The sequence below is a fragment of the Shewanella sp. DAU305 genome, from assembly GCF_026802235.1.
GTDB lineage: Bacteria > Pseudomonadota > Gammaproteobacteria > Enterobacterales > Shewanellaceae > Shewanella > Shewanella baltica.
The window spans coordinates 692,058-749,728 of record NZ_CP113808.1 but is presented as its reverse complement, the minus strand read 5'-3'; the positions used below and the strand labels follow the sequence as shown (position 1 = coordinate 749,728).

General features: G+C 47.5%; 40 protein-coding genes, 6 tRNA genes and 3 rRNA genes (1 of these 49 only partly in view). 7 read left to right on the top strand and 42 right to left on the bottom strand.

Annotated features, from left to right (window positions below):
* Positions 1-26: 26 nt before the first annotated feature.
* The 15 genes from rpsG to OX890_RS03125 all read right to left on the bottom strand — a co-directional run bounded on the left by rpsG (position 27) and on the right by OX890_RS03125 (position 15,023).
* On the bottom strand, positions 27-497 hold the full coding sequence (gene rpsG / locus OX890_RS03195) for a 30S ribosomal protein S7 (protein WP_006083604.1): 471 nt from the start codon (positions 495-497) through the stop codon (positions 27-29).
* An 81-nt stretch (positions 498-578) separates the two neighbouring features.
* Positions 579-953 (bottom strand): 30S ribosomal protein S12, encoded by a 375-nt coding sequence (gene rpsL, locus OX890_RS03190; RefSeq protein WP_006083605.1) that lies wholly within the window; start codon positions 951-953, stop codon positions 579-581.
* A gap of 179 nt (positions 954-1,132) precedes the next feature.
* On the bottom strand, positions 1,133-5,350 hold the full coding sequence (gene rpoC, locus OX890_RS03185; protein WP_006083606.1) for a DNA-directed RNA polymerase subunit beta': 4,218 nt from the start codon (positions 5,348-5,350) through the stop codon (positions 1,133-1,135).
* Between the two features lie 84 nt (positions 5,351-5,434).
* The gene (rpoB, locus tag OX890_RS03180) at positions 5,435-9,466 is read right to left on the bottom strand and encodes a DNA-directed RNA polymerase subunit beta (protein ID WP_006083607.1); all 4,032 of its coding nucleotides are present in this window, start codon (positions 9,464-9,466) and stop codon (positions 5,435-5,437) included.
* 243 nt (positions 9,467-9,709) lie between these two features.
* Positions 9,710-10,075, bottom strand: a complete 366-nt coding sequence (gene rplL, locus OX890_RS03175) for a 50S ribosomal protein L7/L12 (protein WP_006083608.1) — start codon at positions 10,073-10,075, stop codon at positions 9,710-9,712.
* Positions 10,076-10,129: 54 nt separating this feature from the next.
* A complete protein-coding gene (rplJ, locus tag OX890_RS03170; protein WP_006083609.1) occupies positions 10,130-10,630 on the bottom strand; it encodes a 50S ribosomal protein L10 in 501 nt (166 codons plus the stop codon).
* A gap of 267 nt (positions 10,631-10,897) precedes the next feature.
* A complete protein-coding gene (gene rplA / locus OX890_RS03165) occupies positions 10,898-11,599 on the bottom strand; it encodes a 50S ribosomal protein L1 (RefSeq protein ID WP_006083610.1) in 702 nt (233 codons plus the stop codon).
* A gap of 4 nt (positions 11,600-11,603) precedes the next feature.
* Entirely contained in the window at positions 11,604-12,032 is a 429-nt protein-coding gene (gene rplK / locus OX890_RS03160; protein ID WP_006083611.1) for a 50S ribosomal protein L11, read from the bottom strand.
* Positions 12,033-12,159: 127 nt separating this feature from the next.
* The gene (gene nusG, locus OX890_RS03155; protein WP_006083612.1) at positions 12,160-12,711 is read right to left on the bottom strand and encodes a transcription termination/antitermination protein NusG; all 552 of its coding nucleotides are present in this window, start codon (positions 12,709-12,711) and stop codon (positions 12,160-12,162) included.
* 9 nt (positions 12,712-12,720) lie between these two features.
* A complete protein-coding gene (gene secE / locus OX890_RS03150; RefSeq protein ID WP_006083613.1) occupies positions 12,721-13,092 on the bottom strand; it encodes a preprotein translocase subunit SecE in 372 nt (123 codons plus the stop codon).
* Between the two features lie 264 nt (positions 13,093-13,356).
* Positions 13,357-14,541, bottom strand: coding sequence for an elongation factor Tu (gene tuf / locus OX890_RS03145; RefSeq protein ID WP_006087508.1), 1,185 nt, complete (start codon positions 14,539-14,541; stop codon positions 13,357-13,359).
* A gap of 117 nt (positions 14,542-14,658) precedes the next feature.
* Positions 14,659-14,734 (bottom strand) — tRNA-Thr (locus OX890_RS03140).
* A gap of 8 nt (positions 14,735-14,742) precedes the next feature.
* Positions 14,743-14,816, bottom strand: a tRNA-Gly gene (locus tag OX890_RS03135).
* Positions 14,817-14,854: 38 nt separating this feature from the next.
* A tRNA-Tyr gene (locus tag OX890_RS03130) sits at positions 14,855-14,939 on the bottom strand.
* A gap of 8 nt (positions 14,940-14,947) precedes the next feature.
* A tRNA-Thr gene (locus tag OX890_RS03125) sits at positions 14,948-15,023 on the bottom strand.
* 234 nt (positions 15,024-15,257) lie between these two features.
* On the opposite strand from OX890_RS03125, the gene coaA reads away from it, so the two are divergent.
* Positions 15,258-16,208, top strand: coding sequence for a type I pantothenate kinase (gene coaA / locus OX890_RS03120; protein WP_126490944.1), 951 nt, complete (start codon positions 15,258-15,260; stop codon positions 16,206-16,208).
* 27 nt (positions 16,209-16,235) lie between these two features.
* On the opposite strand, the gene birA is transcribed toward coaA, so the two are convergent.
* The 7 genes from birA to OX890_RS03085 all read right to left on the bottom strand — a co-directional run bounded on the left by birA (position 16,236) and on the right by OX890_RS03085 (position 23,866).
* The gene (birA, locus tag OX890_RS03115) at positions 16,236-17,195 is read right to left on the bottom strand and encodes a bifunctional biotin--[acetyl-CoA-carboxylase] ligase/biotin operon repressor BirA (protein WP_126490943.1); all 960 of its coding nucleotides are present in this window, start codon (positions 17,193-17,195) and stop codon (positions 16,236-16,238) included.
* A complete protein-coding gene (gene murB / locus OX890_RS03110) occupies positions 17,188-18,213 on the bottom strand; it encodes a UDP-N-acetylmuramate dehydrogenase (RefSeq protein WP_126490942.1) in 1,026 nt (341 codons plus the stop codon). The genes birA and murB overlap by 8 nt, the downstream gene beginning before the upstream one ends.
* 200 nt (positions 18,214-18,413) lie before the next feature.
* Positions 18,414-18,529, bottom strand: a 5S ribosomal RNA gene (gene rrf / locus OX890_RS03105).
* A 136-nt stretch (positions 18,530-18,665) separates the two neighbouring features.
* Positions 18,666-21,570 (bottom strand): 23S ribosomal RNA (locus OX890_RS03100).
* A gap of 362 nt (positions 21,571-21,932) precedes the next feature.
* A tRNA-Ala gene (locus tag OX890_RS03095) sits at positions 21,933-22,008 on the bottom strand.
* 137 nt (positions 22,009-22,145) lie between these two features.
* Positions 22,146-22,222, bottom strand: a tRNA-Ile gene (locus tag OX890_RS03090).
* Positions 22,223-22,321: 99 nt separating this feature from the next.
* Positions 22,322-23,866: ribosomal RNA gene (locus OX890_RS03085) — 16S ribosomal RNA — on the bottom strand.
* The 16S, 23S and 5S rRNA genes sit together here with 2 tRNA genes alongside, the layout of an rRNA operon.
* Positions 23,867-24,526: 660 nt before the next feature.
* Between OX890_RS03085 and OX890_RS03080 the strand changes: the two genes are divergently transcribed.
* Positions 24,527-24,991, top strand: a complete 465-nt coding sequence (locus OX890_RS03080) for an RNA-binding protein (RefSeq protein WP_006083618.1) — start codon at positions 24,527-24,529, stop codon at positions 24,989-24,991.
* Between the two features lie 37 nt (positions 24,992-25,028).
* Here OX890_RS03080 and murI read toward each other — a convergent pair whose 3' ends face one another.
* Positions 25,029-25,853: a glutamate racemase gene (gene murI, locus OX890_RS03075; protein ID WP_126490941.1), complete on the bottom strand. Its 825-nt coding sequence runs from the start codon at positions 25,851-25,853 to the stop codon at positions 25,029-25,031.
* A 242-nt stretch (positions 25,854-26,095) separates the two neighbouring features.
* On the opposite strand from murI, the gene trmA reads away from it, so the two are divergent.
* The gene (gene trmA / locus OX890_RS03070) at positions 26,096-27,193 is read left to right on the top strand and encodes a tRNA (uridine(54)-C5)-methyltransferase TrmA (RefSeq protein ID WP_126490940.1); all 1,098 of its coding nucleotides are present in this window, start codon (positions 26,096-26,098) and stop codon (positions 27,191-27,193) included.
* A 128-nt stretch (positions 27,194-27,321) separates the two neighbouring features.
* Here trmA and fabR read toward each other — a convergent pair whose 3' ends face one another.
* Complete coding sequence (fabR, locus tag OX890_RS03065; protein ID WP_006083621.1) at positions 27,322-27,936, bottom strand: HTH-type transcriptional repressor FabR; 615 nt, start codon at positions 27,934-27,936, stop codon at positions 27,322-27,324.
* Between the two features lie 144 nt (positions 27,937-28,080).
* Here fabR and OX890_RS03060 point away from each other — a divergent pair, with 144 nt between their 5' ends.
* The 3 genes from OX890_RS03060 to mnmH all read left to right on the top strand — a co-directional run bounded on the left by OX890_RS03060 (position 28,081) and on the right by mnmH (position 31,447).
* Entirely contained in the window at positions 28,081-29,187 is a 1,107-nt protein-coding gene (locus OX890_RS03060) for an acyl-CoA desaturase (RefSeq protein WP_063884298.1), read from the top strand.
* A gap of 95 nt (positions 29,188-29,282) precedes the next feature.
* Complete coding sequence (gene selD, locus OX890_RS03055) at positions 29,283-30,341, top strand: selenide, water dikinase SelD (RefSeq protein ID WP_126490939.1); 1,059 nt, start codon at positions 29,283-29,285, stop codon at positions 30,339-30,341.
* Positions 30,341-31,447: a tRNA 2-selenouridine(34) synthase MnmH gene (gene mnmH / locus OX890_RS03050; protein ID WP_126490938.1), complete on the top strand. Its 1,107-nt coding sequence runs from the start codon at positions 30,341-30,343 to the stop codon at positions 31,445-31,447. Before selD ends, mnmH begins: the two co-directional genes overlap by 1 nt.
* Before the next feature lie 81 nt (positions 31,448-31,528).
* Here mnmH and OX890_RS03045 read toward each other — a convergent pair whose 3' ends face one another.
* The 11 genes from OX890_RS03045 to OX890_RS02995 all read right to left on the bottom strand — a co-directional run bounded on the left by OX890_RS03045 (position 31,529) and on the right by OX890_RS02995 (position 51,969).
* On the bottom strand, positions 31,529-33,391 hold the full coding sequence (locus OX890_RS03045) for an MFS transporter (protein WP_126490937.1): 1,863 nt from the start codon (positions 33,389-33,391) through the stop codon (positions 31,529-31,531).
* Positions 33,382-33,993 carry a TetR/AcrR family transcriptional regulator gene (locus OX890_RS03040; protein ID WP_126490936.1) on the bottom strand — a complete coding sequence of 204 codons (612 nt, stop codon included), beginning with the start codon at positions 33,991-33,993 and terminating at the stop codon, positions 33,382-33,384. Before OX890_RS03040 ends, OX890_RS03045 begins: the two co-directional genes overlap by 10 nt.
* Positions 33,994-34,291: 298 nt before the next feature.
* On the bottom strand, positions 34,292-34,735 hold the full coding sequence (locus tag OX890_RS03035; RefSeq protein WP_126490935.1) for a GNAT family N-acetyltransferase: 444 nt from the start codon (positions 34,733-34,735) through the stop codon (positions 34,292-34,294).
* Between the two features lie 7 nt (positions 34,736-34,742).
* Positions 34,743-35,555 (bottom strand): 3'(2'),5'-bisphosphate nucleotidase CysQ, encoded by an 813-nt coding sequence (gene cysQ, locus OX890_RS03030; protein WP_006083628.1) that lies wholly within the window; start codon positions 35,553-35,555, stop codon positions 34,743-34,745.
* Positions 35,556-35,675: 120 nt separating this feature from the next.
* Entirely contained in the window at positions 35,676-36,257 is a 582-nt protein-coding gene (nudE, locus tag OX890_RS03025; RefSeq protein ID WP_126490934.1) for an ADP compounds hydrolase NudE, read from the bottom strand.
* Between the two features lie 237 nt (positions 36,258-36,494).
* Complete coding sequence (locus tag OX890_RS03020) at positions 36,495-46,766, bottom strand: putative Ig domain-containing protein (protein WP_268650087.1); 10,272 nt, start codon at positions 46,764-46,766, stop codon at positions 36,495-36,497.
* Positions 46,767-46,858: 92 nt separating this feature from the next.
* Positions 46,859-47,458: a phage tail protein gene (locus OX890_RS03015; protein ID WP_126490932.1), complete on the bottom strand. Its 600-nt coding sequence runs from the start codon at positions 47,456-47,458 to the stop codon at positions 46,859-46,861.
* Positions 47,459-47,701: 243 nt separating this feature from the next.
* Entirely contained in the window at positions 47,702-48,190 is a 489-nt protein-coding gene (locus OX890_RS03010) for a GNAT family N-acetyltransferase (protein ID WP_126490931.1), read from the bottom strand.
* On the bottom strand, positions 48,187-49,347 hold the full coding sequence (locus OX890_RS03005; protein ID WP_126490930.1) for a sulfotransferase domain-containing protein: 1,161 nt from the start codon (positions 49,345-49,347) through the stop codon (positions 48,187-48,189). The genes OX890_RS03010 and OX890_RS03005 overlap by 4 nt, the downstream gene beginning before the upstream one ends.
* On the bottom strand, positions 49,347-51,392 hold the full coding sequence (locus OX890_RS03000) for a phytanoyl-CoA dioxygenase family protein (RefSeq protein WP_126490929.1): 2,046 nt from the start codon (positions 51,390-51,392) through the stop codon (positions 49,347-49,349). The genes OX890_RS03005 and OX890_RS03000 overlap by 1 nt, the downstream gene beginning before the upstream one ends.
* Complete coding sequence (locus tag OX890_RS02995; protein ID WP_126490928.1) at positions 51,370-51,969, bottom strand: aspartyl/asparaginyl beta-hydroxylase domain-containing protein; 600 nt, start codon at positions 51,967-51,969, stop codon at positions 51,370-51,372. The genes OX890_RS03000 and OX890_RS02995 overlap by 23 nt, the downstream gene beginning before the upstream one ends.
* A gap of 167 nt (positions 51,970-52,136) precedes the next feature.
* Here OX890_RS02995 and yrfG point away from each other — a divergent pair, with 167 nt between their 5' ends.
* Positions 52,137-52,799 carry a GMP/IMP nucleotidase gene (yrfG, locus tag OX890_RS02990; RefSeq protein WP_126490927.1) on the top strand — a complete coding sequence of 221 codons (663 nt, stop codon included), beginning with the start codon at positions 52,137-52,139 and terminating at the stop codon, positions 52,797-52,799.
* Between the two features lie 77 nt (positions 52,800-52,876).
* On the opposite strand, the gene OX890_RS02985 is transcribed toward yrfG, so the two are convergent.
* The 7 genes from OX890_RS02985 to gspH form a co-directional block, all read right to left on the bottom strand.
* Positions 52,877-53,638 (bottom strand): type II secretion system protein N, encoded by a 762-nt coding sequence (locus OX890_RS02985; protein WP_011848170.1) that lies wholly within the window; start codon positions 53,636-53,638, stop codon positions 52,877-52,879.
* Between the two features lie 14 nt (positions 53,639-53,652).
* Complete coding sequence (locus OX890_RS02980) at positions 53,653-54,129, bottom strand: type II secretion system protein M (protein ID WP_268650086.1); 477 nt, start codon at positions 54,127-54,129, stop codon at positions 53,653-53,655.
* Between the two features lies 1 nt (position 54,130).
* Entirely contained in the window at positions 54,131-55,318 is a 1,188-nt protein-coding gene (gene gspL, locus OX890_RS02975; protein WP_011848171.1) for a type II secretion system protein GspL, read from the bottom strand.
* 137 nt (positions 55,319-55,455) lie between these two features.
* Positions 55,456-56,454: a type II secretion system minor pseudopilin GspK gene (gspK, locus tag OX890_RS02970; RefSeq protein ID WP_006084934.1), complete on the bottom strand. Its 999-nt coding sequence runs from the start codon at positions 56,452-56,454 to the stop codon at positions 55,456-55,458.
* Complete coding sequence (gspJ, locus tag OX890_RS02965; RefSeq protein WP_268650085.1) at positions 56,451-57,218, bottom strand: type II secretion system minor pseudopilin GspJ; 768 nt, start codon at positions 57,216-57,218, stop codon at positions 56,451-56,453. The genes gspK and gspJ overlap by 4 nt, the downstream gene beginning before the upstream one ends.
* Complete coding sequence (gene gspI / locus OX890_RS02960; RefSeq protein ID WP_259561355.1) at positions 57,199-57,567, bottom strand: type II secretion system minor pseudopilin GspI; 369 nt, start codon at positions 57,565-57,567, stop codon at positions 57,199-57,201. Before gspI ends, gspJ begins: the two co-directional genes overlap by 20 nt.
* On the bottom strand, positions 57,554-57,671 hold the 3' portion of the coding sequence (gene gspH / locus OX890_RS02955) for a type II secretion system minor pseudopilin GspH (RefSeq protein WP_011848173.1). It continues 458 nt past the right edge of the window; only the last 118 of its 576 coding nucleotides appear in the window; its start codon lies off the right edge, out of view; the stop codon is at positions 57,554-57,556. Before gspH ends, gspI begins: the two co-directional genes overlap by 14 nt.

Below are 57,671 nucleotides of genomic sequence, written 5' to 3'. Positions count from 1 at the left end.
TGTGGGCCTAAGCCCACACCATCATATTACCAACGGTAATGAGCAAAGGCTTTGTTAGCTTCAGCCATGCGATGCACGTCTTCACGCTTCTTAACAGCAGTACCTTTGTTTTCAGACGCATCCAGCATTTCACCTGCCAGACGTAAAGCCATAGATTTTTCACCACGCTTACGAGCAGCTTCAACTAACCAGCGCATCGCCAGTGCGTTACGACGCACAGGACGAACTTCACATGGTACCTGGTACGTAGAACCACCAACGCGACGAGATTTAACTTCGACTGATGGGCGAACGTTGTCCAGGGCTGCTTCAAGGATAGTCAGATGTGATTCGCTTTTCTTTTCAGCGACAACATCTAGTGCCTTGTAGATAATTTTTTCTGCAGTCGACTTTTTGCCGTCTTGCATAATGACGTTGATGAACTTAGCCAGCAACTCACTGTGAAACTTTGGATCTGGTAGGATTTTACGTTGTCCTACAACGCGACGTCTTGGCATAACAATTCTCCGTATGCTTCAGGGATTTCCAAAACTGGAATTCTCAAAATAAAACTAGCTTGGCCTTACTTAACGGATAAGTTAAGACTTAGGACGCTTAGCACCGTATTTAGAACGGCTTTGGCGACGTGAAGTCACGCCTGCACAGTCTAATGCGCCACGAATAGTGTGATAACGCACACCTGGTAAGTCTTTAACACGACCACCACGGATTAAGATCACGCTATGTTCCTGCAGGTTGTGGCCTTCACCGCCGATGTACGAAGTCACTTCGAAACCGTTAGTTAGACGCACACGAGCTACTTTACGTAGTGCAGAGTTAGGTTTTTTAGGGGTAGTTGTGTACACACGTGTACAAACACCACGTTTTTGCGGGCACGCATTCAACGCAGGCACGTTAGTCTTGTCGACTTTTGGCGCGCGTGGCTTACGTACCAACTGGTTTACAGTTGCCATGTATAGCTCCGAGTCAGTTGAATCAAACTCAACGATAAGGTGTGAAAAATCTATATCCCACAATGGTGGGACGCGGAATTTTAGAAAGGTAATGCCTGACTGTCAAGAAATAGCCAACTTTTGCGGCATATTACAAGAAAAAAGGCGCCATAGGCGCCTTTTTATAACAAACTGATTACTTAATCTTGGCTACCAGCCAGGTTTAAGAGATCGGCCAAGTTCTGTTCGGCTTCACTTGCAGTGATCTTATTCACTACTACAGGTTCGTTTTTCTTCGCACGCGCTTCATTACGAGTCTTGTGATAAGCGTAACCAGTACCGGCTGGGATCAGTCGGCCAACGATAACGTTTTCTTTCAGACCACGTAATTGATCGCTCTTACCACCTACGGCGGCTTCGGTCAGTACGCGCGTAGTTTCTTGGAACGATGCTGCTGAGATAAAGGATTCTGTTGCCAGAGATGCTTTAGTAATACCCAGTAGTTCACGTTCGAAAGTCGCAGGCACTTTACCTTGGGCGATCAGTTCGCGGTTAGCGATCTTCACGCGTGACACTTCAGCTTGTTCCCCTTCGAGGAAGTCAGTGTCACCAGCAGAAGTGATAAGACACTTACGCAGCATTTGACGGATGATCACTTCGATATGCTTATCGTTGATCTTCACGCCTTGCAGACGGTAAACGTCCTGTACTTCGTTCACAATGTAGTTTGCTACGTTGTGGATACCACGAAGACGCAGAATGTCGTGTGCCGCTTCTGGACCGTCAGCGATAACTTCACCACGTTCGACTTTTTCACCTTCGAACACGTTTAAGTTACGCCACTTAGGGATCATCTCTTCATAATGATCGCCGCCATCAGCAGGTGTAATCACCAAACGACGCTTACCTTTGGTCTCTTTACCAAACGAGATGGTACCAGAGATTTCCGCCAGAATAGCAGGCTCTTTTGGCTTACGCGCTTCGAACAAGTCAGCAACGCGTGGCAGACCACCGGTGATGTCGCGTGTTTTAGACGATTCCTGAGGAATACGAGCTAAAGCATCACCCACGTTGATTTGCGCGTTATCTTCCAAGTTAACGATCGCACTACCAGGTAAGAAGTACTGTGCTGGTACTTCAGTACCAGGGATCATCAAGTCAGCACCATTAGCGCCAAGCAGACGGATCATTGGGCGCATTTCTTTACCCGCTGTACCACGCTGACCAACGTCAAGGATCACGATTGATGACAGACCCGTTAGTTCGTCTGTTTGACGTGTCATAGTGACACCGTCAATCATGTCTACGAACTTGATACTACCCGCCACTTCAGAAATGATTGGGTGAGTATGTGGATCCCAGTTAGCGATAACATCGCCCGCTTCAACAGCTGCTTCTTCTAGCTTCTCGAGCACAGTACCGTATGGCACTTTATAACGCTCTTTCTCACGACCCAACTCGTCAATAACGGCCAGTTCAGAAGAACGAGAAACGATAACCAGTTTGCCGTCACTGTTAGTAACATGCTTAGCATTATGCAGTTTCAATGAACCCGAGTTTTTCACTTGGACATTGTTTTCTGCAGACGCTCTTGATGCCGCACCACCGATGTGGAACGTACGCATCGTTAACTGTGTACCTGGTTCACCGATAGATTGTGCTGCCACAACACCGATTGCTTCACCGTGGTTAATGATATGACCACGAGCCAAGTCACGACCGTAACAGGCTGCACACACACCGAAATCGGTATCACAAGAAATAACAGAACGTACAATCACTTCATCGATTGAATATTCTTCTAACTTGTCACACCAGGCTTCGTCGAGTAGCGTGTTACGTGGTGCGAGTACGTCTTCAGTGCCTGGATAGAACACATCAAGCGCAACCACACGACCCAGTACGCGTTCACGTAACGGCTCAACCACATCACCACCTTCAATCAGCGGCTTCATGGTTAGACCTTCGTGAGTACCACAATCGTCTTCGATAACCACTAAATCTTGTGCAACGTCTACAAGACGACGAGTCAGGTAACCCGAGTTCGCAGTCTTCAATGCCGTATCGGCTAGACCTTTACGCGCACCGTGAGTAGAAATAAAGTACTGGAGTACGTTTAGACCTTCACGGAAGTTAGCGGTAATTGGCGTTTCAATGATTGAGCCATCTGGCTTAGCCATCAGACCACGCATACCCGCCAACTGACGGATCTGTGCGGCACTACCACGAGCGCCTGAGTCAGCCATCATATAGATGCTGTTAAACGAGGCTTGTTTCTCTTCAACACCATCACGGTTAATCACTGTCTCAGTTGACAGGTTTTCCATCATAGCTTTAGAAACTTTTTCGTTGGCACTTGCCCAGATATCGATAACTTTGTTGTAACGCTCACCGGCTGTAACTAGACCAGATTGGAACTGCTCTTGAATTTCAAGAACTTCCGCTTCTGCATCAGCAACTAAGGTGTATTTCTCGTCTGGAATAACCATGTCATCGATACCTACAGAGGCACCAGAGATGGTTGCAAAACGGAAACCGGTATACATCAATTGGTCAGCGAAGATAACAGTATCTTTCAGACCCAGTTGACGATAACAAGTGTTCAACAGTTTAGAGATCTGCTTTTTGCCCATGTTCTGGTTAACCAGATCAAATGACAAACCTGCTGGCAGAATAAGTGACAGCAGTGCACGACCCACAGTCGTATCAACGATACGGCGTTGTTCAGTACGTTCACCAGTGTCACCAATAATGGTTTCAGTGATACGTACTTTAACGCGGGCATGCAATTCAGCAGCGCCAGTTGCGTAAGCTTTTTCAACTTCAGCAACAGACATAAATGCCATACCTTCACCACGGCCGTTAATACGCTCACGGCTGGTGTAGTACAGACCCAATACCACGTCTTGAGACGGTGTGATAACAGGCTCGCCGTTAGCTGGTGACAGGATGTTGTTGGTAGACATCATCAGGGCACGGGCTTCAAGCTGCGCTTCCAGTGTTAACGGTACGTGTACCGCCATTTGGTCACCGTCGAAGTCGGCGTTGTATGCCGCACAAACGAGTGGGTGTAACTGGATTGCTTTACCTTCAATCAGTACTGGTTCGAACGCTTGGATACCCAGTCTGTGCAGTGTTGGTGCACGGTTGAGCATCACTGGATGTTCGCGGATCACTTCATCCAGAACGTCCCATACTTCCGCCACTTCACGCTCAACCATCTTCTTAGCCGCTTTGATGGTAGTAGCTAAGCCACGACCTTCAAGCTTGCCATAGATGAATGGCTTGAACAGTTCCAATGCCATCTTCTTAGGAAGACCACATTGGTGCAGACGTAGAGTAGGACCTACGGTAATTACCGAACGACCAGAATAGTCGACGCGCTTACCCAATAAGTTCTGACGGAAACGACCTTGCTTACCTTTGATCATATCGGCCAAAGATTTCAGAGGACGCTTGTTAGAACCGGTAATAGCACGACCACGACGACCGTTATCTAATAGCGCATCAACAGACTCTTGTAACATACGCTTTTCGTTGCGTACGATAATGTCTGGCGCAGCTAAATCTAACAGACGCTTCAAACGGTTGTTACGGTTGATCACGCGGCGATACAGGTCGTTAAGATCTGAAGTCGCAAAGCGGCCGCCATCGAGCGGTACCAGCGGACGTAAGTCAGGTGGTAACACAGGCAGTACTTTTAAGATCATCCACTCAGGCTTGTTGCCTGAAGTGTAGAATGCTTCCATCAGCTTAAGACGTTTAGTCACTTTCTTGCGACGAGTCTCAGAGTTGATTGACGGCAATTCTTCACGCATTTGTTCAATTTCTTTCGCTAAATCGATAGCACGTAACAGTTCAAGTACTGCTTCGGCACCCATTTTAGCTTCGAACTCATCACCGTATTCTTCTAATGCATCCAGATAAGTTTCTTCTGTCAGCATTTGGCCACGTTCAAGGCTGGTCATGCCAGGCTCGATCACGACAAATGATTCAAAATACAGTACGCGTTCGATATCACGCAGCGTCATATCCAGCATTAAGCCGATACGTGACGGTAGTGATTTTAAGAACCAAATGTGCGCAACTGGGCTAGCCAGTTCGATGTGACCCATACGCTCACGACGTACTTTAGTTTGGGTTACTTCAACGCCACACTTCTCACAAATAACACCACGGTGCTTCAAACGTTTGTACTTACCGCACAAACATTCGTAATCTTTGACTGGGCCAAAGATACGCGCACAGAACAGACCTTCACGCTCAGGCTTGAAGGTACGGTAGTTGATGGTTTCTGGCTTCTTAACTTCACCAAAAGACCAAGAACGGATCAGATCAGGCGATGCCAGACCAATTTTGATGCCGTTAAATTCTTCAGTCTTGCTTTGCTGTTTCAGAAACTTTAATAAGTCTTTCACGTTTCTCTCCTGAAGGAGTTAAACCGGGTGCTCCGCTCGCACGGAGCACCATTCTGTTTGCCAAACGCGGCTAAAGGCCTGCGCTTATGCCTGATCCAACTCGATATTAATACCGAGTGAACGGATCTCCTTCAGTAACACGTTGAAGGACTCTGGCATGCCAGGTTGCATCTGATGGTTACCGTCGACGATGTTCTTATACATCTGAGTACGACCGTTAACGTCATCCGATTTAACAGTGAGCATTTCTTGAAGCGTATAAGCGGCACCGTATGCTTCTAGTGCCCACACTTCCATCTCACCGAAACGCTGACCACCGAACTGAGCTTTACCGCCCAGTGGTTGTTGAGTCACTAAGCTGTACGAACCGGTAGAACGGGCGTGCATCTTGTCATCAACTAAGTGGTTCAGTTTGAGCATGTACATGTAACCAACAGTTACTTGACGCTCAAATTCGTTACCGGTACGACCATCAAACAACTTCAACTGACCAGAGGTTGGCAAACCTGCAAGTTCAAGCATCTGCTTGATCTCTTTCTCTTTAGCACCATCGAATGCAGGAGTTGCAATCGGGATACCGCCTTTCAGGTTAGTCGCAAGACGTAATACTTCATCATCGGTGAATGAATCGATATCGACGCGCTGTTGCACTTCGTCACCTAATTCATAAACTTGTTTGATGTAGCCACGAACTTCAGCCAGCTCACGCTGTTCTTCAAGCATCGCGGTGATCTTGTTACCAATGCCTTTGGCAGCAGCGCCCATATGGACTTCAAGTACCTGACCAATGTTCATACGTGATGGAACACCTAGTGGGTTCAATACGATGTCTACTGGGTTACCTTGTTCGTCATACGGCATGTCTTCGATTGGGCAAATCTTAGAGATAACACCCTTGTTACCGTGACGACCCGCCATCTTGTCACCAGGTTGGATAGTACGCTTAACCGCTAAGTAAACCTTAACGATCTTGAGTACGCCTGGAGCCAAGTCATCACCTTGGGTGATCTTGCGACGTTTGATTTCAAACTTCTTATCGAAGTCAGCTTTCAGCTCTTCATGCTGTTCAGCTAATTGCTCAAGTTCAGTTTGTTTAGTTTCATCGTCAATGACTTGAATCAAAACATCTTTACGTGGCAAGGCAGCAATTTGCGCGTCAGTGAAACCAGCACCGATTAACAAGTTACGCGCACGGCTCAATACACCTTCTTCAAGGATCTTGAACTCTTCGCCTAAGTCTTTACGAGCTTGGGCAATGTGCATCTCTTCGATTTCAACTGCACGCTTGTCTTTCTCAACGCCGTCACGGGTAAATACCTGAACGTCGATGATAGTACCCTTAACAGAGTTAGGTACACGCAGTGAACTGTCTTTAACGTCAGACGCTTTCTCACCGAAGATAGCTCGCAATAACTTCTCTTCTGGCGTTAGCTGTGTTTCGCCTTTTGGCGTCACTTTACCAACCAGAATATCGCCGCCCTTCACTTCTGCACCAATGTAAACGATACCTGACTCGTCGAGTTTCGACAGAGCAGACTCACCTACGTTTGGAATATCAGCCGTGATTTCTTCGCTACCCAACTTAGTATCACGAGCAATACAAGACAGCTCCTGAATGTGGATAGTAGTGAAGCGGTCTTCTTGCGCTACGCGCTCAGAAATTAAGATCGAATCTTCGAAGTTGTAACCGTTCCAAGGCATGAACGCGATACGCATGTTCTGGCCAAGGGCTAAGTCACCTAAGTCAGTAGACGGACCGTCTGCTAACACGTCACCGCGAACCACTGGCTCACCAACTGAACAACAAGGACGTTGGTTGATACAAGTGTTTTGGTTAGAACGGGTGTACTTAGTCAGGTTATAAATGTCGATACCGGCTTCGCCTGGGCGTAGCTCATCTTCATTTACCTTAACAACGATACGGCTCGCATCAACGTAGTCTACAAAACCACCACGCTTAGCAACAACCACAACACCTGAGTCAACAGCAAGAGTACGTTCAATACCAGTACCTACTAGCGGCTTTTCAGAGCGCAGTGTTGGTACGGCTTGACGTTGCATGTTCGCACCCATCAATGCACGGTTAGCATCATCGTGTTCTAAGAACGGGATCAGCGACGCAGCAACAGAAATGATCTGTTGTGGCGAAACGTCCATATACTGGATGTCAGCAGCGCGCATAAAGGTAGATTCACCTTTATGACGACAAGCAATTTGCTCTTCTGCCATACGACCGTTCGCATCAATTTCAATGTTCGCCTGTGCAATCACATAACGACCTTCTTCGATTGCTGACAAGTATTCCACTTCGTCAGTAATCACGCCGTCGATAACCTTGCGGTATGGCGTTTCAAGGAAGCCGTATGAGTTAGTACGGGCAAAGCTTGCTAATGAGTTGATTAGACCAATGTTTGGACCTTCAGGGGTCTCAATTGGACATAAACGACCATAATGCGTTGGATGTACGTCGCGGACTTCGAAGCCTGCACGTTCACGAGTCAAACCACCTGGGCCAAGAGCAGAAATACGACGCTTATGCGTTACTTCTGATAGCGGGTTGTTTTGGTCCATGAATTGTGACAGCTGAGAAGAACCGAAGAACTCTTTCACTGCAGCAGAAATTGGCTTAGCGTTGATCAAGTCTTGTGGCATCAGCTCGTTCAGATCGCCTAAAGATAGACGTTCACGCACGGCGCGCTCAACACGGACTAAACCTACGCGGAATTGGTTTTCAGCCATTTCACCGACGCTACGAATACGACGGTTGCCTAAGTGATCGATATCATCGACTTCGTCGAAACCGTTACGGATATGAATGATGTTCTTCATTACCGCGACGATGTCTTCTTTAGACAATACACCGCTACCTTCGTCATCAGGAATGCTGAGACGACGGTTGAACTTCATACGACCTACTTTAGACAGGTCATAACGCTCTTCACTGAAGAACAAGTTCTGGAATAGTGCTTCGGCAGCATCTTTGGTTGGTGGCTCGCCAGGACGCATCATACGATAGATCTCAACCAGCGCTTCTAAGCGGTTAGTGGTTGAATCGATACGCAGCGTATCTGAAATATAAGCACCATGATCTAGCTCGTTGATATACAACGTGCTGAGTTCTTTAATACCGGCCAATGATAATTTAGCCAGATCTTCTAGGCTAATTTCACTGTTGGCAGAGACTAAAACTTCACCCGTGTCCGGATCGATATAATCTTGAGCAGCATACTTGCCCACGATATATTCAACTGGCACTTCGAGCTCAGTGGTATTGGTTTTTTCTAATTGGCGAATGTGGCGCGCAGTGATACGACGACCGGCTTCAACCAATACAGAACCTTCAGCATCCTTGATGTCATAACTGGCAGTTTCGCCACGCAGACGCTCAGGAACCAAAGCCATAACCAGAGTATCTTTCTTGATCTTGAACTCAACGCGTTCGAAGAACAGATCGAGGATCTCTTGAGTAGAATATTCTAATGCACGTAACATGATGGTCGCAGGCAATTTGCGGCGACGGTCAATACGCACAAATAGTGCATCTTTAGGATCGAATTCAAAGTCAAGCCATGAACCACGGTAAGGAATAATACGTGCGTTATACAGCACCTTACCTGATGAGTGGGTTTTACCACGGTCATGATCAAAGAACACGCCTGGAGAACGATGTAATTGAGATACGATTACACGCTCAGTACCGTTGATAACAAAAGTACCGTTATCCGTCATCAATGGGATATCACCCATGTAGACTTCTTGTTCTTTAATATCTTTTACTGTGCCCGCCGCTGCTTCACGGTCATACAACACCATGCGTAATTTAACGCGTAGTGGAGCTGAGTACGTAACACCACGGATCTGACACTCTTTCACATCAAAAACAGGCTCGCCAAGCTTATAGCTGACGTATTGCAGTTCTGAATTACCAGAAAAGCTCTTGATGGGAAAAACGCTACGGAAGGCGGCTTCTAAACCGCGCTCACCGGTAGGATCTTGATCGGTGAACTTCTTAAAAGAGTCTAGCTGGATAGACAATAAATAAGGGATATCCAAAACTTTTGGACGCTTACCAAAGTCTTTGCGAATACGCTTCTTTTCAGAATAGGAGTAAACCATGGGTTTCCTCTGCTTACGAGATGTGACCAAGACTGAATAAATAACTTAAGTTATTAAAATTCAGCACGTTTGCCCATCACCGTTGATGGCAAGAACCTAACCAGTAATCTCTGCTAGGGACTGCAAAATTTGGCGACAAACGGTGAAAAAAAATCGCCAGCGCATATAGCGCAAAAAAGGCCGACGGTTAAAAAACCGCCAGCCTCCACCCAAGTGGCTTGGGTGAGCAAGCTAAATAATAGCTTACTTGATTTCTACAGAAGCACCAGCTTCAGTAAGTTCTTTCTTCAGAGCTTCAGCTTCTTCTTTAGAAACGCCTTCTTTAACTGCTACTGGAGCAGCTTCAGACATAGCTTTAGCTTCTTTCAGGCCTAAACCTGTTGCGCCACGGATTGCTTTAATAACAGCAACTTTGTTGTCGCCGTGAGCAGTCAGAACTACGTTGAATTCTGTTTGTTCTTCAACAACAGCAGCTTCAGCACCACCAGAAACAACAGCAGCAGCGGCAGAAACGCCGAACTTCTCTTCCATTGCTTCGATCAGTTCAACAACTTCCATTACAGACATAGCTGCAAAGGCTTCTAAGATTTGGTCTTTAGTGATAGACATAACAAATGTTTCCTATTGTTCTGAATTCAATTTTATTAAGCAGCCAGCTTGAAATTAAGCGGCTTCTTGTTTTTGATCGCGCAGGGCGGCCAGTGTACGAACGAACTTGCCAGCAGATGCTTCTTTCATAGTCATCATTAACTGAGCTAGTGCTTCTTCGTATGTTGGCAGTTTCGCCAAACGATCAATTTCAGCTGCAGGGATGAAATTCCCTTCAAAGGCTGCGCCTTTAACTTCGAAGTTAGCTTGTTCTTTAGCAAAGTCTTTTAACAGACGTGCTGCAGCACCTGGGTGCTCTAAAGAAAAAGCAATCAAAGTTGGGCCAGTGAACGTTTCTGCTAGGCACTCAAAAGCTGTACCTTCAACAGCACGACGAGCCAATGTGTTACGTACTACACGTACATATACACCAGCTTCGCGAGCTTTTTTACGCAGACCGGTCATAGCACCTACAGTCACACCGCGAGAATCAGCGGCAACTGCAGATAGCGCACCTTTGGCAGCTTCGTTGACTTCAGCAACAATCGCTTTTTTGTCTTCGAGTCTTAATGCCATTGGCTTTACTCCTGGATTCTACCTAGGGTATTCCCTAGTATTTACCATACTAAATACTTATGTATTTAGTGACTTACGGTGCAGATTATCCAGTAAAAAATTTAGCTGGGGCCTGACACCGTCTACGCAGGAAATTAAGTTATTTTTACAAAAAACACCTGCGGTCTTGGACGGAAACCTGAGTTAAACACCGCTAAAACGGAGGATAAAACAGGCTTCAACCCACAAAGTGCGCGCATTATAGACTAATGCACGCGCTTTGTAAAATTATACGGTTGTTTCAAGCGTAGCTTGATCAACTGCAACACCTGCACCCATAGTGGTAGAGATGCTGATCTTTTTCACGAAAATGCCTTTAGCAACTGCAGGCTTAGCCTTTTTCAGTGCTGACACTAACGCTTCCAAGTTTTCTTTCAATTGAACTGGTGTGAAATCCACTTTACCGATAGTAGTGTGGATAATACCGTTCTTGTCGTTACGGTAACGAACTTGACCAGCCTTGGCATTCTTAACAGCTTCAGCAACGTTTGGCGTTACTGTACCTGTTTTAGGGTTAGGCATTAAACCACGTGGGCCTAAGATTTGACCTAACATACCAACAACGCGCATTGCATCTGGAGATGCGATAACCACGTCAAAGTTCATTTCACCGGCTTTGATTTTCTCAGCCAGATCATCCATACCAACTAGCTCAGCGCCAGCTGCTTTAGCAGCTTCAGCATTTGCACCTTGTGTAAATACTGCAACGCGAACGTCACGACCAGTACCGTGTGGCAACACTGTTGCACCACGAACGTTTTGGTCAGATTTACGTGGGTCGATACCAAGATTAACTGCTACGTCTACACTTTCAACGAATTTTGCAGTTGCTAATTCTTTTAACAGAGCAACAGCTTCGTTGATATCGTAGCTTTTAGTACCGTCAACTTTCTCGCGAATTACGCGCATGCGTTTAGTTAGCTTTGCCATTATATTAATCCTCTACAACCAAACCCATTGAACGCGCAGTACCTTCGATTGAGCGAGTCATCGCTTCAATGTCAGCACCAGTCATATCGGCAGCTTTAAGTTCAGCAATTTCTTGAACTTTAGCGCGAGCGATAGTACCCACTTTCTGAGTGTTTGGACGTGGAGAACCTGATTTCAGGCCTGCAGCAGTCTTCAGTAAGTAAGACGCTGGAGAAGTCTTGGTTTCAAAAGTGAATGAACGGTCACTGTATACAGTGATCACGACTGGAATAGGCATGCCTTTTTCCATTTTTTCTGTACGGGCGTTAAACGCTTTACAGAATTCCATGATGTTCACACCTTTTTGACCCAAAGCTGGACCAACTGGTGGTGACGGGTTCGCAGAACCTGATTTTACTTGTAGCTTAATATAAGCATCAATCTTCTTTGCCATCTGACATTTCCTCAGTTTGGGTTCAAACGCGCATCAGCGACATGCTGACGTGCTCCCCCGAAAACAACGGGGACGAATTATATAGAAATTCGCCCCCGTTGCCAAACGGATTTTGTATTTTATTTAATCAGCCTTTTTCAACTTGACTGAAATCAAGTTCAACAGGCGTAGAACGACCAAAGATCATTACTGATACTTTTACGCGGCTCTTGTCATAATCCACTTCTTCAACGGTACCGTTAAAGTCAGCAAATGGACCATCACACACACGAACCAATTCACCTGGCTCAAATATGGTTCTATGAGTCGGTGACGCTGTCGTTTCTTGTAAGCGACGCAGAATTGCATCCGCTTCTTTATCTGAAATTGGGGCAGGACGATCAGACGTTCCGCCAATAAAGCCTAAAACACGCGGGATGCTTTTGACTAAATGCCAGCTGTCATCGTTCATTTCCATCTGGACTAACACATAGCCAGGGAAAAATTTACGTTCGCTCTTGCGACGCTGACCTGCACGCATTTCAATGACTTCTTCAGTCGGAACCAATACTTCACCGAAGTATTCTTCCATGCCGTGCATCTTAATGTATTCAATCAGTGACTTACAAACTCGGCCTTCATAGCCTGAGAATGCCTGCACTACATACCATCTTTTTTTAGCTTCTTTAGCTTCAGTCATTCGAGGTGCCTATACGCCAGTGATAAAATTGACAATTCGCATTAACACAGCATCCATACCCCAAAGGATAAGAGCTAAGATACCTGTTGCTGCAAGGACAATAAAAGTGGTGTTTAGCGCTTCTTGACGCGTCGGCCATACAACCTTGCGCACTTCGATATGCGCTTCACGGGCAAAAGCTAACGCTTTTTTACCTTTTACAGTCTGGAGCGCAATAAAACCAGCAATAGCGAATGCAACGATAACACTAAGCGCACGTATGACGGCACTGGCTTCGCTATACATTTGATTGCCAATAACAGCAGCGGCTAGCAATACAATCACTAAACCCCACTTCACGATATCCAGAGAATTGTTCTGGTTTTCAGTATTTGTTGTCATCGGTTTTTCCGTTACTCAATACGGCCTGAGCTTAGAGCACATTAATTGACGGGCATAATTCCCACATCATACTCTGCATTTCCGAACACCCTTAGAAACGCAAAATAGCATAAGCTCAGGGTCAAAAATCGGCCATAGATTGTATTCTTATTCGACTTTGTAAGCAAGGATGCGAATCCCATGCAAACCACAAAACCTATGAAATAATCCACTTAAACAAAAAAGGAAGCCGAAGCTTCCTTTTCAAACTAATCTCTATCGCTATTAAGCAATGATTTTAGCTACTACACCAGCGCCTACTGTACGACCACCTTCACGGATTGCGAAGCGTAAACCTTCGTCCATCGCGATTGGGCAAATCAGAGTAACTACCATTTTGATGTTGTCGCCAGGCATTACCATCTCTACGCCTTCTGGCAGTTCGATAGTACCAGTCACGTCTGTTGTACGGAAGTAGAACTGTGGACGGTAGCCTTTGAAGAATGGAGTGTGACGTCCGCCTTCTTCTTTTGACAGAACATAAACTTCTGATTCAAAAGTAGTGTGTGGGTTGATTGAACCTGGTTTAGCCAATACTTGACCACGTTCTACGTCATCACGCTTAGTACCACGTAATAACACACCACAGTTCTCGCCTGCACGACCTTCGTCAAGCAGCTTACGGAACATTTCTACGCCAGTACACGTTGTTTTAGTCGTAGTGCGAACACCAACGATTTCAACTTCGTCACCCACTTTAACAATACCACGCTCAACACGGCCAGTGACTACAGTACCACGGCCAGAGATTGAGAATACGTCTTCGATTGGCAGTAGGAACGGCTTATCGATGTCACGTTGTGGTTCTGGAATGTAAGAATCCAGTGCATTAGCCAGTTCAATAATCTTAGCTTCCCACTCTGGTTGGCCTTCTAGCGCCTTCAGAGCTGAACCTTGGATTACTGGTAAGTCATCACCTGGGAAATCGTATTCTGACAGAAGTTCACGAACTTCCATTTCTACCAATTCCAGTAATTCTTCGTCATCTACCATGTCACATTTGTTCATGAACACGATGATGTACGGTACGCCAACCTGACGAGAAAGCAGGATGTGCTCACGAGTCTGTGGCATTGGACCGTCTGTAGAAGCAACTACTAAAATCGCGCCGTCCATCTGTGCAGCACCAGTGATCATGTTTTTAACATAGTCAGCATGGCCTGGGCAGTCTACGTGTGCGTAGTGACGAGTTGGAGTATCGTATTCGATGTGAGAGGTATTGATTGTAATACCGCGCTCACGCTCTTCTGGAGCGTTATCGATTTGAGAGAAGTCTTTAGCTTCGCCACCGTAGGTCTTAGCCAGTACGTGAGAGATAGCTGCAGTCAGTGTGGTTTTACCATGGTCAACGTGACCAATGGTGCCCACGTTTACATGGGGCTTAATACGTTCAAATTTAGCTTTAGCCATGGTAATGCCTCAGTCCAAGAATCTTGGTGATGAAAACTAACATATAGAAAAAATCCGATGCATTAAAATGACATCGAACCGATTATGTTTAGGCGTAGGAGCTAAATTTAGAGAGGCTGGTGCTGATAGGCAGATTCGAACTGCCGACCTCACCCTTACCAAGGGTGTGCTCTACCAACTGAGCCATATCAGCAACTAATTTGGAGCGGACAGCGGGAATCGAACCCGCGTTATCAGCTTGGAAGGCTGGAGTAATACCATTATACGATGTCCGCGCAACCTAACTAAGGCTACCTAACTACCTAGAAAAAAGTGGTGGAGGGAGAAGGATTCGAACCTTCGAAGGCTGAGCCGTCAGATTTACAGTCTGATCCCTTTGGCCACTCGGGAACCCCTCCACAGAAAATGGTGCCGGCACCAAGAGTCGAACTCGGGACCTACTGATTACAAGTCAGTTGCTCTACCAACTGAGCTATGCCGGCATATCATTTCGGAACGGGATATTAGGTAAATGCGCTCTCAAGTGCAAGTAAAAAACGTCCATTTACGTAAAAAAAGCGCTTGAACGGTGTTTTTTTACACGTTATCCGACTTTGACGACCAATTAAACAGCGAATACATCAAACGACGACGGAAACACGACTGCAATCACCCATTTAGTATTGTTCCGAATAATCTCATAGTGTACTGTGCCTTTCCTAAGCTGAGGAAAGCCAATGACTTCTAAAAATTCAATTCAAAAAGCACTCTATCTCGCCTTTGAGCGCCTGCAATGGTCTGAGTTACGAGATTCAGTGCCGCTGACGCTGAGTGAGCAAGACTTGGAAAACCTTAGAGGCATAAATGAGAAGATATCCTTATCGGAAGTCACTGATATTTACCTTCCCCTTAGCCGGCTACTCAATTTAATTGTCAAAGCTAAGCAGCAACGTGGCTTAGTGGTTGATGAGTTCCTTGGGCAAAAGCCATCAAGAAGCCCTTACATCATTAGTATTGCCGGCAGTGTCGCCGTCGGCAAAAGTACCACAGCGCGTATCTTGCAAGCCTTGCTACGGCATTGGCCTGAGCACCCTAAGGTCGATCTCGTCACAACGGATGGCTTTTTGTATCCGCTGGCAGACTTGAAACGTAAAGGCTTGTTACAACGTAAGGGATTTCCAGAAAGCTACGATATGAAAATGCTGGTTGAGTTTATCTCGGCAGTGAAATCTGGCCAACCCCATGTGAAAGCGCCTATCTATTCACACGTCACCTATGACCGTGTTAAGAATCAGCACCAAACCGTTTCTCAGCCAGACATCTTAATTTTGGAAGGCTTGAATGTACTGCAGACTGGGCTCGACTCCCCCGTCGATACCCGTCGTCCTTTTGTCTCCGATTTTGTCGACTTTTCTATTTATGTCGATGCGGAAGAGCCGTTACTCAAACAATGGTACAAAGAGCGCTTCTTGCAATTCCGCTCTGGCGCCTTCAGTGACAAGAAATCCTACTTCCATCACTATTTGACACTAACTGACGATGAAGCCAATACCATTGCCGCCAATATTTGGGACACGATTAACGGTCCCAACCTGCAATTGAATATTCAACCGACCCGTGAAAGAGCGCATTTGATCTTGCAAAAAGGCCAAGACCATTTGATGTCCCACGTACTGATGCGCAAATAGTCTTCTGTAAAATAGCCTCTTGGGTGCTTAGCGCGCCCTTAAGCTAATTTCACCGCCGATAAATGCTTGCACACCGTCGGCGGTTTCGAGCAATACCGCACCCTGCTCATCAACGCCGCGACAAATCCCTTCGACAGACTTTTCACCCATAAGCAAACGTATTTCACGGCCATAAAATAAGTCTGCCGCTTGCCAACGAGCCTTGAATGCCGCTAATCCTTCACGTTCAAATAGCTGGATATCGCGCTTCAGTTGCTTCTGTAATTCGATAACAAGCGCAGTCTTATCTGGCATATCGACCAACTCTGACAGGTCACTCCAAGGCTGATCGATACCTTTGCCTTGCGCCTCTGACATCGCCATATTAACGCCAACACCAATGATCAGCTGGCACTGACTATCTGCCTGTCCCGACATTTCAATCAAGATCCCGGCAAGCTTCTTGTTATCCAAATAGATATCATTTGGCCACTTAACCCCAATATTCTCGACCCCAAACGATTTAAGCACTTCAACTAGAGTGCACGCCACCACTAAACTTAGACCCATGGCCTGTGCCATTCCCTGCGGGAATGTCCAAAACAATGAGAAGTACAAGTGATGCCCATAGGGCGACACCCAAGTGCGACCTCGGCGACCGCGACCAGCAGATTGATACTCTGCCACGCACACATCGCCATTTTTTAGCTCAGTGGTATGACTCAGCATAAAGCCGTTGGTACTTGCGATCTCATCAAAATAAAAACAACGGTTATCAATTGACTGCACTAAACGTGAAGCATCAATCAAAGAGATGGGATTGGCTAGCTTATAGCCGCGACCTTTAACGCTATAAATTGCTACGCCATAGGTTTCTAACGCATCAATGTGCTTATTTACAGCGGCGCGCGAAATCCCAAGTTCAGTGGCTAACTGCTCGCCTGAAACAAATTGACCACTAGACAATAACGCTAATATCTGGCGCTTTCTTCCCCAATTATCAGACATACAAATCTCCTTCACCGTTAGCGCCCATGATTCTAGGTTCCGCTTCTAGCACAACACCAAATTTATCCTGTACTTGCGCAATAACATGCAGCGCTAAGCGACAAATATCGCGCCCCGTTGCCCCGCCTCGATTCACTAATACCAAAGCTTGTTTGTCATGCACAGCCGCATTACCAAGCACAAAACCTTTCAGTCCCGCTTGTTCAATCAACCAACCTGCCGCCAATTTCACCGTCGCATCCGCTTGCGCGTAACCCACTATCGTCGGAAAACGCTGTGCTAAATCTAGATAACAGGCCGCGCTAACAATAGGATTTTTAAAGAAACTACCTGCATTGCCGAGCACTGCTGGATCAGGGAGCTTTTCACTGCGCACTTGGCATACGCGATCAAAGATCTCACGCGCAGTGACGGTTGCAGGATCAAACGATTGCAATGGACCATAAGCCAAACGCGGTTGCCACCGTTTAACTAAGCGCAGTCCGACAGCAGTGACTACGGCAAGATTGCGTAATTTGTCTTTGAAAATAGACTCACGGTAAGCAAATTGACACTCAGCTGTACTTATACGCACAAACTCACCTGAGGGTAAATCAAGATACTCAACCCAATCACACACATCACAGAGTTCAACACCATAAGCGCCAATATTCTGGATAGGTGCTGCGCCAACCGTTCCAGGAATTAACGCCATATTTTCCAGCCCAAACATGCCATGCTCGAGCGTAAACTGAATTAACTCATGCCAATTCTCACCCGCCTCAACCTCGAGATAAAAAGCTTCTGCGTCTTCAGATACTTTTATCCCCTTCGATAAAATCCTGACAACTGTACCGTTAAAGTCCTCAGTGAAGACCAGATTGCTACCGCCACCAAGCACCAACATAGGCAATTGCTGTTGCCATAGTGGCAAACACATCGCCTGAACAGCTTCTTTTGAGTGCGCCTCAACAAGAGCGGCGCAAGACTGGGCTAAACCAAAGGAATTAAACGATTTAAGGCTATGAGATAGAGACATGTGTTTGATCAATGACGACAAAAACACATTGTAACTGCTAAAAGCGAGGATTGCAGCTAACGCGGGGGACACGTATTGATGAAATAGTCATCGTGGAGTAGGCATTTAGGCGAAAAATCACGCTAAACTTAACAAATTGCATACGCAAAAAAGCCAGCTTATTCAGCTGGCTTCGTTACATCTCTACGAGATAATTAGGCGCTTGGCGATGACCTACTCTCACATGGGGAGACCCCACACTACCATCGGCGCGTTTGCGTTTCACTTCTGAGTTCGGGATGGGATCAGGTGGTTCCACAAGGCTATTGTCACCAAGCAAATTCTGTTTATTACCGTGTCCATCTCTGGACCACGTTAATAATAATTCGGAAAGCTGATTTGCTTTGAGTCTTTAACTTTATCAAGTGTCGATATTCTGTCTAAGGCTTCTTTGTAAAACCCATCTGGGTTGTATGGTTAAGCCTCTCGAGTCATTAGTACATGTTAGCTCAACGCCTCACAACGCTTACACACCATGCCTATCAACGTCCTAGTCTCGAACGGCTCTTTAGAGGAATTAAATTCCTAGGGATGACTCATCTTAGGGCTCGCTTCCCGCTTAGATGCTTTCAGCGGTTATCGATTCCGAACGTAGCTACCGGGCAATGCCATTGGCATGACAACCCGAACACCAGCGGTTCGTCCACTCCGGTCCTCTCGTACTAGGAGCAGCTCCCTTCAATCATCCAACGCCCACGGCAGATAGGGACCGAACTGTCTCACGACGTTCTGAACCCAGCTCGCGTACCACTTTAAATGGCGAACAGCCATACCCTTGGGACCGACTTCAGCCCCAGGATGTGATGAGCCGACATCGAGGTGCCAAACACCGCCGTCGATATGAACTCTTGGGCGGTATCAGCCTGTTATCCCCGGAGTACCTTTTATCCGTTGAGCGATGGCCCTTCCATTCAGAACCACCGGATCACTATGACCTACTTTCGTACCTGCTCGACGTGTATGTCTCGCAGTTAAGCTGGCTTATGCCATTGCACTAACCGTACGATGTCCGACCGTACTTAGCCAACCTTCGTGCTCCTCCGTTACTCTTTGGGAGGAGACCGCCCCAGTCAAACTACCCACCAGGCACTGTCCCTAATCCCGATAAGGGACCTAGGTTAGAACATCAAAACTACAAGGGTGGTATTTCAAGGACGACTCCATCATGACTAGCGTCATAACTTCAAAGTCTCCCACCTATCCTACACATGTAGGTTCAATGTTCAGTGCCAAGCTATAGTAAAGGTTCACGGGGTCTTTCCGTCTAGCCGCGGGTATACGGCATCTTCACCGCAATTTCAACTTCACTGAGTCTCGGCTGGAGACAGCGTGGCCATCATTACGCCATTCGTGCAGGTCGGAACTTACCCGACAAGGAATTTCGCTACCTTAGGACCGTTATAGTTACGGCCGCCGTTTACCGGGGCTTCGATCATGAGCTTCTCTTGCGATAACCCAATCAATTAACCTTCCGGCACCGGGCAGGCGTCACACCGTATACTTCCTCTTGCGAGTTTGCACAGTGCTGTGTTTTTGATAAACAGTTGCAGCCACCTGGTATCTGCGACTCCCGTCAGCTTAGAGAGCAAGTCTCATCACCAACAAGAGCGTACCTTCTCCCGAAGTTACGGTACCATTTTGCCTAGTTCCTTCAGCCGAGTTCTCTCAAGCGCCTTGGTATTCTCTACCCGACCACCTGTGTCGGTTTGGGGTACGATTCCCACTAACCTGAAGCTTAGAAGATTTTCCTGGAAGCATGGCATCAACTACTTCAGTCCCTTAGGACCTCGTCATCAGCTCTCAGTCTGCACACTAAAGTGCGATTCCCCGGATTTGCCTAAGAAATCAACCTACCACCTTAAACGCGGACTACCAACGCCGCGCTAGCCTAGCCTTCTCCGTCTCTCCATCGCAGTTAGCGGAAGTACAGAAATATTAATCTGTTTCCCATCGATTACGCCTTTCGGCCTCACCTTAGGGGTCGACTCACCCTGCCCCGATTAACGTTGGACAGGAACCCTTGGTCTTTCGGCGAGGGGGTTTTTCACCCCCTTTATCGTTACTCATGTCAGCATTCGCACTTCTGATACCTCCAGCGTGGGTTACCCCTTCACCTTCAACGGCTTACAGAACGCTCCTCTACCGCGCATCTCTAATGAAATGCACCCGTAGCTTCGGTGACTAGCTTAGCCCCGTTACATCTTCCGCGCAGGCCGACTCGACTAGTGAGCTATTACGCTTTCTTTAAATGATGGCTGCTTCTAAGCCAACATCCTAGCTGTCTAAGCCTTCCCACATCGTTTCCCACTTAGCTAGTACTTTGGGACCTTAGCTGACGGTCTGGGTTGTTTCCCTTTTGACGACGGACGTTAGCACCCGCCGTCTGTCTCCCGAGTAGTACTCATTGGTATTCGGAGTTTGCAAAGGGTTGGTAAGTCGGGATGACCCCCTAGCCTTAACAGTGCTCTACCCCCAATGGTATTCGCTCGAGGCGCTACCTAAATAGCTTTCGAGGAGAACCAGATATCTCCCGGTTTGATTGGCCTTTCACCCCCAGCCACAAGTCATCCGCTAATTTTTCAACATTAGTCGGTTCGGTCCTCCAGTTGATGTTACTCAACCTTCAACCTGCCCATGGCTAGATCACCGGGTTTCGGGTCTACACCTTGCAACTAAACGCGCAGTTAACACTCGGTTTCCCTACGGCTCCGCTATTCGCTTAACCTCGCTACAAAATGTAAGTCGCTGACCCATTATACAAAAGGTACGCAGTCACGGTCTCAAGAACCGCTCCCACTGCTTGTACGTATACGGTTTCAGGTTCTATTTCACTCCCCTCACAGGGGTTCTTTTCGCCTTTCCCTCACGGTACTGGTTCACTATCGGTCAGTCAGGAGTATTTAGCCTTGGAGGATGGTCCCCCCATATTCAAACAGGATGTCACGTGTCCCGCCTTACTCGTTTTCATCAATGGTTAGTTTTCATGTACGGGGCTATCACCCTGTGCCGCTGTGCTTTCCAACACATTCCACTAACACCCCACTGACTTAAGGGCTAATCCCCGTTCGCTCGCCGCTACTAGGGGAATCTCGGTTGATTTCTTTTCCTCCGGGTACTTAGATGTTTCAGTTCCCCGGGTTCGCCTCGCAACACTATGTATTCATGTTGCGATAACAGCTTATGCTGCTGGGTTCCCCCATTCGGACATCGTTAGCTCAAATGCTTGTTACTAGCTCGCCAACGCTTTTCGCAAGTTACTACGTCCTTCATCGCCTCTGACTGCCAAGGCATCCACCGTATACGCTTAGTCGCTTAACCATACAACCCAAATGAGTTTCACTCACCTGAGTCGCATTGCGACCAGCTTGGTTTTACTTGTCTCACTTCTGACCAAAGAAGTGGACGCGCCTTAGACGTAAACTATTCAACTAAGAATAATTTACTTTTGAATATTCAAGACACTTAATAAAGTGTTTGAGAACTCATGTTCAATGCTTTCGCATTAAACGTTTTGTAATTAATTACATGACAGACTCATGCAATTAAATACTATCAGCTTTCCAAATTGTTAAAGAGCGGGCTTAAAAAAGCCAAAGATAATTTTTAAGTTTATCTTTGGCATCTCTATCCATAGTGCATATGCCTTATTACTTTGCAATAAAGTCAGAATAAGGTGTAAATGGTGGAGCTATGCGGGATCGAACCGCAGACCTCCTGCGTGCAAGGCAGGCGCTCTCCCAGCTGAGCTATAGCCCCATTTACATGCAGTGCGAGTAAGTAAGATGTTCCAAACCTCTAAAAGGATTGGTTTGCCAATCATTTCTTATCAAGGCGGACAGTGGCGACGTTTAGTTCACTAAACGAGTCACTTTCCAACGCTGAGAAGGAAGGATTGGTGGGTCAGAGTGGACTTGAACCACCGACCTCACCCTTATCAGGGGTGCGCTCTAACCAGCTGAGCTACAGACCCATCTTTGATGAACCTATTTAACTAGGTTTATCTTTTACTCTTTCTTCTATCAAGCAAATCTGTGTGAACACTCAACAAACATTAAGTTAGTCGTATAGGTAAGGAGGTGATCCAGCCCCAGGTTCCCCTAGGGCTACCTTGTTACGACTTCACCCCAGTCATGAACCACAAAGTGGTGAGCGCCCCCCCGAAGGTTAAGCTACCCACTTCTTTTGCAGCCCACTCCCATGGTGTGACGGGCGGTGTGTACAAGGCCCGGGAACGTATTCACCGTGGCATTCTGATCCACGATTACTAGCGATTCCGACTTCATGGAGTCGAGTTGCAGACTCCAATCCGGACTACGACGAGCTTTGTGAGATTAGCTCCACCTCGCGGCTTTGCAACCCTCTGTACTCGCCATTGTAGCACGTGTGTAGCCCTACTCGTAAGGGCCATGATGACTTGACGTCGTCCCCACCTTCCTCCGGTTTATCACCGGCAGTCTCCCTAGAGTTCCCACCATTACGTGCTGGCAAATAAGGATAGGGGTTGCGCTCGTTGCGGGACTTAACCCAACATTTCACAACACGAGCTGACGACAGCCATGCAGCACCTGTCTCAGAGTTCCCGAAGGCACTAAGCTATCTCTAGCGAATTCTCTGGATGTCAAGAGTAGGTAAGGTTCTTCGCGTTGCATCGAATTAAACCACATGCTCCACCGCTTGTGCGGGCCCCCGTCAATTCATTTGAGTTTTAACCTTGCGGCCGTACTCCCCAGGCGGTCTACTTAATGCGTTAGCTTGAGAGCCCAGTGTTCAAGACACCAAACTCCGAGTAGACATCGTTTACGGCGTGGACTACCAGGGTATCTAATCCTGTTTGCTCCCCACGCTTTCGTGCCTGAGCGTCAGTCTTTGTCCAGGGGGCCGCCTTCGCCACCGGTATTCCTCCAGATCTCTACGCATTTCACCGCTACACCTGGAATTCTACCCCCCTCTACAAGACTCTAGTTCGCCAGTTCGAAATGCAATTCCCAGGTTGAGCCCGGGGCTTTCACATCTCGCTTAACAAACCGCCTGCGCACGCTTTACGCCCAGTAATTCCGATTAACGCTCGGACCCTCCGTATTACCGCGGCTGCTGGCACGGAGTTAGCCGGTCCTTCTTCTGTAGGTAACGTCACAGCAACAGCGTATTAAGCTGCTACCTTTCCTCCCTACTGAAAGTGCTTTACAACCCGAAGGCCTTCTTCACACACGCGGCATGGCTGCATCAGGGTTTCCCCCATTGTGCAATATTCCCCACTGCTGCCTCCCGTAGGAGTCTGGGCCGTGTCTCAGTCCCAGTGTGGCTGATCATCCTCTCAGAACAGCTAGGGATCGTCGCCTTGGTGAGCCATTACCTCACCAACTAGCTAATCCCACCTAGGTTCATCCAATCGCGGAAGGCCCGAAGGTCCCCTCCTTTCCCCCGTAGGGCGTATGCGGTATTAGCAGTCGTTTCCAACTGTTATCCCCCTCGACTGGGCAGATCCCTAGGCATTACTCACCCGTCCGCCGCTCGCCGGCAAAGATAGCAAGCTATCTTCCCGCTGCCGCTCGACTTGCATGTGTTAGGCCTGCCGCCAGCGTTCAATCTGAGCCATGATCAAACTCTTCAATTAAAGTTTTGTTGCTTCCGTCTTGCGACTTCAGCGGCTCAATGAATTCTGATTTTTTGTTTCTCGCACTCCTTATAAAATAAGGGCTGAAACAAACTGTACATATTGCTATGAACACTCATTGTTACATTGATTTAAATTTTTGACTGCCAACCCGAAGGTTAAGCAGTTTCGATTAACTCAACACCTGTGAGTGCCCACACAGATTTGCTTGATAAATTGTTAAAGAGCGTTGACCACACACTGAGCTTTCAGCGGGTCAGGGCTGCGTATTCTACGCATTCCCGTTAGTGCGTCAAGTAGTTTTTTCAACTTTCTCAACACTCATCGTTTAGCTTGCTAACCGATGAACTGCTTGGCTTTCTTTGCTTAACTTGCGTTATGCTGTCTGCCGTGTCAGTGGATGCGCATTATAGGGAGATTGAGAAAGTCCGCAAGGGCTTTTTAGCGATCATTGAATCGTACGTCGATATTTTAAACGTTATGACCATTTTTTAGCTTGTAGACCTTATTTATCGGAGATAAGTCAGCTTTTTTATCTAATAATTGATAATTCACGCTCAATATTTCAGCAATGGTCTAGTGTAAAAGTAAATAATTCATTACCATATACTTGCTGTTAACAGTTATTTATCAATTTTCCATTCATCAGAGAGCATTCTTATGCAAAAGTCATTTCTTATTGTTTTGATTGTCGCCATTGTTGGCGCCTTTGTGCTATTTCAGTTTGCACCTACGCTGCCGGCTTATATTGCCTTCGTTGCAGGCGTTATTGTGACTAGCCTTATCTTTAAACTTGTTCCAGAGACTTCATCATCTCATGCTACAGAAGAACAATATGTTGGTCCTACTATGACCTTATATGTAGGTAACCTGCCTTATCGTGTCCATGAAGGTGAAGTAAAAGTATTGTTTGGTGAGTTTGGCCCAGTAAACTCTGTGCGTTTAGTCAGAGATCGTAAGACTGGTCGTCGTAAAGGTTTTGGTTTTGTGGAGATGTCAGAGTCTGGCGCTCAGAAAGCCATGGTTAAACTGAATGACTATAGCTTCCAAGAAAGAACCTTAAAAGTAAGAGAAGCAAAAACACAAGATTCGGAAGCTGCCGACCGTACTGGTACTGACGAGTAGCATTACCGTTTAAACTGTTTTGTTTGACGTTGTAAATTTAGTTGGTTGTGGTGATTCGTTCGATAGTTGAAAAGCCACAATCAATTAATGTTGTTGTTAAACCTTCACTGATTTCCGCTTTAGTATAGAACGCCTGCATTACTGACTGCCCTAATGCTTCTCTCTCATTTGTTACTCTGCGCTGTTCCACAATAAGATTTTGTTGCGTTAAAAGAGTCACGACTCGCTTAGCTATCGCAGCGCCAGAATCCATTAGCGTTACGCCCGCACCGAGCACTTGTTGTAATTCAGCTTGGATCATAGGGAAGTGAGTACAACCCAGTACGAGCACGTCCAATTGCGCGGCAACGACTGGCGCGAGTAAATCTGCCAGTCTGTGCATGTCCATTTCACCTGTCGCTATTTTCTGCTCCGCCATCATGACAAGTTCAGAACAACCAAAAAGTTCGACATGGCAATCATCGGCAAATTGACTGATGAGCTCATGGGTATAATGACGCTTAACTGTGCCTGGTGTGGCCAAGAGTCCAATACGTTTACTCTTAGACATCTGTGCCGCAGGTTTGATAGCGGGTACAACGCCCACAACAGGAATACTGAGGTTTGCACGTAATCCCGGTAGCACAACAGTGCTCGCGGTATTGCAGGCGACAACGACTATCATTGCATTGGTGCGAGCCACAAGATCACATACTAATGCGACACAGCCAGCAATTAATACCTGCTCTTCTAACTCGCCATAGGGCAACCTCGCATTGTCGAAAAGATAACAATAGTCGCTATGGGGCAAACTCTTGCGGATTTCAGCCAATACGGATAGGCCCCCAATCCCAGAATCAAACACTAATATAGGTCGCGACAAGTAAGTCTCCCGTTTCGGTTACAACAAATAGGCTATACAGATTGAACACATTATTACAAAAGTGACTCGATGTTTGATGACTGGATGAATCCAACCAAATACTCATTGAATATCCATAGAATCACACTCAAACGCGCGGATTTTCCCACAGCTTTGCATAAACAGCAAAAGCAAGATGCTGGACATTCGTGTCACCTAGTATAATATTTGCGCCCCAATTTACAGCAACGGTGAATCAAACAATGAACTTAGCAGCAATGGACCCTCAGACTTATGATACGCAGTTAGAACACAAGCGTATCAAGCTAGAACAAGCCTTTGCCCAATTTGAAACACCGAGTGTTGAAGTTTTTGCCTCAGAGCCTGCCAACTACCGTATGCGTGCCGAATTCCGCATGTGGCATGACGGTGACGACTTATACTATTACATGTTCGATAAAGTATTGAATGAGAAAGTGCGATGCGATCAATACTTGCCAGCCAGCGTGCTCATCAATCAAATGATGTCGGCCTTAATCGCCGAACTAAAACCGAATCCTAGTCTAAGACATAAACTGTTCCAAGTGGATTTTTTGTCGACCTTAAGCGGCGAGATCTTAGTGTCCTTGCTTTATCACAGACAGCTTGATGACCAATGGCGCGCCGATGCGACTGCACTAAAAGCCAAGTTAAGCAGCCAGTTTAACGTCAACATCATCGGCCGTGCCCGTAAGCAAAAAATCGATTTAGATAAAGACTTTGTGGTCGAGTCATTACAAGTGAATGATAAAACCTTCTTATATAAGCAAATCGAGAACAGCTTTACTCAACCAAATGCCAAAGTTTCCGTAAAAATGTTGGAGTGGGCTATCGATGCGACTCAGAACAGTCAGGGTGATTTACTAGAACTCTACTGTGGTAATGGCAATTTCTCTATCGCACTGGCGCAAAACTTTAATCGCGTATTGGCCACCGAACTCGCTAAGCCCTCAGTCGATGCGGCGCAATATAATATTGAAGTGAATGGTATTGAGAACCTGCAGATTATCCGCATGTCGGCCGAAGACTTTAGCGATGCCATGGCGAAGAAACGCAGCTTCAGACGTTTAGAAGGTATCGATCTCGACAGCTATGTGTGCAACACCATTTTTGTCGACCCACCACGCGCAGGGATTGATCCTGATACGCTGGCATTAGTACAAGGTTACGAGCGGATCTTATATATTTCCTGCAACCCTGAAACCTTAAAAGACAATCTACAACAACTGAACGAAACCCATAAAGTCACTCGCTTCGCCTTGTTTGATCAGTTCCCTTATACCGAACACATGGAAACAGGTGTTCTACTAGAGCGTCGTTAGTCACCTCAAATGCATTAAGCTCGACTGCATAGCAGTTAAACGTAGCTAGAACTCAAACATAAATTCGCCAAAAATAATGGAGCCTCAGGCTCCATTATTTTTAGCAACTGATGTGCATATCACTCAGATTAGCGGTGCTCAACCTTATGCTGCAAAGCCTCGGCACCTTTGGCGACCATACGCAGTTGCATGACTAATTGATCGGCAAGGATTTTACGATCGGCACGTTTCATATCTAATGCTGAAGCGCCGGCGTTAAATACTAGAGTCACTAAGGCTTCGGCCTGTGCACGGGCTAATAACGGGGTTCGGCCCGCTTTCGCTTCGGTATAGTGAGCCAATTCAGAAATAAAATGTTCAATTTCGCGGGCTACCGCCGCACGGAACGCTGCTGAAGTTCCTGAACGTTCATGCAATAAGATACGGAATACGTTTGGATTAGAATCAAGCACTTCCATAAAAGTATCAACAGAAATACGGATTACACTCCCACCGGCTTCGGCTCGCTGACGACCTTTACGCATCATCTGCCTGAGTGTTAATCCGCCCTCGTCCACCATAGTGAGACCGAGTTCGTTCATATCTTTAAAATGGCGATAAAAAGATGTCGGCGCGATATTGGCTTCCCGAGCAACCTCTCGCAAACTCAGACTTGAGAAACTGCGCTCAGCACTTAGCTGATTAAAGGCCGCATCGACTAAAGCTCGACGAGTTTTCTCTTTTTGCTGTGCTCGAATACCCATTCTTAAATCCGCTAACTGAATGTAATGACGCGATAATACCGCTTTTAGGCATTAAACACAGCCCCATCGTCCTTGACCAAACAATATAGCTAGGCTAAATTAGCTTACAGATGTACGCTCAAAAGCGAATTTTGGAAACCTATAATGAAAAAACCCCCTATCATCTGGCTTAATGTCAGTCTGTTTGCCATCACTTTCCTCAGTGCGGTGATCTTAGTTCCATGGCGCGGTATTGTTCACGGCTATGGCGCCAGTGAATGGATCGCTTTTATTGTCTTAGCCTTTGCCAGTGGTCTGTCGATCACCGCAGGTTATCACAGACTGTGGTCACACAAAGCCTATAAAGCCCATCCGGCTGTGCGTTTCATGTATGCACTCGGTGGCGCTTTAGCATTACAAAACAGTGCATTACACTGGGCATCCGATCACAGAGTGCACCATAAGCACGTCGATGATAACGACAAAGATCCGTACTCAGCCAACATGGGATTCTGGTACAGCCATATCGGTTGGATGCTGCGTGAGTATCAGTCGCAACGCTATCATGATTATCAAAATGTGCGCGATCTGCAAAATGACCGTATCGTTATGTGGCAACACAAACATTACCTCGCACTCGTATTACTGATGAACATTGGACTGCCTGCCCTGCTCGGCTGGTTAAATGGCGACGTGCTGTCTATGTTATTGATGGCGGGTTTACTGCGTTTAGTGGTGGTGCATCACTGCACTTTCTTCATCAACTCTTTAGCGCACGTGTGGGGCAGCCAGCCTTATACCGATAAGAACACCGCCCGCGACAATGGCTTTCTCGCCATGTTGACCTACGGTGAGGGCTACCATAATTTCCATCACATCTTCGAAAATGACTATCGTAATGGCATTAAATGGTGGCACTACGATCCAACTAAATGGTTGATTAAGTCATTATCTTGGTTGGGGTTAGCCAAGGACTTACGTACGAGTCCACAGGAGCGTATCGAGAGCGCACGCTTGCAGATGCAGCTACTGCGGACAAAGAACAAAGTCGTGCACTTACCCAATGCCGATGAAATTATTGAAAAAGTCCAAGCTGAGTATGAATTACTCAAACTTCACTTAATGGATTACTACCAAGCGAAGAAAACCTTGCTTGAGGCCAAGCGTAAACAACTTGTCGATCAGCAGCTATTGCAGCAAGTTGAAGAGCTAAAAGCGCGTTTCTTAGTCCAGCAAAAACATTGGCGAAGCCTAACCGCAACTTATAGCTAAACCACAATTCTGCCCGAAAGTCATACGGCCACCTTGCATGGTGGCCGTATCTGATTATGATGATGCCTTAATCACTTAAATAGGCTGTTGAGATCATGTCAGATTCCCCAGTTACACTCCCAGAATCAATCAAACTAACAGAATATAGTCATGGTGCAGGTTGTGGCTGCAAGATATCCCCTAAAGTGCTCAGCACTATCTTGGCCTCACAGTTACCCGTGTTTACTGATCCTAATCTGCTGGTCGGCAATCAAAGCCGTGACGATGCCGCAGTGTATAAACTCAATGACGACATAGGCATCATCAGCACTACCGATTTTTTCATGCCGATTGTTGACGATCCCTTCACCTTCGGCCGCATCGCTGCGACCAATGCGATCAGTGATATTTATGCCATGGGCGGCACGCCTATCATGGCGATCGCTATTTTAGGCTGGCCAATCAATAAGCTACCTGCAGAAGTCGCACAACAAGTGGTCGATGGCGGCAGACAAGCCTGTATGGAAGCAGGGATCATGCTAGCCGGTGGCCACAGCATAGATGCGCCTGAACCGATTTTTGGGCTCGCAGTGACGGGACAAATTGCGTTAACTGACTTAAAACAGAATGATACTGCTAAAGCGGGCGATCGTTTATATCTCACTAAACCTATCGGCATTGGCATTTTAACCACGGCGCAAAAACAGAAAAAACTCCAAGATCAAGACTGTCACATTGCGGTTAATGCTATGTGTCAGCTGAATACCATAGGCACGACGATTGCCAAAATTAGCGGCGTAAACGCCCTGACCGATGTCACAGGATTTGGACTGGCGGGACACTTACTCGAAATGTGCCAAGGTGCTAAGCTCACGGCAAAACTCAAATTTGATGCGGTGCCGTTACTACCACGCGCCTTAGATTACTTAGCCTTAGGTTGCGTTCCTGGCGGGACTCACCGAAATTACGACAGTTATGGCGAGCATCTCCCCGAGCTCAGCGAGCATCAAAAAGCGATTCTGTGCGATCCGCAAACCAGTGGTGGCCTGTTAGTTGCCGTCTCGGCCGAAGCCGAAGCGGAATTGATTGCCCTTCTCGATGCGCATCACATCGCCCCAATTTGCATTGGGTCACTGGAAGCCCCCACCACTGCAGCGAATGTGGTGTTGTGCTGATGCCAAGCGCTATTGTAGCTGCAGAACAATATCGGGAAATTTTCCTCAATCAACATCCCATCATGGATGTGCGAGCACCCATAGAGTTTACTCGAGGTGCGTTTCCCAACTCGACCAACTTACCCTTGATGCTGGATAGTGAAAGGGAAAAAGTCGGCACTAGTTATAAACAATCAGGTCAGCAAGCCGCGATTGCATTGGGTCATTCACTGGTTAATGGCCCCATCAAGCAACAGAGAATCGAGGCTTGGACAAGCTATGTGAAAGCCAACCCCAACGCCTACCTTTATTGCTTTCGTGGCGGCTTACGCTCGCAACTCACGCAACAATGGCTTAAAGAAGCGGGTGTAGAAGTCCCATATATTCAAGGGGGCTATAAGGCCATGCGCCAATATCTGATTGGCGTGATTGAAGCGGCACCGATTCAGCAACCGTTATTGAGTTTAAGCGGGATGACGGGCTGCGGTAAAACCGATTTCTTATTACAGCGTAAAGAAGCGGTTGATCTTGAAGGGATAGCCAATCATAGAGGCTCTAGCTTTGGGAAGAATATCGACCCACAGCCGACGCAGATTAACTTTGAAAATCAGCTTGCCATTGCCTTGCTACAGCACCAAACGAGCGGTGTTGCCTGTTTACTGCTCGAAGATGAAAGTTTCCTGATTGGGCGTTCGGCGCTGCCGCAGACATTTTACAATGCCATGCAAGCCGCCAATGTCTTAGTGCTAGAAGAGTCAGACGATGCGAGGCTCGAACGCTTACGCAATGAATATGTGCATAAAATGTATAGTGGCTTCTGTGAGCGCCTAGGGCCAGAAGCGGGTTTTGCGGCATTTAGCGACTATCTATTGCAAAGTTTAGTGAGTATTCGTAAACGTTTAGGCGGGAAACAACATCAAGAACTGCAAGATTTGATGCAACAAGCACTCGATCAGCAAATCAACCAGAATGACACTTCGCTGCACTTAGTTTGGATAAACCTGTTATTACATAAGTATTACGACCCTATGTACCTATACCAATTAGATAAAAAGTCGGAACGGGTGCTCTTTAAAGGTTCGCACCAAGCCATGCATGAGTGGCTGGATAGCTATCAGACACGATAAATCGCCACCCTAAAATAAGATAACCGCGAACATTTGCTTCGCGGTTATCACTTCACGTTACTTCATACTGCCATAACGGATTTAAGACTTACCCAGCAGGCTCGCCACTTGGACTCTCAAAGAATCCTTATTCGCAAGCTTGCCATCGACGGCATCCGTTAAATCTACTGACACCCTTGACCAAAAACGCTTGGGCATTTTAGCTAAGGCATGCCCGCCCTTGTGGCTAAAGTAAGAGCCCCATAATCCGTGTAATGCCATTGGAATAACAGGCACAGGATCTCTGGCTAAGATCTTATCGATTCCGGGACGAAAATCGCCAAGTTCACCGTCAGGTGTGAGTCGCCCTTCAGGGAAAATGCACACCAACTCACCATTGGCGAGCGCCGCATGAATTGCCTCGAAGGCACGATTATAGGTCTCTTCACTTTGCTTAGGCGAACAAATAGGGATCACCCCAGCGTGGCGGAACACATACTTCAGCAGAGGAATTTCGCTAATGGATTTATCCATCACAAAGCGGATCGGCCGTGTCGAGGCTCCCATAATAATCAATGCATCCACATAACTCACATGGTTACAGACTATGATGCCAGCCCCTTCCTTCGGAATTTTTTCACGGCCAGTTACAGTCACGCGATACATAACATGGCTAAGTAAGTAACTGATAAATCGCTGAGTAAATTCTGGCACTTGCGAATAAACATAAAGGGCGACCACAAAATTCATTACGGCAAGCAGCAGAAATAACTGCGGAATCGTCCAACCCGCTACGCCCAGCAACAACATAGATAACAGCGCCGAAGCCACCATAAACAGAGAGTTCATAATGTTATTGGCAGCAATCGCCTGAGCACATTCACCCCTAGCCGAACGCGATTGAATAAAGGCGTATAAGGGGACGATGAACAGCCCGCCGCTAACGCCGATCATAAAGAAATCTAGCATCACCCGATAATGTTGCGACTCGGCAATAAAGGCTTTTAATCCATAGACAAAACCAGCATCCACTGGCGTAGGTGGAATAGCCCAAAGCAAATCGACACCAAAGATAGTTAACCCCAATACCCCAAATGGCAGCAAACCGAGTTCCACATGACCGTAGGAAAAACGTTCACAGACGAAGGAGCCAACGGCAATCCCGATGGAAAACATGCCCAACAATAACGACACCACAGTCGCGCCTGAATGCAGATGCAGCTTGGCAAAGTTAGGGAATTGAGTCAGATAGGTCGCGCCTAAAAACCAAAACCAACTGATAGCGAGGATCGCCATCCAGATTGAAGGTGTTTGACGCGCTTTTTTAATACTGCGCCAAGTACCAGAAAGTGGGCGAAACTGAATCTTTTGTACTGTCCCCTGCGGGGGCAAAGCCGGAATAGCCCGACTTGATAGATATCCCGCCAAGGCCAATACGGCGACGGTAATGGCAGCCCAAAGTGTACCGTTGACTTCAGAAACTAAGATCCCCGCACTTAACGTGCCGACCAGAATAGAGAGAAAAGTGCCCATTTCAACCCAAGCATTGCCTGTGACTAACTCGTCCTCTTTCAACGCTTGGGGTAACAAGGAATATTTGACCGGGCCGAAATAAGCCGACTGACTACCTGTTAAAAATAACAGTAATAACATCATCATATAGTTCTCGCTCACTATCGCGATAGCGGCGCAGGACATGATAATAACTTCGAGTAATTTCAATCGACGGATAAGTTTGGCCTTATCCATATTATCGGCAACCACACCTGCGTGGGCCGAAAACAGGAAAAACGGCAGGATGAACACCCCAGCGGCTAAATTCACAAACATATCGACGCTTATGGGTAAATCTTTGACTTGGCTGAAGGTCACTAACAGCAGCAACACATTTTTATAGATATTGTCATTCAAGGCGCCGAGGCACTGAGTCGCAAAATAAGGTAAAAAACGTTTTGTTAGCAACATGATAGTTCCCTCTGGTAACCCATTCCTTGTAGATAAGCCTGCACATGGCTCTCGAGTAAATCCCGCAGTGATAACGATTCAGCAAAGAGCTTATTATCGAGGGACAAAGCAGTTAACCCATGAATCCCCCCCCACAACACACGGCTCATACTGAGATGCTGCTCCGGTGTCGCCTCTGGGAAGAGCTGCGCTAACTCACGTTCAATCAGTGTGAATAACCCTGCAATCAATTGTCCTTGTGATTGCGGCAGCGGCTCAGAATCGAGTAATTGCAACTCAAAAACCAGTTTGAAAGCTTGGCGCTGTTCATGGGCGAATTGACTATACTCCCACGCCATTGCAATGATTTTACGCAAACTGTCAACCGCGCAAACACCCGCTAATCTGTCATGTAAAGCCCTAAGCGTTGACTCAGAAACGGCCAGTAGCAAATAGTTATAACTGCCGAAAATATTGATCAAGGTACTAGGGACATAGCCAATTTGGCTGGCCACTTTGCGCAAGCTCAGCCCGACAACACCTTGCTCGGTCAGTAACTCAGTTGCCGCTTGTATTGCCATCACGCGAATTTCATCATGGCTGTGTTCTTTTCGTCTAGCCATAGCTCTCACTCCCTATTGGATAGCAAGAGACTAACAGCAGTCAAAATAAAAAACAACGTTCAAAATAAGTTTGTTTTACGTACAGCTGCGGATAAATAGTGAAGGATATCATTGAAGATGATAGATAAAGATAGACACTCGAAATCGATGCACTCAGTAAAACTGAACTATATATGTGGGATTACACCACACAAAATAACATAAAAAACGGCGCGCTCAGTCAGCACGCCGTCCATTATTTTGGTTTAAAAATCATTCTTAATTCAAAGATGTTTTTAATTAAAAGTGGCCATGGAATTTAAGGCCTGCGATAAGTCATCACCACTCTATCTGCACCAGCGCCAAAATAATCGGCCTCAAAAGCAGAATCAACGAAACCTAAATGCTGATATAAGCCATGGGCAGGATTACTCGGGTCAACCGTTAGACACACACGTTCAACAGAGACGGGTAACTCAGCTAAACACTGCTGCATCAAACGTTTGCCTAATCCCTTTCCACGAGCATCTTCACTTACTGCAACAGATAAAATCCACCTACAAGTAGGATCGCCACTCTGGGCACAGAGCAAATAACCTTGCAGAAGATTATCTTCATCCACCGCCACTAAAAATTGCTCTGGCCAGCAATCAAATCCCTGACGGAAGAAAAAATCGGGATAACTATGCCCACCAAAAATGGCTTGCTCAAGCTGATAAACCGCTAATAACTCAGACTTTAATACCGGACGTATAGACTGCATTCGAAAATCATTCGCCTATTAAAATCTTATCCCACTCTAAGTTGGGTGCGCCCACTACGATAAAGTTAGGGTTTTCTAACGTCTCGCGCTCATTGTAGGTTAACGGTTGTAGCTCAGTATCCATCAGCTGTCCACCCGCTTCCTCGACTATGATTTGCGCCGCTCCCGTATCCCACTCGCCCGTTGGGCCAACTCGCACATAACAATCGGCTCGACCTTCGGCGACAAGACAACTCTTTAACGCTGCGCCGCCCATCACCACGAGCTCGCAATGTTTAGGGTGGTTGAACAAGGTCAATACAGATTGAGGATCCTGACGGCGACTCACGGCCAATCTTAGGGAGACCTTTTCACGGTGCTCGATTTGGCGACTGCTGATCCGCACTTCCTGTTTGTCCGTGCGTTTGTATGCCCCTAAACCTGCAATCGCGTAATAACACACTTGCGTCATAGGCACATACACCACGCCCATCACGGGACGATTGTGCTCCACCAGTGCAATAATCACCGAAAAATCACCACTGCCGGCAATAAACTCACCCGTGCCATCGAGTGGATCGACCAACCAATAGCGCTTCCAAGACTCACGCACGCTCAGCGGAATGTCGGCAGCCTCTTCAGATAACACAGGAATATCAGGCGTTAAAGCAGTTAATCGGTCACAAATGATCTTGTTCGCCGCTAAATCTGCGGAAGTGACAGGGGTATTGTCAGACTTCATTTCTCGCTCAAAATTACCTTTGAGATAAATGTCACGGATAGTTATCCCGGCATCGGTCGCAATCGCAATAACTTCGTCGATCAACTCTTCTGGCTTCATAACAACTCCAATCGCAAAGTTCGCGAATGTTTTGCAAGCGTTCCAGCTTTGAACGCTTAAAAGGAAAAAGATTATTTAAGGTATATACCCAAGCTACCTGAATACACGAGTTTCAGTGCGTTAAATGCCCGCTAAACCCTGCATCTTCTGACTGTTTAGGTATAAATATTTTTGCGCTAAAAACAACGCACTCACACTACGGGATTCGGAAAAATCGACATCATTGAGCAAGGCCTCCCAATCGGCGAGCGCCCAAGGCACCACATCAATGGGCTCTGGCTCATCACCTTCAAGGCGACTCTCATACAGATCTTCTGCAAGAAAAATTTGCATCTTACTGGAGAAATACCCCGGCGCTAGGCTAAGTTCTTTCAATAGTGTGAGCTTATTCGCCCCAAAGCCAATTTCTTCCTGCAATTCACGGTTAGCGGCTTCGATTGGCGATTCACCAGGGTCGATAAGACCTTTAGGAAAACCGAGCTCGTAATTATCTGTTCCGGCAGCATATTCGCGCGCCAGTAGCATTTGCCCTTGATGAATAGGCACTATCATCACAGCGCCACGGCTGCCGCCTTTCATACGCTCGTATTGGCGTTCGACACCATTTGAGAACTTAAGATGCACTTGCTCAATTTGAAATAATCGGCTTTTCGCGACAACTTCGGTATGCAATATTTCCGGCTTATTCTGCCGCTGCGACATAACTGCCTCTGGATAAAAAGCGATAAATTAAATAAGGTAAGTGACAATCTTACTATCCTGTCTTTAATCTACAACCTGAATTTATTGCATACACCTAAAGACAAGCTGTAAATTCTTTGCGAGATACATCACAAACCAAGCTCAGCCTAAGTGAACTGCATCAAAGTATGCCTAAAAAATTCTGCAGTTTATAAATAGTAAAAAGGGGCCAAGCCCCTTTTTGTTATTCATTTACGTTTAGAATTGATAACGTAAATTGAGCTGATAACTGAGGAAGTCATTCGGCTCAATATCCACATATTGATACCCCAAGCCAACTGACCAAGCGTCACTCACTTGATAGCTAAACCGCACACCGGCATACCAATCAGTGCCATCGAGTTCTGTGGTTAAACGGCTATTGCCCATAGTGCTACTGATATCCGCTTGCCATCTAAACAATCCGATAGGCACTTCAAACCGCCAAGCATCATGCTGCAGTAAGGTAAAACGCAATCCCAGCATCACGCCATCGGCCAATACGGGGGTCACGGCTTTTACCTGCTCATGGTATTGCGCCGGAGTCAGACTCGCGCCTTCAATCCGCGCGCTCCCATTACCAAAGTCGGCATAGCCTAATTCGATTGCTACCATGGGAGTCCATTGATAACCCACACTTAAGCCAAACGCGGTATCTTTGTCATCAACCGATGTCACTACGCCAGCTGCAGTCTGTGGCTGTAAATCTTGTCTGCTGCTATCAACCTGAGCTTGCCCGACAAAGCCCTCGACATACCAGTTATCAGCTGCATTCGCTTGATTCACTGTGCCTGCGAGCACCAGAGCCCCCAAGACCGCTTTATGTAATTCACGGCGGCGGATTAAACCCGCCGTAATAATCAATCCTAATGCCCACAAGGACATGCTACCTCCTCCCGATTTGTTATCAATCACCACTTCTTGATAGGCCTTAACGGTAATGAACACTTGCCCTGTTGCTTCACCGCCCAACCCATCGCTAATCCGATAACTCACAGTATCAACACCATCGAATCCCGCTTTAGGGATATAACGCAGCTTGTTCGACTCCACTGACACAGCCCCTTGCTGCGCGGTAGCGCTGACTAAAGTTAAAAAATTACCGTCTGGATCACTGTCGTTACTCAGCACATCGAGTAGCAAGCTCGTTCTATCGTCGGTTGCGGCGCTGTCGTTGACTGTCGTTGGCGCGGTATTGCCACTCACTACCACAGTCAACTCAGTACTCGCAGTGCCACCTTTACCATCAGTAATGCTATACACCAGCACATCCGTACCGATGAAATCGGTTGCTGGCGTGTAACTTAGCTGCTGATTAGCCAAGATGACGGCGGTGCCGAACTCGCTGGTCACTTGCGTGACCGTCAGCGTATCACCATCGCTATCGGTATCATTGGCGAGCACATCAATATCGAGACTCTGATTCCAAGGTAAAGAGGCGGCATCTGGATTAGCCACTGGTAAATGGTTGCCATTGAGTATCACGGACACGCCACTTGGATCGACGATAGTACGGTTAGCGACGCCATCGTCATCGTTTGGACCGCCATCCTCTAGGGTTAACTGCACACACCAATGACCTTCAGTTAATCCCGCCGTCCAACGACTGTCTCCTGGTGGAGGACAGAAACCACGCTCACCTTCACTACTAGCAACACTGTTGCGCGCATCAATCACAAAATCTTTCCAACCATTTTGTGCTTGATACTTACGATAAACCGCATTCGCAGGGATCGGTGAGCGCTGTGGCATCACTAGACTGTAACTCTGTCCTTGTTGTGGTAATCCCGTCGCAATGAAGTCAAAAATACCGCCGACATTGGCCGCGATGCTGTCTTCAGGCACCAAAGTAGGTAACAGTTGCATGCCCGTTTGTCCTTGTCTGAGAGCAATATCGCCTAAACGCAAACATACCCCAGCCTGACCCTCAGCCAAGAAGTACACAGGTTGCAATTCACCTTCAGGCATAATGTTACAGTCGTTGACCGCATCCAAATAATCAGGAATACCGTCACCATCCGTATCGGTAAAGCCTTCTTGAACATCAGGGATCAAATCACCGTCCGTGTCTGCGCCAGTCAATACAGGTAAGCTTGAACGCACCACAATGTAGACTTTCTCTGTGGTAGACAGCGCTGGCAAACCATTATCAGTGACAGTCACACTCACAGGATAAATGCCCGGCAGGACAGAGACTGGAGAGAAGAACATACCCGCATCATCAGATTGTAAGTTCAGCGAACCGCTTGCCCATGTTGACGCTAGGCTGTCCTGCATATTGGCATCACTGATATCAGCATTAATACGAACATCACCGCCATTTTGCGCCACGATGAATTGGTGCGCTCCCGCTTGGGTAACATCCAACGTCACCTTAGGCGCAATATTCGCTTCAGTGATGAGCACCTGAGTTTGCTGCTTACTGCCCAAGTTCAAGCTAGGGTCTAGACTAATCAGCACATCCTCATCCCCTTCGACCTCACCATCTTCAAAGGTTCTAAAGCGGATCTCAGCTTGTTGACCCGATGTCACCTCGACCACCCCATCAACCAAATCATGATCACTGCTACCTGCAGAGCCTGAAACGGTATAAAGCACAGAAAGTGGATATACGGGTGCGACGCCATTAAGGTGCACACTCACCACTACCTCATTGCCCTCACCCACAAGCTGATCTTTACTCAAGGAGATCAGTGGATGTACTTTCACTTTTTGAGCCTTGATTGCCTTATTACCATCGCGATCTACAGCTTGCCAGTAAGCTAAGTAGCTGCCTGGTGCAAAGAACAGACTCTTATTCACCAGAGAAACTGGCAATGGATGACCATTACGATCGACCGCTTTCGCGAAACCAAGTTTAACGCGAGTAAATAGGCCCGTCGCATTCACATCAACATCGTCTGGCAAAGTGATCACTGGCTGATTTTCCGACTCCGCGCCTTCAATCAATACATTCACTTTGGCACTTGCACGCCCCTTGTTACCATCACTGATGGTGTAGCGAAGCGCCACAGGCCCGACATACGCTTCAGGCGCAGTAAAGCTCAAGCCCTCACTGGTGATTTGCACACTGCCGATATCCGCAGCCGCACCATCAATCGTTAAGGTATCACCATCGACATCAACATCGTTCGCGAGCACCGCAAGCGCATAAATATCGTTGGCGGTACTTGTTAATGTGTAGTCGTCATCAACCGCCTGCGGATCATCATTCACTGGCGTGACGTTAATCGTGACAGTTGCAGGCTCTGAACTCAGCTCGGCATCCTTAGCAATAAAGCTAAACACGTCTGTTCCATTGAAATCCTTCTCAGGGGTATATAACCAAACAGTGCCATGTTGCTCTAAGGTGCCGGATTCTGGCTGACTCACCACTTCATAGGTGAGCGGATCATTATCCACATCCTCTGCCGCAAGGGTGATCGTCACCGAACCATCTTCCTCTAACGTCACAGTTGAACTTGTCGCTACAGGTGCATCATTGACGTTGGTCACGGTAATGCTAAAGGACTGGTCAGCCGTTAAGCCATCCGTGTCCGTCACCCGCAGTAACACAGGGTGCGCGCCCACATCGGCATTGCCTGGCGTGCCACTTAACACGCCTGAAGTCGTATTGAAGCTCAACCAACTCGGTTTGGTCACCGCGCTGAATGTCAGCACATCACCCACATCGGTATCACTCGCCGCAAAGGTGTAGCTGTACGCGGCATCTTGAGTGGCGGTAGTGATGGCCGTTGAACTGATAGTCGGCGCATCGTTGACGTTAATGACAGTGATGCTGAAGCTTTGCTCTGCCGTTAAGCCGTCGGTGTCTGTCACTCGCAATGTCACGGGGTGCGCGCCCACATCGGCATTGCCTGGCGTGCCACTTAACACGCCAGTAGCAGCATTGAAGCTCAACCAACTTGGTTTGGTCACCGCGCTGAATGTCAGTACATCGCCCACATCAGTATCCGTAGCCGCAAAGGTGTAGCTGTACGCCGCATCTTGAGTAGCAGCAGTGATGGCCGTTGAACTGATGGTCGGCGCATCGTTGACGTTGGTCACGGTAATGCTGAAGGACTGGTCAGCGGTTAAGCCGTCCGTGTCCGTCACTCGCAGCAACACGACATGGCTGCCCACATCCGCATTGCCTGGTGTGCCACTTAACAATCCAGTGGCAGCATTGAAGCTCAACCAACTCGGTTTAGTCACCGCGCTGAATGTCAGTACATCGCCCACATCAGTATCCGCAGCCGCAAAGGTGTAGCTGTACGCCGCATCTTGAGTAGCAGCAGTGATGGCCGTTGAACTGATGGTCGGTGCGTCATTGACGTTGGTCACCGTGATGCTGAAACTTTGGTCAGCGGTTAAGCCATCCGTGTCCGTCACCCGCAGTAACACGACATGGCTGCCCACATCCGCATTGCCTGGCGTGCCACTTAACAATCCAGTGGCAGCATTGAAGCTCAACCAACTCGGTTTAGTCACCGCGCTGAATGTCAGTACATCGCCCACATCAGTATCCGCAGCCGCAAAGGTGTAGCTGTACGCGGCATCTTGAGTGGCGGTAGTGATGGCCGTTGAACTGATAGTCGGTGCGTCATTGACGTTGGTCACAGTGATGCTGAAGCTTTGCTCTGCCGTTAAGCCGTCGGTGTCTGTCACTCGCAATGTCACGGGGTGCGCGCCCACATCGGCATTGCCTGGCGTGCCACTTAACACGCCAGTAGCAGCATTGAAGCTCAACCAACTTGGTTTGGTCACCGCGCTGAATGTCAGTACATCGCCCACATCAGTATCCGTAGCCGCAAAGGTGTAGCTGTACGCCGCATCTTGAGTAGCAGCAGTGATGGCCGTTGAACTGATGGTCGGCGCATCGTTGACGTTGGTCACGGTAATGCTGAAGGACTGGTCAGCGGTTAAGCCGTCCGTGTCCGTCACTCGCAGCAACACGACATGGCTGCCCACATCCGCATTGCCTGGTGTGCCACTTAACAATCCAGTGGCAGCATTGAAGCTCAACCAACTCGGTTTAGTCACCGCGCTGAATGTCAGTACATCGCCCACATCAGTATCCGCAGCCGCAAAGGTGTAGCTGTACGCCGCATCTTGAGTAGCAGCAGTGATGGCCGTTGAACTGATGGTCGGTGCGTCATTGACGTTGGTCACCGTGATGCTGAAACTTTGGTCAGCGGTTAAGCCATCCGTGTCCGTCACCCGCAGTAACACGACATGGCTGCCCACATCCGCATTGCCTGGTGTGCCACTTAACAATCCAGTGGCAGCATTGAAGCTCAACCAACTCGGTTTAGTCACCGCGCTGAATGTCAGTACATCGCCCACATCAGTATCCGCAGCCGCAAAGGTGTAGCTGTACGCCGCATCTTGAGTAGCAGCAGTGATGGCCGTTGAACTGATGGTCGGTGCGTCATTGACGTTGGTCACCGTGATGCTGAAACTTTGGTCAGCGGTTAAGCCATCCGTGTCCGTCACCCGCAGTAACACGACATGGCTGCCCACATCCGCATTGCCTGGCGTGCCACTTAACAATCCAGTGGCAGCATTGAAGCTCAACCAACTCGGTTTAGTCACCGCGCTGAATGTCAGTACATCGCCCACATCAGTATCTGCAGCCGCAAAGGTGTAGCTGTACGCCGCATCTTGAGTAGCAGCAGTGATGGCCGTTGAACTGATGGTCGGCGCATCGTTGACGTTGGTCACTGTGATGCTGAAGGACTGGTCAGCGGTTAAACCGTCCGTGTCCGTCACTCGCAGCAACACGACATGGCTGCCCACATCCGCATTGCCTGGCGTGCCACTTAACAATCCAGTGGCAGCATTGAAGCTCAACCAACTTGGTTTAGTCACCGCGCTGAATGTCAGTACATCGCCCACATCAGTATCCGCAGCCGCAAAGGTGTAGCTGTACGCCGCATCTTGAGTAGCAGCAGTGATGGCCGTTGAACTGATGGTCGGCGCATCGTTGACGTTGGTCACTGTGATGCTGAAGGACTGGTCAGCGGTTAAACCGTCCGTGTCCGTCACCCGCAGTAACACGACATGGCTGCCCACATCCGCATTGCCTGGCGTGCCACTTAACAATCCAGTGGCAGCATTGAAGTTCAACCAGCTCGGTTTGGTCACGGCGCTTAAGGTTAAGGTGTCGCCCACATCGGTATCCGCGGCCGCGAAGGTGTAGCTGTACGCCGCATCTTGAGTAGCAGCAGTGATGGCCGTTGAACTGATGGTCGGCGCATCATTGACGTTGGTCACTGTGATGCTAAAGGACTGGTCAGCGGTTAAGCCATCTGTGTCCGTCACTCGCAGTGTCACGGGGTGTGCGCCCACATCGGCATTGCTTGGTGTGCCACTTAACAATCCAGTGGCAGCATTGAAGCTCAACCAGCTCGGTTTGGTTACCGCGCTTAAGGTTAATGTGTCGCCCACATCAGTATCACTCGCCGCAAAGGTGTAGCTGTATGCCGCATCCTGAGTGGCTGCAGTGATGGCCGTTGAACTAATCGTCGGCGCATCGTTGACGTTCACTACACTTAAATTAAATGCGGGTAAACTCGCAGACAAAGCACCATCAGAAACACTGATAATAATCCCGTTAGTTACACCAACATCTTGATTAGAGGGAGTACCTGACAGCGTTCCTGTTGTTGTGTTAAATGTCGCCCATGCAGGTTTATTAGCAATACTAAAGCTAAGTACATCTCCCACAGAGTCAGACGCTGTAGGCGTAAACTGATACGACACATCTTGATTAACACTTAAGGTCGGCGTACCACTAATGACTGGGGCGCCATTTGGCGTTACCGAGTTACTCGCCACTGACGCACTACTGCTGCCAATCGCGTTCGTTGCTACGACACTAAAGGTATAAGGACTACCGTTTGCAAGCCCAGTTACTGTAATAGGGGAAGCTGCCCCCGAAGCGTTGAAACCACCTGGGCTTGAGGTCACTGTGTACCCCGTGATTGACGAACCACCATTGAATATCGGAGCGGTAAAACTCACACTCGCTTGGCTATCAGCTGCACTAGCCGTTCCTATGGTTGGCACGCCAGGAACGACAGCATTCACAGTGAATGAGCGACTTACCTGAGTCGCAGCTAAGTAACTACCATCTCCCGCTTGATTCGCATCAATGGTACACGTGCCAGTGCTACCGAACGTTAAGGCGCCACCAGCGGTAATAGTACAAACTCCTGTAGTAGATGATTTAAAAGTCACTGTTAAGCCAGAGCTTGCTGACGCAATGAGCATCGGTGCGGTACCAAAACTTTGAGCACCAGGGTCTGCAAAAGTAATGGTTTGTATCGCTTTAGGCGTGGTAGAGCTAGTTGCAGTAGAAGCGACTCCCGTCCCCACCGAGTTAGTAGCCGTGACGGTAAATGTATATGCTACACCATTAGTAAGACCAGTTACTGTCAGCGGTGAGCTAGCACTCGCCCCAGTGAAGCCACCAGGATTTGACGTTGCTGTATAACCAGTAATAGCTGCACCACCGGTAAAGATTGGCGCACTAAAGGTCACACTGGCTTGAGTATCGCCAGCAGTCGCACTCGCTGCAGTTGGCGCACCCGGTACAACCGCACTGATACTAAATGAGCGGCTGACAGTCGTCGCTGCCAAATAGCTGCTATCGCCCGCTTGATCGGCATTGATAGTGCAAGTACCCACAGAAACGAAGTTTAATAACCCGCCAGAAGAAATAGTACACACTCCTGTGGTTGATGAAGTAAAGGTCGGGGTTAATCCTGAGTCTGATGTCGCCGTCAAGGTTGGCGAGGTACCAAAATTCTGCGCCCCTGGGTCGGCGAAGGTAATTGTCTGCGGTGATGCCGGTGTGACTGAATTAGATGCTGCTGATGCAGCTCCTGTACCCGTCGAGTTAGTCGCGGTAACAGTGAAGGTATAAGCCACTCCATTGGTTAATCCTATCACCGAAATGGGTGAACCCACGCCCGTACCGGTAAAACCACTGGGGTTGGACGTAACTGTATAGCTAGTAACTGCAGCACCACCATTACTTGCGGACGCAGTAAAGTTAACCGATGCCTGGGCATTCCCTGCCGTTGCGGTGCCAATCGTTGGGGCACTTGGCACTACGGCATTCACCATAAAGGTTTGACTTACAGTGCTTGCAGCATTGGTACTCGCGTTACCACTCTGATCTGTATCGATAGTACAGGAGCCTGTTGACAAAAAGGTCAGGGTTCCACTGCTCGTAATCGTACAAACTGCTGGTGTCGATGAACTGAAACTGACAATTAACGATGAATCTGATGTTGCAGTTAACGTCGGACTAGTGCCGAAATTTTGCGCCCCCGGATTAGCAAAAGTAATTGTCTGGTTAACTTTGGGTATCACTGAATTTGAAGCACCTGATGCAGAGCTTGTTCCAATGGTGTTAGTTGCCGTCACAGTAAAGGTGTAAGCCGTACCATTTGTTAGGCCAGTTACCGTTATCGGAGAAGTTGTAAATCCATTACCACCAGCACTAATGCCATCAGGGTTAGATGTTACTGTATAACCCGTTATGGCAGCGCCACCATTATTTGCAGGTGCGCTAAAAGCCACAGAGGCTTGCCCAATACCTGCCGTTGCAGCGCCAATAGTAGGAGCATATGGGGCTGTCGGGATAGCCACAGTATGAGTTGAGCCGCTGGTATAGGCTGCAGGGCCAGCGTTACCCGCTGCATCGCTGATATTGGTCGATGCATTCAGGTTGAGTTTGATGGTGCCATTACCCGTAATACCGCTCACTATCACATTCACGCTGGAGCCTGAACTCGCGGAGACGCTGACTATAGTGCCAGTCGCGCCACCGCTAGTGTCAAGAGCGAAGTCATCGATAGAAATGTTGTTGACTGATTCGCTGAAGTTAACGGTGAAATCAACACTGGTATCTGTTGATACTGCACCACCCGAAGGTGCGGTGCTCGTCACAGAGGGCACAATGCCGTCCACTACCAGCACTTTATTATTGCCCAGTGAATTAGCTGCACCAGGGGACGCCAATGTGAGGGTCGCATTGTTAGTAGCGGCATCGCGGATGGTTCCGCTATTCAATGCCAAGGAGTTAGTGGCGGCATAATCTAGGTCACTGGACGTATCGCCGGACTGAATGGTGTAATTGAATGTCAGCGCACTGGAACCACTACCACTTGCGTAGTCAATCGTTCTATCCGTTGTACCCGTATCCAGCGTTAGTTGAGGGGTACCAGTGACGCTCACCACTTCGCTAAAGTTAACTTGGATACTAATGATATCGCCCAGTTTGTAAGTGCCGTCCGCGGTGCTGGCATTAACAGATGAAACCGTCGGGGCCACGCCATCGATAATGATATTTCTATTCGCACCCAAAGAGTTTGCGGTACCGGGAGAAGGCAAGGTCAAGGTGGCGTTGTTACTTGCCGCGTCGCGAATAGTGCCACTATTTAGCATCAATGAATTGGTAGCAACATAATCTAAATCGGCCGAAGTATCGCCAGACTGAACGGTGTAATTGAATGTTAACGTACTGGAGTTACTACCACTGGTGTAGTTAATGGTGCGATCAGTGCTGCCTGTTTCAAGTGTGAGTTGAGGTGTACCAGTCACCAATACTGCTTCATCAAAATTAACCTCTACACTAATAACATCCCCGACTTTGTAAGTACCGTTTGCAGTGCTGGCTGTGATAGAGCTTACCGCAGGGGCAACAGAATCGGTAACAAATGCACCCGTTGCGTTATACCCGATACCGCTGCTAGTACCTGTTAACATGGAGGAATTAGTCTGGCTATCGTTGACTGTAGTACCGCTGGCTTCATTCAGCTTCCAATAACCCAGCAGGCCGGATTCATTGCCTACCAACTCGATACTGCGGTTATTTTGAATCTGCACTTGCGTGCGCGCACTACTCCACATACGTATATCATCGATACTACCGACGAAATCATCTACCGCTACGTGGTTCTGCAACCCAAACACAAGATTGGTCACTCCAAATCCCGTATAATTAGGAACGCTACTACGGGCGCCTTGATCTAAAACGTTTATTCCCTGTCCGACGCCATCAACATAAAAATCCCAAGTTCCATTATCAAATACAACTGCAATGTGATACCAGGTTCCTGCGCTTAACGACAACACATTACTTTCTGTCAGGTTATGAAAATCCTGCTCAAGATCGACAGTTAGTATACCTGAGTTCAATATGAGGCCACCGGCATCGGCACCGCCAGTGAAATCCACTAAATTGATGGTCCCACTGACGTTAGTAAATTTGGCCCAAAACTCCAGTGTAAATGTTGTTCGATTAGATAGTGCAGATCCCGCATTTGTCAGCGTTACGGTATCGCCAGTTGTAAAGTCAAAAGAACGGTTTTGTGCACTAGCATGGAGGGAGGTCATCGCAAAAAAACTGCCTACAATGAACATTTTCAAATAAGAATGACAGAATCTAGTCATAATATGCTTAAAAGCATGAATCATTTTGTAAGCATGTTGCAGCATGACACATCCCCTAAATTAGCTTATTTTCAATACAAGTAGCGCAATCCTTGCGCGCATTTGCACTTACAGATTTAAACCATATTGTTTCAGATTTAATTACGAGAAGGGAAAAGGCCCTCAAGAGCAATAATGAAATTCACAACTTGGTAAGGTTGTACGATATGCACTGGCATATTATTACCGGCAATACCAGTATTTCCATTTACGTTAACCGTTGTGGTGGCAGTCGCAGGCGACAGTGTGGTGTCTGGTGCAGTAGTGCTAAAAGCATTAAGAGCAGTTAGCCCACTAACCACTTTGGCGGGTACCGTGGTTGGCCCTGGAGTAGCGGTATTACCGTTAGCGGAGGAAGCTCCCAATGCAACGCTCGTATTTCCTGTTCCATTTAGTGCTACGGAATGAATATGCGCGGGTAATTCATTGGCAGTCAATGTCACATTTTCAGTCCCACCCGTTTGTCCTAGGTTATATTGACTCATGCTAGGGCTTTGGCCTTGATGCACAGGCACACGCCCTTGTAGGTTAGGCAGTGCAAAAGTCGTTTGGCCATTGCCACCATAGGTGGTGCCTAGAATTGCAAAAAGCGCAGAGTTTTGCGAGACGGACAATAATTGCCCATTACAAAAGGCCCAACCACGGGGAGCGAAATTACCAGCGAACATGGAAATTTGACCGATAAATGGATCTGACATTGTTTTTCTCCTTAAAATCACGATTTTGTCTATTTAACGTTTTTCAACGAAATGATTACTCACGACATTTAATCGACAGCGAGTTCCTTTTGCTGATTACAACATCATCCACATCACACGATGAGAGGACTATCTAGATAACCTAAATCAAAAACAAAACAAATTGATTACAATTAAACATACATTAAAAATCAATAAACACAATTGTACAAAAATAAATCAGTGTAAATTATCACTCTCCACTTAACGCCGTAGCATAGATTCATAGGCGCCAGAGTAACTTTCGGGCTTAAACCCATGCTGTAGATAAAGCTTTTTAGCTTGAGTATTTTCACTCTCCACAGATAAACCGATAGGTAAATGGCGTTTCATCGCTTCTTGCTTAATGGCCGCTAAAATGGCCGAACCAAAACCGCGTCCCCGCATACTTGATATGATAATAAAATCAACAAGATGAATCCTATACTCACTGATATCGAGCATCACTTTTCCTACGGCTTGCTGGTGATAAAACAAGATATAAGTGTTGGCATTTGGATATTGTTCCCGATAAGAGGCTTGCTGCAGTCGGTATTGTTGCTCCAGCATGATTTCAACGACTTCACTGGGTAAACCAAGTTCATAAAAAAGCGTTTTTGTAGAATAAAAAAGCTGTGCCATAAATGGGTCGTCATTTGTATTAGCAGCTTTAACACTCAAGCCTATTGGTAGATTTAACTCACCTCGCATCATGCCTTTTTATCCCAATATAAACGCTGCAGAAGTTGGTTATAGGTGATTAATAATTGCTGCCACGATGGGCTTTGACATTCACGGATTGGGACGGGCTCATTTGACACAACAGGTATAAATAGTTGCCCTTGCTGCTTCGCATCAAAACGCCAATGGTGTTGCCAGCGCTCAATCTCACCTTCAGATAGTGGCCATCCTAAGATGGTAGAGAATGTTGTGGGTTTAAAATCTTTTAATTGATGATAATCCAGTAGAATAACTCGAGAAGATTGAAGTAAAGCGACAGATAATTGCGCTAAATACTGTAAAACGGTGGTACGAAATTCATCTAAGCTAGGCTCAGTATCCGTATTTTCCATCTGTTGAGTATGCAGTTCAGTTGTAAGTAAACTTTGCCCTCCAGCCATATGTCTTCCAACAACTCGTTGATGAGACGCAATAATATTCTTAGGATTGCGTATCAAGCATAACACTCGACTCTTAGGGTAAAGTTCGAGCAACATCGGCCAGCAAGCCAGATCCCATGCATTCCACTTGATCACTAACTCACGCTCGCCCAGCCTCAATCGCCCCTGTAGTCTTAAGCATAAATCGACGAGCTGAGGTTTTAGTGCCAAAGGCCAATGGTCATCATGCATAACATCGCTGCAGAGCATAGATTCAGAGAGCACTCGGCAAGTTTCGAGCAGGGCAAAACTGCTCGACACTAGCGTAGAACCACAACGGGACCAGTGAAAAATCATCAAACTTGGATTTACGATAGGCAAACTTTCCCGTTGGGATAATAGGGGTTCGAGCAAGGTTTTAGGTTGGATAAAACTGGCGAGTAAACAACGACGAGCATCACTGATATCGTCCTCTAAGAAGGGTTTAGATAACCTATGAAATGCCGGAACCCAACTCACCGTTTTATGTTGTGAGTGATAACGACAAGGGAACCAGGCTTGGCTGAAACGATCTAAATCTGGAATAAAGGTTTCTTGCTGCAAAGCAATGAATGCGAGCATGTGTTCCAAACTAAGCTCAGGCCAAGCAAGAAAATCAGCCATCAGCGCGATAAAATGCTCCACATCATTCGCTCGATGCAGTAAAAATAATGACTCTGGTTGATGTAACAATTGCCAATAGCGTTGCTCCCGCTCTTTAAAATCAACCATTAGCAAGCCATAGGATAAAAGTTAATGTATTGCACCATGCGTGGTAACTTGGCTCGATTCGGACTCGCACCATGGGGCAAGGCATGGTGCCAAATGATTAAATCACCTGCATTTGCAGCTATGGATTTAGCAGGCCACTTGCTCCAATCCTGTTGCTGCAGCTCGATATCGGGCTTGTTTGAGCTACGGAGCCATTCTTCTATCTTGAGATGAAATCCTGGGACACAACAAAATGCGCCTTGGTCAACACTGGTATCGGTTAAGTAAATTAACCCTTGAGTGCCAAACTCAACGGGTTGCTGCAGTGGCATATCCCAGTGCATATTTGGCCCGGGAAAACGCCAAGTGGGCGTTTCAGGTGGATTAAAGCTGACTCTGTCGGTTGTCATGACTAAATCCGTTCGCTGCCACAACTGTTCAAACACTTGACGGATTTTGGGGACTTGTCGATTCGCGTCCAGTTGCGGATGGCGAAACAGTTGTAGCATTATTTTCTGCATAAACTCATGAGCTTGATACCAAGTGGCGGGATCTTGTTCATTTGCCCCTAACTGCTGCCAAATAAAATCTCGAGTTGCGGCGCATTGCTCTGCCGTAAGCACATGCGGGATCACTAAGTAGCCTTCACTACGCCAAAAATTGAGTTGTGACTCGCTGAGTAATGCAGCCGGATTTGAGTCTTCAACCTCTATTGAATTTAAATCATCGACTTCTGGCATTGTGACCGATGACGTTAATCCATGGGAAATAGCGCTTAATTGCTGATTAATCCCAGCAATATCCGCGGCTGTCAGCTTGGCTATTTGCTGAATAAAAGCGACAAAAGCTGACTGATGATCGTGTTGGTATAAAGCTCTTAGACCCGGCTCTAGCCCTATTCCACAAAGATCCAGCAAGGTTTTATCTAAGTGCCATTCATTTACCCGTTCAGTGAATGGCACTCCCCGCTTACGTAGCTGTATCTTTTGCCAAAGCCGCTGTAAATGATAAATGCCTAAGCAGCTCAGATCGTCACTCGACACCAGCACTGGTTTTTGCTCTATAACATCAAAAACAAAATCGGGATGAGCGCCCTGCTCATATCGAAAAGCAAGGCATGAGAGCGGCTTAAGCCAATGCTCGCGTCGATATCGAGGTAAGGTGAGTTGAGATTGGTTTTCGCTCAGCTTGGAATGACCATAGACTTGAATGAAAGTCGTGAACTTAAGCGTTACCGCACTCGGGCTGAAATCGGGGAGCAGTAAAGTACCAGCCAAGAAGCTACGATCTCCATCGGCAAGTAAGCGCGCAGTTTGCAGGTTGAGTGCAAACAAAGGCCCTAAATAATGCGTCTCCACAAAATCCTGCACAGTACGACACTCAAGCCAAGCGTCTAGCTCAATGTTTTGCGGAATCAGCACGCCGCCATCCGCAAGATACGCCTGTAAGTGGCTGAATATCTGGACTTGAGGCTCCTGTTGCAGCAGATGCTTCATGGTTTCAGAGACTATCATATCGAACTTTACTGCAGCTTCTGGTTGCCAAACTGTGGCATCAGCACAAACAAACTCCAGCACACGATCGGCTAAGTCAAAGTGTTCAATAAGCTTGGTGACTTTATCTAACGAGGCAGGGTGAATGTCGAGCAAGGTGACTTGAATCTGACTCGCAGAAAACAGCGGCAGTAATGGTAATAACAACCAGGCAAAAGGTCCTGTACCCGCATACAAAATCTGTATTGGCCGTTGCGGATTTAGCGCCAACTTATCCTGTATGGCCAGATAAATGCCCTGAATAAACACTCGCCCACGCTCAGGATCTTCAGCACACTGCGCCGCAGTAGTGAGCGATACAGCTTTACCAAAAGGCGTAATACTCGCCTCAGTATCCAAAAAATACTCAGGGTGCAATTCCACCGCGGTTATTTGGCATAACTGCTTCAGCATGGGATCGATTAACCGTTTAGACTCCCCTGCCGAGGTTGACAACAATAGCGCGTTAGCAAACTGAGTTAATGCGACGACATCCAAACTCTGTTCTAATTCACGCTCTGAACTTTGCAGCATTGATTAACTCCCTTAACCAAGTATTCACTTCGCAATCAATCACTAAGTTGATCCGCGCATTCTGCCCTTTATTTTCAACCCAATGGACTTGGTCGGCATTGATATACCAAAGATCGCCAGCCTGCATAGGTACACGTTTATCGTCCACGTAAAAATTGAGTTGTTCATTCGTTTGCAGTGGCAAATGCAGTCTGGCCTCACCTTGCTCTAGGCAGAGTCCTTGATCTCTATGGGGTTTGATTTCAGCCCCCGCATGTAAGCGCATCAAACGCACGGATTTCACTGGGCAGGCTAGGGATTGCAGAAAACGGCATAATGCAGGGCTCGATTCGAGACTAGGCAGATCTTGCCAGTGATCCGGTGTAGAGATTGAGAAGGCTTGCAAGATAGGATGTGCTGTTTGATACTCAGCGGCGCAGCGCAAAGGCAACACATCCCAACCGCCCTGATCCCCTTGACGATAATCACGCTGATTTACGTGGGGTAGCCAGTCTTGCAGCAGCAAAGCATTCAGCTCTTGCTGTAAACTAAGGGAGTTTGGAACTTGAGCTAATAGGGCAAAAGAACAGATATCCATATCCAACCGCTTAATTTTCAGACTAAAAATAATTAGTCATCCAAGACTAGCACAAAGATGTAAGCATACAAGTTACGGGAATAATCATCATAGCGACCACTGAGAATTACCCTGCCCATACGTCAATCGCAGGCGTTGTTCATCATGCAAAGAATAGGAAATACCTAATGTTTAACTGGAAGACTATCGATACGGTTCTGCTCGACATGGACGGCACGCTATTGGATTTGCACTTCGATAATCATTTTTGGCTGAATTTAGTGCCGCAGGAATTAAGCAAACAACGGGGGCTGAGCAGCGACGAAGCGCAGCAGTTAGTCGTAAATGCCTATGAGAAAGTCGTCGGCACACTCGATTGGTACTGCCTCGATTATTGGCAGGAGCAGCTACAACTCGACATTATGGGTTTGCATCGCACTTTGGTCGATCGCATTCAGCTGCGCCAAGACAGTATGCCGTTTTTGGCGGCCTTAGCCGCTGCGGGTAAACAGCGGATTTTGGTGACCAATGCCCATCCTAAGAGTCTCGCCCTAAAGCTTGAACATACCGAACTAGCAACAGGGCTCGATGCCATGATTTCCAGCCACGAGACAGGTTACCCTAAGGAACACCCACAATTTTGGCTCACCTTGTTTAAACAATTCAACCTTGAACCAAGCCGCTGTCTCTTTATCGATGATAGCGAACCCATACTCAAGGCCGCTAAACTTGCCGGCGTAGGCCATCAATTGGGGATTGCTAACCCAGACAGTAAAAAGCCAGTCAAAGTCTTTCAAGATTTCCCCGCGATTACCGACTATCACTCGCTACTCAATGATCTAACACGATAAAAAGACAATAAAAAAGGCACCTAAGGTGCCTTCGTTTTCATCATAATGCAGATCTATCATCGCGCGCTGAAACAGCACTATAACCCAGGAATACGACCCTGATATACCACAGGGAAATAACCGTCGCTGCCGCGTTTACCTAGCATACCCAGTGACTTACGCATATCTTCTGGTTGCTCAGCCGTTTCTTTAATCTTAGCTGCTACTTTGACCATATTGCCTTCGTCTAACTGCAAAGTGCCGACGATGCCGAGCTGGTTTTTGGCTTCATCTGTGGCTAATTGCGCTTTGCCATCAACGCAACTCAGGCCAAGTTCAATATTGCCTAGTGGATAGTTGCCAAACTGATTTTTAACATTGGTTTGATTCAAAAACAGCTTACCAGACAACTGCTCGCACCAAGGTTTACCTTGCTCTAACGTCTCGACTAATAGGCTAACTTCACCGGATATTTCGGTTTTAAAGGGCAGTTTTGCATTGCCGAGTAAAAAGCTATCTGGCGCTTCGAAACGTAAACCCTGCGCACTTAAGCCGCCCATGGACCAAGAGATTAATCCTTTAGCGCTAACCGGCGTTGCACGGCTGCCCACTTGAAAATCAACTTTCACTTTACCTAACAACAAGGCCCAAGGGCTGAGATCCCAACGCACTTGTTCTAACTGGCGTTGCGGCATACTTAAGGTTTCTATGCTGCCAGACCAAATACTGCCGCTCACACCCGAAACACTGATATTTGCAGGTAATGGCGCTAACGCTATCGCAATCTTAGCGGGAAATAGAACGACTAAAAATACTAAATAAATCAGTACGCCTATGATGACTTTTTTTATCAAACTCACAGCTACACCTTAATTTATTGCGACAGTTGGATACGTCTAACTTTGACATAGCCAGGGGCATCGGCCTCTGTCAAATCAACACTTTCGAGTGAAAGTCCTTTTTTCTGCACTAACTCACTCAAATAACCTAACAAGGCATCAAAAGGAACATCGTCCATCCACACTTGGATCTTATCGCCTTGGGGCTGCATACGAGTAATCACTAACCCATAACTGCCCGCAGTTTGGTTAACCACAGAGCTTAAACTGCCCGACATAGTCGGTTTAGCACCGTTCTGCTTCAAACCCGCAATTTTATTCGCCGTTTGTTTTACATAGTTCAACGTCTGTTGCTGTGCAGTAAGGTTACGTAATGCATCGGCCTCGGCAGTGGCGATTGGCGTCCAAACACCCCAATAAAAAATACCTATGACTAAGAATACCGAACCAAAACCGACTAACTGCTGCTCGCGCGATGCGAGCCCTTGCCACCAAGTCCGCAAATTATCCATCTTATTTGCTCCTCAAGGTTAAGGTACTGGTGACTTGATCTTCACCGCTGTTCATAGTGCCGCCGTCGAGTTGGAAACGACGTCCAACGATCTCTTTAAACTTCTCGATTTGCGCGTAGTTTTTCGCACTCACTTGCATGCGGATCTCATTACGCGCGCTTTCGAATCTTAAGCTATTAGGTTTAAGTTCAGGTACTTGCTTAAAGGCATCCTGCAAACCATCGAGCATGGCAAAAAACTCGGCGCCACTGCCCTGTCCTTGCAATGCGCGTAATTGACTTTCCATCTGCGAACGCAGGTTAACAATGCGCGAATTTCCGGGCACCAGCTGCTGATAAATGGATTCGCTCTGGGCTTTAAGATCGGCAATCTGACCATTGACTTGATGTATGGTCAGCCCTTTATTCACCAAGGCCAGCACGCACGCGATGGCGATAACGATGGCAGCACTCTTCCACATCATCAACTGCTTGCTGTATTCGCGCTTAGGCGTGTAAACGCCGCCCAGTAAGTTCACTGGCGCATGCAAAATACCGCGGGCTAACACTAACATAGGCAGCTCGAGTGATTGTGGCTTAAGCTCAACACCTTCGAGTTGCATGTCGGTATAACTGGCGACAGACACTTCGCCCTGTGCGGGCCTAAGTTGTTCCAGCGCAATCGGTAACCAAGGCAAAGGTAAACTCTGGCCCGTGGCTAATCCGGTACGCAGTAATAGTTCATTACCAAAATTCATTGCCGCCCATTGGCACTCTTGCAGTGGCAAGGCTAAGCAGTCGGGTACGATGCGCTTCACTTTTAAACCCGCCTCGGTCAAACAACTCAGCCAAGTCTGCATTTGCTCATGGGCCACGGCGACCACGCTTAAGGCATCGCCATCACGCGGGCCGACGGTAAAATGCATGGCATCGACGTCCTCGGCTAAGGCTTCTTCGAGCATAAAGGGCAAGGCTTTCAAGGCTTGGCGTTGCCCTTTTTCGGGCAAATGCACGCTAGTGAGTGTCATTGCCGCGGCGGGCACTAACACATCGACGGGACGATTACCCGCACGCTCAGTTAAGGTCGACAAACCTTGGGCATTGGCGAGCTCGCCAGAGGCGATAATTTCCTGTTCTTGCTCAGACCAAACGAGCCAAGAGCATGCTTGCTCTGCTGTTCTGCCTAAGCGAATAAATAGCCGTTCACTCACAGTTTTTCTCCACCAGTCCCAGTCAAGAAAGCGTGACTGAGCTCGTTGCTATTATTTTTGTCCACCAGATTCTGCCGGGTGAGCACTTCCATTACTTCTGGCCACCAACATCAAGCCCTGCCGGGTGAGCACTGCCATTATTTTTGTCCACCAAACTGACGGGTGAGCACTTCCATTTTGTTGCCGCCGCCCTTTTTGAGCACGCTTTCCATTCTAAATACGGCGTTATCGACTTTCGCCCCCGAGGCCAACAGAAAATATTGGCTATCGATGACAAAACTCGACTTCATGGCACCTTCCCACTTGATCGAGCCCATAGATGAGCTTTCATAAAAATCTTCGATTTTGTCAAAACCATCGCCGGGGCGTTGGTTGATGATACTTTCTGCTTCGCCGACCGAAATCTGATTATCGAGCATGCCAGCTAACAGCGCCGCTTGCTCAACTTCCACAGTATTCACGTTAAGCAATTGCCTATCATTGCCTGGGATCACACAAACATAGGGCAAGAGTTTCAGATAGATATCTTGGGTGTATCCCATCACAGCGCGTAACTCACTGCGATGATTCATCAGCGTATTGGCCGCACGGTAAGGCACATTACGCGATTCATATTCAGCATCTTCGGCGCCGTAGGGGCTGGCCGTCATGTCTTCGTCGATATAATCCTTTAAGGTCTGAGTCAGGCGATCCGCACTAAAGTCGTCCATCCCTAAACTCACCAATAAAGCCTTATATTGCTTCGCCGCCAAGGGCAGCTTAGGTTGACCGTTTTCCACCTCTTTCGTGGTCGCGGACAAGGCATTTAAGTTGAAACAGGCACGCATATCGGTGATCTTGCCCGCAATTTCACCGTATTCAGCTGGAAACACCACATCGGCCATGGCCCAATATTGTTGCCTGTGGACTCGACCTTCAGAGTCATCTAAATCTTGTTTTAAAATCTTCTTCGCCAATTCTTCGGCGGAAATCGCATACCAATAAGCTTGATCGTACTGGGCCAAGTTTAAGGTTCGGCGCATAGATAACTGATTACGGCCAGTGATGTTTGTCGCGATGATCACCACCATAGCCACAATCAAGAGCACGACGATCAGTGCAACGCCGCGCTGTTTAGACCGAGATTGGGTTCTCATTCGCGGCCCTCTGCGTCTGGATCGCCGTCTCCGGAACCGCCAGAATCTGGGTCACCGGTTCCATTGCCGTTACCTGAGCCGTTTTTATCTTTGTTAGCATCGTCTGGATTTTCGTCTTTATTGTCTTCATCCTTGGACTTGTCTGGTACGGCAGCACCTAGCGGCAGCAAGAACTTACGTTGGATCTTGCCTAAGCCTTCAATCTCAATTTCCATGGCGATCGCTTTAGGCAACTTAGTCGCCTCGACTTTGCGCTCCCATTTGTCATCCATAAAGAAGGAATATTCCACCGACAATACTTTATCTATGACCACTGTCTTAATCGGCTCGGCACCAAATTCAGGCTCAGGATAAGGAAAATACCAACGCTCCAGTCGCCCTTCGTGCACCACATACGCCACAGACTGTAAGCTGCCCCGCGGTAATAAACCGTCGGGATTTAACCAACCTAAACGGTAAAACACTAAGGCTTCTGATTCCGAGTCTAAGATATCATTGCCCGTTTGGAAGATGGTCGAACCTCGACCCCCTTCGAGTAATCTGGGTGTACGCGCCACCATTTGGGCGAGATCACGCTCAATCGCACCAAAGCCTTGCTGCAGGGCTTTAAGCCGAGTAGAGAAAGTGCGCGTCACTTCATCGTTAGTCAGCACAGTGCTGAGCACGGCATTAGAAGCCAAACCTATCATGGCGAAAATCGCGATGGCGATCAGCATTTCTAGCAGGGTAAATCCCCGCTGCACACTAGTCAGTTTTAAGGACATAACTGCTCACTTGTGCTGCAATACGCTGATATCGTTCGTCTTCACTCACGCTTATGCGGATCATACGAAAATTATCGTCCGTGGTTTTCACCACTTCCTTACGCCAATACCAATCCTTTCCTGCAAGTTCGACTTGGCCTTCTTTTTTACCCACTTCAGGAAACTGCGGCTCGAGTCTGGCATCGACCATCTGATTGTCGGCCACCCACTGTGCCAAAGTGCGCGATTCCAGAATCGGCATGTTGGCCATCTGCTCGCCCAAACTTTTAGTGATCGACACGGCCGCAATCGAAAACACGGCAAGGGCCACAATCACTTCGAGTAACGTCATGCCCTTAGCGCGTTTCATCGGGGCGCCCTATAGTTAATCTGCCCAGCGCATCGCCGACCACTAACGCTTCGGCCTGCTGACCTTTGTCAGTTTTGGCGATAAACGTCAGCTCAAAAGCGCTC

What these genes read in the sequence shown, in the direction of transcription:
- rpsG (WP_006083604.1), bottom strand. Translation starts at nt 497, where the DNA reads ATGCCAAGACGTCGCGTTGTAGGACAACGTAAAATCCTACCAGATCCA.
- rpsL (WP_006083605.1), bottom strand. Translation starts at nt 953, where the DNA reads ATGGCAACTGTAAACCAGTTGGTACGTAAGCCACGCGCGCCAAAAGTC.
- rpoB (WP_006083607.1), bottom strand. Translation starts at nt 9,466, where the DNA reads ATGGTTTACTCCTATTCTGAAAAGAAGCGTATTCGCAAAGACTTTGGT.
- rplL (WP_006083608.1), bottom strand. Translation starts at nt 10,075, where the DNA reads ATGTCTATCACTAAAGACCAAATCTTAGAAGCCTTTGCAGCTATGTCT.
- rplJ (WP_006083609.1), bottom strand. Translation starts at nt 10,630, where the DNA reads ATGGCATTAAGACTCGAAGACAAAAAAGCGATTGTTGCTGAAGTCAAC.
- rplA (WP_006083610.1), bottom strand. Translation starts at nt 11,599, where the DNA reads ATGGCAAAGCTAACTAAACGCATGCGCGTAATTCGCGAGAAAGTTGAC.
- rplK (WP_006083611.1), bottom strand. Translation starts at nt 12,032, where the DNA reads ATGGCAAAGAAGATTGATGCTTATATTAAGCTACAAGTAAAATCAGGT.
- nusG (WP_006083612.1), bottom strand. Translation starts at nt 12,711, where the DNA reads ATGACTGAAGCTAAAGAAGCTAAAAAAAGATGGTATGTAGTGCAGGCA.
- secE (WP_006083613.1), bottom strand. Translation starts at nt 13,092, where the DNA reads ATGACAACAAATACTGAAAACCAGAACAATTCTCTGGATATCGTGAAG.
- tuf (WP_006087508.1), bottom strand. Translation starts at nt 14,541, where the DNA reads ATGGCTAAAGCTAAATTTGAACGTATTAAGCCCCATGTAAACGTGGGC.
- coaA (WP_126490944.1), top strand. Translation starts at nt 15,258, where the DNA reads ATGACTTCTAAAAATTCAATTCAAAAAGCACTCTATCTCGCCTTTGAG.
- birA (WP_126490943.1), bottom strand. Translation starts at nt 17,195, where the DNA reads ATGTCTGATAATTGGGGAAGAAAGCGCCAGATATTAGCGTTATTGTCT.
- murB (WP_126490942.1), bottom strand. Translation starts at nt 18,213, where the DNA reads ATGTCTCTATCTCATAGCCTTAAATCGTTTAATTCCTTTGGTTTAGCC.
- OX890_RS03080 (WP_006083618.1), top strand. Translation starts at nt 24,527, where the DNA reads ATGCAAAAGTCATTTCTTATTGTTTTGATTGTCGCCATTGTTGGCGCC.
- trmA (WP_126490940.1), top strand. Translation starts at nt 26,096, where the DNA reads ATGAACTTAGCAGCAATGGACCCTCAGACTTATGATACGCAGTTAGAA.
- fabR (WP_006083621.1), bottom strand. Translation starts at nt 27,936, where the DNA reads ATGGGTATTCGAGCACAGCAAAAAGAGAAAACTCGTCGAGCTTTAGTC.
- OX890_RS03060 (WP_063884298.1), top strand. Translation starts at nt 28,081, where the DNA reads ATGAAAAAACCCCCTATCATCTGGCTTAATGTCAGTCTGTTTGCCATC.
- selD (WP_126490939.1), top strand. Translation starts at nt 29,283, where the DNA reads ATGTCAGATTCCCCAGTTACACTCCCAGAATCAATCAAACTAACAGAA.
- mnmH (WP_126490938.1), top strand. Translation starts at nt 30,341, where the DNA reads ATGCCAAGCGCTATTGTAGCTGCAGAACAATATCGGGAAATTTTCCTC.
- OX890_RS03045 (WP_126490937.1), bottom strand. Translation starts at nt 33,391, where the DNA reads ATGTTGCTAACAAAACGTTTTTTACCTTATTTTGCGACTCAGTGCCTC.
- OX890_RS03040 (WP_126490936.1), bottom strand. Translation starts at nt 33,993, where the DNA reads ATGGCTAGACGAAAAGAACACAGCCATGATGAAATTCGCGTGATGGCA.
- OX890_RS03035 (WP_126490935.1), bottom strand. Translation starts at nt 34,735, where the DNA reads ATGCAGTCTATACGTCCGGTATTAAAGTCTGAGTTATTAGCGGTTTAT.
- cysQ (WP_006083628.1), bottom strand. Translation starts at nt 35,555, where the DNA reads ATGAAGCCAGAAGAGTTGATCGACGAAGTTATTGCGATTGCGACCGAT.
- nudE (WP_126490934.1), bottom strand. Translation starts at nt 36,257, where the DNA reads ATGTCGCAGCGGCAGAATAAGCCGGAAATATTGCATACCGAAGTTGTC.
- OX890_RS03020 (WP_268650087.1), bottom strand. Translation starts at nt 46,766, where the DNA reads ATGCTGCAACATGCTTACAAAATGATTCATGCTTTTAAGCATATTATG.
- OX890_RS03015 (WP_126490932.1), bottom strand. Translation starts at nt 47,458, where the DNA reads ATGTCAGATCCATTTATCGGTCAAATTTCCATGTTCGCTGGTAATTTC.
- OX890_RS03010 (WP_126490931.1), bottom strand. Translation starts at nt 48,190, where the DNA reads ATGATGCGAGGTGAGTTAAATCTACCAATAGGCTTGAGTGTTAAAGCT.
- OX890_RS03005 (WP_126490930.1), bottom strand. Translation starts at nt 49,347, where the DNA reads ATGGTTGATTTTAAAGAGCGGGAGCAACGCTATTGGCAATTGTTACAT.
- OX890_RS03000 (WP_126490929.1), bottom strand. Translation starts at nt 51,392, where the DNA reads ATGCTGCAAAGTTCAGAGCGTGAATTAGAACAGAGTTTGGATGTCGTC.
- OX890_RS02995 (WP_126490928.1), bottom strand. Translation starts at nt 51,969, where the DNA reads ATGGATATCTGTTCTTTTGCCCTATTAGCTCAAGTTCCAAACTCCCTT.
- yrfG (WP_126490927.1), top strand. Translation starts at nt 52,137, where the DNA reads ATGTTTAACTGGAAGACTATCGATACGGTTCTGCTCGACATGGACGGC.
- OX890_RS02980 (WP_268650086.1), bottom strand. Translation starts at nt 54,129, where the DNA reads ATGGATAATTTGCGGACTTGGTGGCAAGGGCTCGCATCGCGCGAGCAG.
- gspK (WP_006084934.1), bottom strand. Translation starts at nt 56,454, where the DNA reads ATGAGAACCCAATCTCGGTCTAAACAGCGCGGCGTTGCACTGATCGTC.
- gspJ (WP_268650085.1), bottom strand. Translation starts at nt 57,218, where the DNA reads ATGTCCTTAAAACTGACTAGTGTGCAGCGGGGATTTACCCTGCTAGAA.
- gspI (WP_259561355.1), bottom strand. Translation starts at nt 57,567, where the DNA reads ATGAAACGCGCTAAGGGCATGACGTTACTCGAAGTGATTGTGGCCCTT.